This window comes from Desulfobulbus alkaliphilus (genome assembly GCF_016918545.1).
GTDB classification, from domain to species: domain Bacteria; phylum Desulfobacterota; class Desulfobulbia; order Desulfobulbales; family Desulfobulbaceae; genus Desulfobulbus; species Desulfobulbus alkaliphilus.
Genome location: NZ_JAFFQC010000009.1, coordinates 1 through 56903, shown reverse-complemented (window position 1 = coordinate 56903; position 56903 = coordinate 1). Strand labels below are relative to the sequence as shown.

General features: G+C 53.6%; 51 protein-coding genes and 1 pseudogene. 21 read left to right on the top strand and 31 right to left on the bottom strand.

All coding sequences use genetic code 11. The features are described 5' to 3' along the window. Positions 1-72 precede the first annotated feature (72 nt). From JWG43_RS06620 to JWG43_RS06595, 6 genes are all read right to left on the bottom strand, one after another. On the bottom strand, positions 73-723 hold the full coding sequence (locus JWG43_RS06620; protein ID WP_205242040.1) for a pimeloyl-ACP methyl esterase BioG family protein: 651 nt from the start codon (positions 721-723) through the stop codon (positions 73-75). A gap of 4 nt (positions 724-727) precedes the next feature. After that, the gene (locus JWG43_RS06615; protein ID WP_205242039.1) at positions 728-1912 is read right to left on the bottom strand and encodes an aminotransferase class I/II-fold pyridoxal phosphate-dependent enzyme; all 1185 of its coding nucleotides are present in this window, start codon (positions 1910-1912) and stop codon (positions 728-730) included. 14 nt (positions 1913-1926) lie between these two features. Continuing rightward, positions 1927-2214 (bottom strand): ArsC family (seleno)protein, encoded by a 288-nt coding sequence (locus JWG43_RS06610; RefSeq protein ID WP_338033245.1) that lies wholly within the window; start codon positions 2212-2214, stop codon positions 1927-1929. A gap of 384 nt (positions 2215-2598) precedes the next feature. Beyond that, entirely contained in the window at positions 2599-3438 is an 840-nt protein-coding gene (locus JWG43_RS06605) for an HDOD domain-containing protein (RefSeq protein ID WP_205242037.1), read from the bottom strand. Next, positions 3439-5307 carry a GspE/PulE family protein gene (locus JWG43_RS06600; RefSeq protein ID WP_205242036.1) on the bottom strand — a complete coding sequence of 623 codons (1869 nt, stop codon included), beginning with the start codon at positions 5305-5307 and terminating at the stop codon, positions 3439-3441. A 409-nt stretch (positions 5308-5716) separates the two neighbouring features. Beyond that, positions 5717-7129: a diguanylate cyclase gene (locus JWG43_RS06595; protein ID WP_205242035.1), complete on the bottom strand. Its 1413-nt coding sequence runs from the start codon at positions 7127-7129 to the stop codon at positions 5717-5719. A gap of 331 nt (positions 7130-7460) precedes the next feature. Between JWG43_RS06595 and JWG43_RS06590 the strand changes: the two genes are divergently transcribed. The 8 genes from JWG43_RS06590 to JWG43_RS06555 all read left to right on the top strand — a co-directional run bounded on the left by JWG43_RS06590 (position 7461) and on the right by JWG43_RS06555 (position 16348). Beyond that, positions 7461-8414 carry an aldo/keto reductase gene (locus tag JWG43_RS06590; protein WP_205242034.1) on the top strand — a complete coding sequence of 318 codons (954 nt, stop codon included), beginning with the start codon at positions 7461-7463 and terminating at the stop codon, positions 8412-8414. A 36-nt stretch (positions 8415-8450) separates the two neighbouring features. Then, positions 8451-9839, top strand: a complete 1389-nt coding sequence (locus JWG43_RS06585; RefSeq protein WP_205242033.1) for an ATP-binding cassette domain-containing protein — start codon at positions 8451-8453, stop codon at positions 9837-9839. 282 nt (positions 9840-10121) lie between these two features. Further along, complete coding sequence (locus JWG43_RS06580) at positions 10122-11171, top strand: BMP family ABC transporter substrate-binding protein (protein WP_371925161.1); 1050 nt, start codon at positions 10122-10124, stop codon at positions 11169-11171. A 47-nt stretch (positions 11172-11218) separates the two neighbouring features. Next, the gene (locus JWG43_RS06575) at positions 11219-12280 is read left to right on the top strand and encodes an ABC transporter permease (RefSeq protein ID WP_205242031.1); all 1062 of its coding nucleotides are present in this window, start codon (positions 11219-11221) and stop codon (positions 12278-12280) included. Further along, the gene (locus JWG43_RS06570; protein WP_205242030.1) at positions 12277-13197 is read left to right on the top strand and encodes an ABC transporter permease; all 921 of its coding nucleotides are present in this window, start codon (positions 12277-12279) and stop codon (positions 13195-13197) included. The genes JWG43_RS06575 and JWG43_RS06570 overlap by 4 nt, the downstream gene beginning before the upstream one ends. 181 nt (positions 13198-13378) lie before the next feature. Next, complete coding sequence (gene gpt, locus JWG43_RS06565; protein ID WP_205242029.1) at positions 13379-13864, top strand: xanthine phosphoribosyltransferase; 486 nt, start codon at positions 13379-13381, stop codon at positions 13862-13864. Positions 13865-13898: 34 nt separating this feature from the next. Then, the gene (locus tag JWG43_RS06560; RefSeq protein WP_205242028.1) at positions 13899-15410 is read left to right on the top strand and encodes an ABC transporter ATP-binding protein; all 1512 of its coding nucleotides are present in this window, start codon (positions 13899-13901) and stop codon (positions 15408-15410) included. Positions 15411-15793: 383 nt separating this feature from the next. After that, positions 15794-16348, top strand: coding sequence for a gamma carbonic anhydrase family protein (locus JWG43_RS06555; protein WP_205242027.1), 555 nt, complete (start codon positions 15794-15796; stop codon positions 16346-16348). Between the two features lie 101 nt (positions 16349-16449). Here the strand turns inward: JWG43_RS06555 and JWG43_RS06550 are convergent, their stop codons facing one another. After that, positions 16450-16746, bottom strand: a complete 297-nt coding sequence (locus tag JWG43_RS06550; RefSeq protein ID WP_205242026.1) for an isoamylase early set domain-containing protein — start codon at positions 16744-16746, stop codon at positions 16450-16452. 234 nt (positions 16747-16980) lie between these two features. On the opposite strand from JWG43_RS06550, the gene JWG43_RS06545 reads away from it, so the two are divergent. From JWG43_RS06545 to mnmL, 4 genes are all read left to right on the top strand, one after another. Then, the gene (locus JWG43_RS06545) at positions 16981-18252 is read left to right on the top strand and encodes a peptidase U32 family protein (protein WP_205242025.1); all 1272 of its coding nucleotides are present in this window, start codon (positions 16981-16983) and stop codon (positions 18250-18252) included. Then, on the top strand, positions 18249-19322 hold the full coding sequence (locus JWG43_RS06540; RefSeq protein WP_205242024.1) for a hypothetical protein: 1074 nt from the start codon (positions 18249-18251) through the stop codon (positions 19320-19322). The genes JWG43_RS06545 and JWG43_RS06540 overlap by 4 nt, the downstream gene beginning before the upstream one ends. Positions 19323-19449: 127 nt before the next feature. Then, positions 19450-20040, top strand: coding sequence for an FmdE family protein (locus tag JWG43_RS06535; RefSeq protein WP_205242023.1), 591 nt, complete (start codon positions 19450-19452; stop codon positions 20038-20040). 106 nt (positions 20041-20146) lie between these two features. Further along, positions 20147-21073: a tRNA modification radical SAM protein MnmL/YtqA gene (gene mnmL, locus JWG43_RS06530; RefSeq protein ID WP_205242022.1), complete on the top strand. Its 927-nt coding sequence runs from the start codon at positions 20147-20149 to the stop codon at positions 21071-21073. A 50-nt stretch (positions 21074-21123) separates the two neighbouring features. On the opposite strand, the gene JWG43_RS06525 is transcribed toward mnmL, so the two are convergent. From JWG43_RS06525 to JWG43_RS06495, 7 genes are all read right to left on the bottom strand, one after another. Then, positions 21124-21906, bottom strand: a complete 783-nt coding sequence (locus JWG43_RS06525; RefSeq protein WP_205242021.1) for a fused MFS/spermidine synthase — start codon at positions 21904-21906, stop codon at positions 21124-21126. 243 nt (positions 21907-22149) lie between these two features. Next, entirely contained in the window at positions 22150-22479 is a 330-nt protein-coding gene (yajC, locus tag JWG43_RS06520) for a preprotein translocase subunit YajC (protein WP_205242020.1), read from the bottom strand. A gap of 15 nt (positions 22480-22494) precedes the next feature. Beyond that, entirely contained in the window at positions 22495-23628 is a 1134-nt protein-coding gene (gene tgt, locus JWG43_RS06515) for a tRNA guanosine(34) transglycosylase Tgt (protein ID WP_205242019.1), read from the bottom strand. A 21-nt stretch (positions 23629-23649) separates the two neighbouring features. Further along, positions 23650-24078, bottom strand: coding sequence for an FKBP-type peptidyl-prolyl cis-trans isomerase (locus JWG43_RS06510; RefSeq protein ID WP_205242018.1), 429 nt, complete (start codon positions 24076-24078; stop codon positions 23650-23652). 289 nt (positions 24079-24367) lie between these two features. Then, the gene (locus tag JWG43_RS06505; RefSeq protein ID WP_205242017.1) at positions 24368-25453 is read right to left on the bottom strand and encodes a phosphotransferase enzyme family protein; all 1086 of its coding nucleotides are present in this window, start codon (positions 25451-25453) and stop codon (positions 24368-24370) included. Positions 25454-25467: 14 nt separating this feature from the next. Then, on the bottom strand, positions 25468-25818 hold the full coding sequence (locus JWG43_RS06500; protein WP_205242016.1) for a nucleotide pyrophosphohydrolase: 351 nt from the start codon (positions 25816-25818) through the stop codon (positions 25468-25470). 50 nt (positions 25819-25868) lie between these two features. Beyond that, positions 25869-26792: a selenium metabolism-associated LysR family transcriptional regulator gene (locus JWG43_RS06495; RefSeq protein WP_205242015.1), complete on the bottom strand. Its 924-nt coding sequence runs from the start codon at positions 26790-26792 to the stop codon at positions 25869-25871. A gap of 218 nt (positions 26793-27010) precedes the next feature. Between JWG43_RS06495 and JWG43_RS06490 the strand changes: the two genes are divergently transcribed. After that, entirely contained in the window at positions 27011-29854 is a 2844-nt protein-coding gene (locus JWG43_RS06490; RefSeq protein WP_205242014.1) for a PAS domain-containing protein, read from the top strand. Between the two features lie 120 nt (positions 29855-29974). On the opposite strand, the gene JWG43_RS06485 is transcribed toward JWG43_RS06490, so the two are convergent. Further along, entirely contained in the window at positions 29975-31312 is a 1338-nt protein-coding gene (locus JWG43_RS06485; protein ID WP_205242013.1) for a M48 family metalloprotease, read from the bottom strand. Continuing rightward, the gene (locus JWG43_RS06480; RefSeq protein ID WP_205242012.1) at positions 31309-31812 is read right to left on the bottom strand and encodes a putative molybdenum carrier protein; all 504 of its coding nucleotides are present in this window, start codon (positions 31810-31812) and stop codon (positions 31309-31311) included. The genes JWG43_RS06485 and JWG43_RS06480 overlap by 4 nt, the downstream gene beginning before the upstream one ends. 635 nt (positions 31813-32447) lie before the next feature. Between JWG43_RS06480 and JWG43_RS06475 the strand changes: the two genes are divergently transcribed. Continuing rightward, positions 32448-32894, top strand: coding sequence for a YcbK family protein (locus JWG43_RS06475; RefSeq protein ID WP_338033242.1), 447 nt, complete (start codon positions 32448-32450; stop codon positions 32892-32894). A 240-nt stretch (positions 32895-33134) separates the two neighbouring features. Here JWG43_RS06475 and JWG43_RS06470 read toward each other — a convergent pair whose 3' ends face one another. Continuing rightward, positions 33135-34106, bottom strand: coding sequence for a calcium/sodium antiporter (locus JWG43_RS06470; RefSeq protein ID WP_205242010.1), 972 nt, complete (start codon positions 34104-34106; stop codon positions 33135-33137). 583 nt (positions 34107-34689) lie between these two features. Here JWG43_RS06470 and JWG43_RS06465 point away from each other — a divergent pair. After that, positions 34690-35454, top strand: coding sequence for an amidohydrolase family protein (locus JWG43_RS06465; protein WP_205242009.1), 765 nt, complete (start codon positions 34690-34692; stop codon positions 35452-35454). 85 nt (positions 35455-35539) lie between these two features. Here the strand turns inward: JWG43_RS06465 and JWG43_RS06460 are convergent, their stop codons facing one another. The 5 genes from JWG43_RS06460 to JWG43_RS06440 form a co-directional block, all read right to left on the bottom strand. Next, positions 35540-36250: an ABC transporter ATP-binding protein gene (locus JWG43_RS06460; RefSeq protein WP_205242008.1), complete on the bottom strand. Its 711-nt coding sequence runs from the start codon at positions 36248-36250 to the stop codon at positions 35540-35542. Positions 36251-36252: 2 nt separating this feature from the next. After that, positions 36253-37044 carry an ABC transporter ATP-binding protein gene (locus tag JWG43_RS06455; protein ID WP_205242007.1) on the bottom strand — a complete coding sequence of 264 codons (792 nt, stop codon included), beginning with the start codon at positions 37042-37044 and terminating at the stop codon, positions 36253-36255. After that, positions 37041-38000, bottom strand: coding sequence for a branched-chain amino acid ABC transporter permease (locus JWG43_RS06450; RefSeq protein WP_205242006.1), 960 nt, complete (start codon positions 37998-38000; stop codon positions 37041-37043). Before JWG43_RS06450 ends, JWG43_RS06455 begins: the two co-directional genes overlap by 4 nt. Then, positions 37997-38902 carry a branched-chain amino acid ABC transporter permease gene (locus JWG43_RS06445; RefSeq protein ID WP_205242005.1) on the bottom strand — a complete coding sequence of 302 codons (906 nt, stop codon included), beginning with the start codon at positions 38900-38902 and terminating at the stop codon, positions 37997-37999. The genes JWG43_RS06450 and JWG43_RS06445 overlap by 4 nt, the downstream gene beginning before the upstream one ends. A 124-nt stretch (positions 38903-39026) precedes the next feature. Beyond that, positions 39027-40154, bottom strand: a complete 1128-nt coding sequence (locus tag JWG43_RS06440; RefSeq protein ID WP_205242004.1) for a branched-chain amino acid ABC transporter substrate-binding protein — start codon at positions 40152-40154, stop codon at positions 39027-39029. A gap of 500 nt (positions 40155-40654) precedes the next feature. Between JWG43_RS06440 and JWG43_RS06435 the strand changes: the two genes are divergently transcribed. The 3 genes from JWG43_RS06435 (at position 40655) to tpx (ending at position 42954) form a co-directional block, all read left to right on the top strand. Beyond that, a complete protein-coding gene (locus tag JWG43_RS06435) occupies positions 40655-41569 on the top strand; it encodes an ADP-ribosylglycohydrolase family protein (protein ID WP_205242003.1) in 915 nt (304 codons plus the stop codon). A gap of 185 nt (positions 41570-41754) precedes the next feature. After that, complete coding sequence (locus tag JWG43_RS06430) at positions 41755-42204, top strand: Fur family transcriptional regulator (protein ID WP_205242002.1); 450 nt, start codon at positions 41755-41757, stop codon at positions 42202-42204. 249 nt (positions 42205-42453) lie between these two features. Beyond that, positions 42454-42954, top strand: a complete 501-nt coding sequence (gene tpx, locus JWG43_RS06425; protein WP_205242001.1) for a thiol peroxidase — start codon at positions 42454-42456, stop codon at positions 42952-42954. A gap of 439 nt (positions 42955-43393) precedes the next feature. On the opposite strand, the gene bioD is transcribed toward tpx, so the two are convergent. The 6 genes from bioD to JWG43_RS06395 all read right to left on the bottom strand — a co-directional run bounded on the left by bioD (position 43394) and on the right by JWG43_RS06395 (position 48658). Continuing rightward, positions 43394-44128: a dethiobiotin synthase gene (bioD, locus tag JWG43_RS06420; RefSeq protein ID WP_205242000.1), complete on the bottom strand. Its 735-nt coding sequence runs from the start codon at positions 44126-44128 to the stop codon at positions 43394-43396. Positions 44129-44325: 197 nt separating this feature from the next. Further along, positions 44326-45132 (bottom strand): malonyl-ACP O-methyltransferase BioC, encoded by an 807-nt coding sequence (gene bioC / locus JWG43_RS06415; protein ID WP_205241999.1) that lies wholly within the window; start codon positions 45130-45132, stop codon positions 44326-44328. Between the two features lie 140 nt (positions 45133-45272). Further along, on the bottom strand, positions 45273-45740 hold the full coding sequence (locus tag JWG43_RS06410) for an SH3 domain-containing protein (protein ID WP_205241998.1): 468 nt from the start codon (positions 45738-45740) through the stop codon (positions 45273-45275). Then, positions 45737-46642, bottom strand: coding sequence for a 4Fe-4S binding protein (locus JWG43_RS06405; RefSeq protein WP_205241997.1), 906 nt, complete (start codon positions 46640-46642; stop codon positions 45737-45739). Before JWG43_RS06405 ends, JWG43_RS06410 begins: the two co-directional genes overlap by 4 nt. A gap of 352 nt (positions 46643-46994) precedes the next feature. Further along, entirely contained in the window at positions 46995-47879 is an 885-nt protein-coding gene (locus tag JWG43_RS06400) for a ParB/RepB/Spo0J family partition protein (protein WP_205241996.1), read from the bottom strand. Beyond that, positions 47876-48658: a ParA family protein gene (locus tag JWG43_RS06395; protein WP_205241995.1), complete on the bottom strand. Its 783-nt coding sequence runs from the start codon at positions 48656-48658 to the stop codon at positions 47876-47878. Before JWG43_RS06395 ends, JWG43_RS06400 begins: the two co-directional genes overlap by 4 nt. A 142-nt stretch (positions 48659-48800) precedes the next feature. Here JWG43_RS06395 and nadB point away from each other — a divergent pair, with 142 nt between their 5' ends. Further along, positions 48801-50402 (top strand): L-aspartate oxidase, encoded by a 1602-nt coding sequence (nadB, locus tag JWG43_RS06390; protein WP_205241994.1) that lies wholly within the window; start codon positions 48801-48803, stop codon positions 50400-50402. 491 nt (positions 50403-50893) lie between these two features. Next, entirely contained in the window at positions 50894-51322 is a 429-nt protein-coding gene (locus tag JWG43_RS06385) for a DnaJ family domain-containing protein (protein ID WP_205241993.1), read from the top strand. Between the two features lie 446 nt (positions 51323-51768). On the opposite strand, the gene JWG43_RS06380 is transcribed toward JWG43_RS06385, so the two are convergent. The 3 genes from JWG43_RS06380 to JWG43_RS06370 form a co-directional block, all read right to left on the bottom strand. After that, entirely contained in the window at positions 51769-54693 is a 2925-nt protein-coding gene (locus tag JWG43_RS06380) for an insulinase family protein (RefSeq protein ID WP_205241992.1), read from the bottom strand. A 12-nt stretch (positions 54694-54705) separates the two neighbouring features. Then, positions 54706-55155: a D-aminoacyl-tRNA deacylase gene (gene dtd / locus JWG43_RS06375; RefSeq protein ID WP_205241991.1), complete on the bottom strand. Its 450-nt coding sequence runs from the start codon at positions 55153-55155 to the stop codon at positions 54706-54708. A 74-nt stretch (positions 55156-55229) separates the two neighbouring features. After that, positions 55230-55961, bottom strand: coding sequence for an RsmE family RNA methyltransferase (locus JWG43_RS06370; protein WP_205241990.1), 732 nt, complete (start codon positions 55959-55961; stop codon positions 55230-55232). 225 nt (positions 55962-56186) lie between these two features. On the opposite strand from JWG43_RS06370, the pseudogene JWG43_RS06365 reads away from it, so the two are divergent. After that, positions 56187-56903: pseudogene (locus tag JWG43_RS06365) on the top strand (ISNCY family transposase); the annotation flags it as partial.

The window sequence follows — 56903 nt, the reverse complement described above, 5'->3', positions numbered from 1 at the left end:
CGCAGGGGATGAGCGTTTTGTCGACCCGGCACCCTTAAGCAACCTCAGCGGGTCATCGACAATCCGCAAGGACTACCCAATCAGCTGGCGCCAGTCGGAGAGGTGGTAGAAGGGAAAGTGGGGCCAGTTGTGGACCATCGCGCTTCTGCCCCAGGCGCGCATCTGGTTTCGTGCGGAGAAAATACGATCGCGGCTGGTGACGATTGCCTGGGTGTAGATATTCTGGGCCGGTCCCTGTTGGCTGTACAGGCCGCGAATGGCGGTGAGTTCATCTAGCAAATCCTGCGCCTGCCGTTGGGGAGGATGGTCGAGGAAACGACGGCACTGGTCCGGGTCGTCAAACATGTTGCGGAAAAAGGTCTCCTGGGCCTCGGCGTCAAAGCCATGGACCAGTTCGTCATATCTTTCCGGCGGAATGCCCCGCTTGGTATCGACGGGAAAAAGGGTGCCGCCGATGGCGGTGCGGGAAGCGAACATCTCGGCGTGATCGGCGAGGAAATGGGCCGCCACCCATACCCCCAGGGACCAGGTCAGCAGATGCAGTCGTTCATAGTCGGCAAAGGGCTGCAGGGCAAAGGGCTGCAGCTGCCGGTAATCAAAGAACATGCACAGATCGCAGTCCGCAGCGGGTATGTCCTGGAACGGGGTGGGATCCATACCCCAGCCGCTGACAAAAACAATACATTCCCGATGCTGGTGGCGGTGCAGCCAGGTCGATTGCATGGGCTCAGTCCAGGGCGGCAGCGATGATGCCGGGCAGCGGCGCCAACTGCTCCCAGTCCATGGCGGCATTGAGGGAGAGGCGCAGCCGCGAGGTCCCTGCCGGAACCGTGGGCGGCCGCACCGCTTTCACCCAGTATCCCTGGGCGCAGATTCGTTCCGCCGCGGACACGGCTTGGGCCGCATCGCCGACCATGACCGGGACAATATTGCTGCTGCCGTGGGTGCGCAGTCCGGCCCGCAGCAGGGCCTCGCGGAACCGCGCCGCCATCCGGTCGACCTTGATCCGCTGCTCCTGCATGTGGGGAATCCGCTGAAGCACATAGGAGAGCCAATGCACGGAGATCGGCGGCATCCCGGTGGTGAAGATCTGTGACCGGGCGGTATTGAGCAGATAATCAATCAAAACCCGGGCACCGACGACAAAGGCCCCCTGACCGCCAAAGGCCTTGCCAAAGGTCCCGGTGAGAATCTCGATATCGCCGACAACCCCCAGCTCTTCCGCCAGACCGCAGCCCTGCTCCCCCCTGATACCGACCCCGTGGGCCTCGTCCACATACAAGGCGGCCCGCCAGTGATCCTTGATGCGGACCAGTTCCCGCAGGTCCGCGGTATCGCCATCCATGCTGAAGATCGATTCGGTGACAATGAAGACCTGATTGTATTGTCCCCGCAAACGGGCGAGCAGATCCTCGATGGCCTGGTAGTCCAGATGGGGATAGCGGATGAGCCTGGCCCGCGACAGACGCATGCCGTCGATCAGGCTGGCATGGCAGAGTTTGTCGGCAAGGATCAGATCCTGTTTGCTGGCCAGGGCGGGGAGGATGCCGATATTGAGATGATAGCCGGAGTTGAAGACCAGGGCAGCCTCTGTCTGGTACAACGCGGTCAACTGGTGTTCCAGTTGCCGGTACGGCAAGGTGTTGCCGGTCATCAGGCGAGAAGCGGTACTCCCCAGGCCGTAGTTTTCAAGCAGATTCTCTTCGTTCTGCTCCCGGTAAAATTCCCGCAGCAGCTCCCGGTTGGTTGCCAGCCCCAGGTAGTCGTTGCCAGCGAGATTGAGGTAGGGGCGGCCGTCTATATCGATACAACCCAGGTCCAGATGCATCACCGGGACCAGAGAACGGTGCTGTCCTTGCTGTTCTATATCCGTCAGCTGGGCGGCGAGATGGTGGTGGAGATCAGTTGACATGGATATGTTCTTCCTTACAGGAGCGCATACAGGGCCTCATTGAAGCCCACCAGGAGGCGATCCCCAATCCGCAGGGTCGGAGCCCGCAGAGTACCGGACCGGCCCAGGGTCTGGGCGAGGATCTCGTCTTTGTCGTCGGCTTGCGGATCAAAAATGCGCTGTTTTTTGCCCCGGGCGACATGGATTTCCTTTGCCTTGGCGAGCAGCATCCAGGCGTCATCTCCGGCCAGCGCTTCTTTTCTCGCATCGCTGACCTGCGCGATGGACAGGTTCTTCTCTTTGAGCACAGCCTGTGCTTTGATGCACGAAGCTCAGCCTTTTCTCAGATACGCCCAGTCAATCTGCATTATCTCCTCCTTACGAAGAACACAGGGGTGAAGGCCTGCCACATAGAGCCTTGCCACGGAGGTGGACATAAACCGGTCCAGACGCCGGGAACCGTGTGTACCTTTACCCTTTCCCCCGGGGCAATGCAAGGTCGACAGGTTCGCGTCCACCAACAATTGTTTCCCCTCTGTACGGATCCGGGTTTTCGAAACAAGCGGAATCCGGTACAGGGACAAGGAGACCCTTTCCTGAATCCGTGACGGCTGGACTCTTGTTCTGGGTGCATAGTACTGTAATCATATTATAATTACGGAATAACCCTTGACAAGAAACTGCACCAGCCGCCCCTTGGGCCACCATCAACCGGAAAGGATTTTGGTATCCTCGAGGACGATTTCCAGCTCTGCCAGATCGATTTCATTGAGATTGAGCAGGGTTGCCTCAAGGGTCGCGGGCAGAAGCAGGGAGGCATTGTGCACCAGGCCGATACCGAGTTTGTGGCAGACCAGATTCGCCATCCGCACCACCAGCAAGAGGACATTCTTGCTGTCAATTTCGTCTGCATGGTGCTCCCGGGCAATAACACAGAAGTGGTCAGGCATGTTCCATTGCGCGAGCAGTTTTCCGCCTTCCCGGGCATGCAGCCTGGCCATGGCCTCCAGGAGCAGGGCATCGGTAATCTTGACTTCCCTGTTGGTCCGCTTGATCTGTTCAATTACCATCAAGATAAACAGTTTACCGACATCGTGGAACAGTCCGGCGAAAAAGGCCTGTCCCGAATCTACCCCATAGGCATATCGTTTACTCAGCCACACCGATCCATAGGCACACCCCACGGAGTGCTGCCAGAGCTTTTTCATCACCTGCTGGAGGACCTTGTCCTTGCTCTTGAAATGCTGCTGCGAGCTGGCAAGGAGAACGATTTTTTCCACCTCCGGCATTCCGAGGCGCATGACCGCGGACCGGACCGTACTAACCTCGGCAAGGCCACGATAAAAGGAGGAATTGGCTATTTTCAGCACCTGAGTGGAGAGGGCTTGATCAGCGGTGATGATCTTTTCGATGATGCGGATATCGGGTTCTTCTTTTGCCAGCTCTTGCTGGATACGGCTGGCAGCAGCGCTGAACACCGGCAGGGGCACATTGTCGGCTTCTATGGCCCGGTTGACAGCATCGATAAGGGAAACAGAGGCGGTCATTTATACTCCAGAGAGGCGACGGAGTTCGAGGAGGGGACGCGGCGGGTTGAAGATAGGAAGACAGCGCAGGACTTCGTCCAGGGTGGTGATCCCGGCTGCAGCCTTGACCAGGCCGTCTTCGAACAGGGTGACCAGGCCGGAATGATTGATACTGATGGCACGGATTTCATAACTGGTTTTTTTATCGAGAATGGCATTGCGAACCTGTTCGTCCAGGACCAGCAGCTCAAAAACCCCTACCCTGCCACGATAACCCGTCTGTTTACAGGCTCTACATCCCCGGCCTTTTTTAAACTGGGCACCCTGCAGGTCGACGCTATTGCAGCGTAAACGCTGCAACTGAATGGGCGTGGGGCTGGTGTCAACGGCACAGGTCGGGCAAACCCGCCGCAACAAGCGTTGGGCAAGGACACTGACCACCGTTGATGACACCAGAAATGGAGCAATATCCATGTTCAGCAGGCGAACAAGGCCCCCGATGCTGTCGTCGGTGTGAAAGGTGGACAACACCTTGTGACCGGTGAGTGCCGCCTGAACAGCCACTTCAGCGGAATAGGTATCACGGATTTCACCAATGACAATAACATCCGGATCCTGACGGACAATATGGCGGAGGGTCTCTTCGAAGGTCAGGTCGATCTTGGGGTCAATGGAACATTGGGCAATACCTTCGATCACATATTCCACCGGCTCCTCGGCGGTAATGATACTGACCTGGGGATTTTTCAGGGTATGGATACAGCTGTATACGGTAGATGTTTTCCCGGACCCGGTCGGACCGGTGACCAGGAGCACTCCGCTGGGCTGGTAGACGGCATCTTCGAGAAAACGGGAGAGCATCCGTGGTGCCAGACCGATGGCTTGCAGGTCAAACAGTTCCTGCTTGCGATTGAGCAGACGGAGGACGATTTTTTCCCCGTGAATGGTGACAAAAAAGGAAACCCTCAGGTCCAGTTCGCCCTCATCGTACGCAAAGAGGATGCGGCCCCCCTGATGGCGTCTTTTTTCGGCTATGTCGGCCTGACACATAATCTTGATACGGCTCGACAGCGCCGGAATGATCTCCTTGGGGTACTCCTGGAAATGGCTGAGAACACCGTCTTCACGAAATCGGACCTGCAATCGGTCCTGGAGTGGTTCGATGTGAATATCACTGGCATTGTTCTTCACCGCCGCCAGGATTATGGCATTGACAGTGCCGACAATGGTTGAAGTGCCGAGGGTCAGGGGCTGACCAGCGCTTTTTTCCGATAACTGGTCAAGGGTTTTTTTAATGGACCGTTCCTGGGCAATAATGGGGACAATGCCCGCCCCCAGGTATCGTTTGGCAACCTGCAGGGCTTCCTGGTCCAGAGGATCGGCAAAGGCGACCCGAACCATGCCATCCTCGCTCCTGAGAGGGATAAAGCCATGGGAGATCATCGATGCCCTGGGCACCTTGCTGCACATTTTTTTATCGATATTGTTCAGGGCCGGTTCGATGATAGGGTAGCCCATCTGGATGGAGAGGACTTCGATAAAAGCCTGTTCATCGATAAAATTGTGGCGGACCAGGATACGGCCTAGTTTTTCCCGATTCTCATCCTCCTTTTGCAGGCGACAGGCGGCTTCGAGATCCTCGGGTGACAGATAGCCAAGTTCGGTCAGCAGATCACCGATGCGGATCGGGGCTGACGTTTTACTCAAGGTGTCCTTGACGTCCTGATCGGTGACGAACTTAAGATCCTTGAGAATTTTGAGCAGGGGTCGAAAAGAGGTCAGCTTGGCTTGAATGCGAACCGCATGTTCCACCTGCTGGCGATTGACTTTGTTGGTTTGCAGCAGCAGGTCAATGATAGTGCCGTAGCTCTCTTTTAACGCTGTGGTCATGCTGTCAATGTTCCCCGGATTCGTGAACGCCCCCAAGGGTGGCTGGTGAAGGTCATCATTAAAGATGACCCTGAAATTGCAATCTGCTTACAGGAAAATGAAACCCAAACAAGATCCGCCCCGAATGGCGGCTGGTGAAGGTTCTCCTTAAGGATTCCGCTGTAATTATCATATAATTACAGCAATATATACCCAAAAAAGCGTCCAGCCGTCACGGATACAAGGGGTAATGGCAACATGCTCAGGCAATGGTTCTGCAAGTGGTGGAGTGGTCATTGCGATCTTTTTCTCTGCATCGCGTACAAAGATTATACGTGGATTCGATTCGTGATTCAAGGTAATTACATGCCAACAGAGGATGAATCAGGCCGGCGGCCCAAGATACCTGCAAACAGCACCGCGTCCGCGGTCAGGGCGAGAACAACTCCACCCGATTGCGACCTTTTTTCTTGGCACGATACAGGGCCTGATCGGCCAGCTGTAGTAGATCCTGGGCGGTGGCAGGTAGATGCTCCTGCAGCGAAGCCACGCCGATGCTGACGGTCACGGGCCATTGCCGTCCCTGATCGCTGAACTGATACGCTTCGACCAGACCGCGAATTTTTTCGGCGACAATTCCAGCTCCGGCCAGATCGGTTCCCGGGAGGGCGACGACAAATTCCTCGCCCCCGTACCGTGCGCCCAGATCACCACAGCGGACAGTTGATTTGATCATGGTACCGATACCTTCCAGGACATAATCACCAAAGGGGTGGCCACAGGTATCGTTGACCTGTTTGAAATGGTCAAGATCGAAAAAAAGACAGCTGAGATCGGCTTGAGCGCGCAGAGCCATGGCAAACATTTCCGCAAAAGCTTCCAGGAAAAATCGTTTGTTCCGCAGACCGGTGAGCGCATCATTCACCGCCTTGTCATACAGATCCCGGTTCAAATCCTGGAGATGGCGGACATGTTGTCGCAATTGCAGATGAACCTGAACCCGGGCCAGCAGCTCTTCGACAATAAAGGGTTTGACCAGATAGTCGGTGGCGCCGGCTCGGAACATTCGCAGCACAGCGTCGCTCTCTCCAGATCCACTCAGTGAGAGCATGGGCAGATGCTCTGCTTCCGGCAGCTGCCGGGCGAGATGGATGCATTCGTCTCCCCGCATGACCGGCATATCATAATCGACAATGATCAGATCGATCCGGTCGATATATTTTTTGAGCAGATCGTAGGCTATTTTGCCGTTTTCCGCCTCAAATACGGTCAACCCGATCTGCTCCAGGCAGGAAACGACCATTTTCCTGACACCTCGATTATCATCGATCACCAGGGCATTCATTCCGCCATAGGTTGCCTGGGGCCGCAGTACCCGGCTGACCGCGGCGCTAATATCGCCGCGGACAAAAGGTTTGGAAATAAATTGCAGACTTCCCAGGTGGAATCCGCGACTCCGGTTGACCAGGGTATCGTTGGCCGAGACAAAGAGGACCGGGGTGCGGATCTCCGCATCACCAAACAGGCCGCTGCTCTCCATTTCACGCAATTTTTCACAGCAGGCGAACCCATCCATTCTGGGCATGTCGATATCCAGGGTGATCAGATCCGGTGGAGACGCCATCCAATGCAGCGAGGAAAGAGCCTCCAGACCATCGCTGAATGTTATGACCGAGTATCCGTCGGCTTCAAGTTCCTTGCCGATAATGGCTCGCATGGTGGAGCTGTCATCCACCACCATGACCGTATGTGTTCCCCTGGACGCCCCCTCCTGCTTGCCGGGGCCCTGTCCGGATGTCTTTTTTTTTCCTGGTGTTGTCACGGCACGACCCGCTTTTTTCATTATTACACCCTCTCCCGCGCTCTTTTTCTTATTGTATGCAAAAAAAGAAATCCAGCAAAGACGAAAATCAAAGGACATGGTAGCGATCAGCATCCTACCCCAAGGGCCTTGCCCGGCAAAACCGTGCGCTCTTTGGTTATTTGTTTGACGGACCGGGAAGCGCTTTTTACAGTACCAGGGTGAGTGGAATGGACAGGAGCCTGATAAACCAGGCCGTTACCAGCCCAGGTGATCAGGTTCGTACCCACTCCTGTTCCATGCTCTCAGGTTCCCTGATTCAGGAGTAACCGTGGGAAAGAAAGCCAGCATAAACCATGCAAGGAGGATAATCATGCAACAGTACCCATTACCCGGAGAAGGCCTGATCCCGGCCCTTGGCCTCGGCACCTGGAAATCGGCATCCGCGGAGGTGACCAAGGCGGTCGAGGAGGCGATTACCGCCGGCTACCGCCATATCGACTGTGCCCCTATCTATGGCAACGAACCCGCGGTCGGTACAGCTCTGTCCAGGGCGTTTGCCGCGGGGACCGTTTCCCGGCAGGACCTGTGGTTGACCTCCAAGCTGTGGAACAATGCCCATGGCCCTGATATGGTGCAACCGGCTCTGGAAAAAACCCTGCTCGATCTGCAGGTGGACTATCTGGATCTCTTCCTCATCCACTGGCCTGTGCTGTTCCGGTCCGATATCATCTTTGCCCGCAACGGTGACGAGTACCTTCCGCTGGATAGTATTCCGATCATCGATACCTGGCGTGCTCTGGAGGCCTGCGTGGCCAAGGGACTGACCAGGTATATCGGGGTCTGCAATTTCAGTATCAAAAAACTCGACAACCTGTGTCAACAGGCGACCATCCAGCCGGTCAACAACCAGATTGAAATGCACCCCTACCTGCAACAGCCGGAAATGGTCAAGTACTGCCAGGCCAACAACATCCTGCTCACGGCCTATTCACCTCTGGGTTCGGGAGACCGGCCCAAGGGGATGAAAAAGAAGGATGAACCATCCCTGCTCGATAACCCGGTCATCCAGCGCATAGCAACCCGACACAAGGTCAGCCCCGGACAGGTGTTGATCAGTTGGGGATTAGCGCGGAAAACGGTGGTTATCCCCAAGTCAGTCCACCCGCAAAGAATCCGGGAAAATCTGGCGGCGGCCGGCTTGATTCTCGATGCCGGCGACCTGGAAGAAATTGCCACTCTGGACCGCGGCTACCGTTTTGTCGACGGTTCCTTTTTCCAGATACCAGGCTCACCGTACACCGTGAAGGAATTATGGGATGAATGATAACCGGGCCGTCTTCGCTCCACCTGTTCCGGAAGAATGATTGAAATTCAGTGCATTTCGGCCCCCGGACTCCAGGTCGATCGTTTCATGGCCACAGCGGACCAGGCCTGGTGTTTCATCGGCAGCAATGCCTCCGGTATCGACATTCTCTGCGATGTGCTCAGTGGCGAGGATGTCGGGGTCCAGGCGGATGTCCTGCGTCTGCCAAGCGACCTCGGTGTGGTTTCATTCAAGCGCCAACAGGCGCTTTTCGAAGAGGAACTGCGTCGGGACGACAGCGATTTTCTCGATCGAATCGACCCCGGGACACGGGCCGGCGATTTTGTCACCGAGCGGGAACAGCACCGGGAACTGATTGATCTGTTCGCTCTCGGCAACCTCCTGGACAGAGGATATCGGCAGCTGAGTTCCGGCGAGTCAAGGAAACTCTGCCTGTTGCAACAGGTGACCCGGGCCGTTTCCTGCTTGCTGATCGAAAACCCCTATGAAGGCCTGGACCATGCCGGGTGCAGGGACCTGGACAGCACTCTGGCCCGGCTGCGCGGCCACGGAACGGCTTTATTGGTTTTTGTCAGCAATACCTGCGATATACCACCATGGTGTTCTCACCTCGCCGTCCTGGACCAGGGTGTTCTTGTCCTGCAGGGTCCGGTTGTCGAGGTCCACGCCGCGGCCTGTTCGTTGCTCAAGCGGCAAGCACCGTTATTCCAGGCCTCGGTCACCGTCATAGGTGGCGAACGTCCGGCAACCAGCACCAAGCCGCCCGGAACAAACCTGGTCACCCTCCGCCACGGCTTTGCTCGATATGGCGATGTGGCGGTGTTCGCCGACCTCGACCTGGAGATCAATAAGGGGGACCACACCTTCATCTCCGGTCCGAACGGCTGCGGCAAATCAACCTTGCTGCAGATCATCACCGGAGACAACCCCCTGTGTTATGTCAACGATCTCACCCTGTTCGGTCAACGTCGTGGCTGTGGTGAGTCTATCTGGGACATCAAGAAACACCTGGGCATTGTCAGTCACGACCTCCACCGCAACCATCGTATGGTCGGCACAGCCCTGACGGTCGTCCTTTCCGGGCTCTTTGACTCCATCGGCCTCTATGCCCAGCCGACCCATGCGCAGCTGGACCTGGGTCGCAGGTGGCTGCAGCGACTCAGCCTGGCTGCAAAAGAGAAAACCCCTTTCCGGCAGCTTGGCTACGGAGAGCAGCGCCTGATTCTTCTTGGCCGCGCCCTGATCAAAATGCCCCCCCTGCTCATTCTCGATGAACCTACCCAGGGGCTCGATGAGAAAAACCGCCATGCCCTGCTTGATTTTCTCGAAGACATCGCCAGGGAGGGGTTGAGCACGATCCTCTATGTCAGCCATCGCCAGGACGAAGACCGCGATTTTTTCAGGCAGAAAGTCTGCTTCTCTTGAAGCAGCTCGGCACATGAAACAAATCTGAATCACCTGAATCCGTGACGGCTGGTTTTTTGTTTTGCATACATTTTGCTGTATTCAGGTTATAAGTGCGGTGACCTTTTGAACAATATCCTGAATCCGTGACGGCTGGAATCTTGTTTTGGGTATATCTTGCTGTAATCAACTTATAATTGCAGCGGAACCCTTGACAACAACTTGCACCAACCGCCCTACGGGACGTTCACGGATCCAGGAGTACGTCATCCAACAACCAGGAGGAAAACAATGCGGATCGGAATGATTTTCATGGCGCTGTTCTGTCTTGCAGGGATCAGCACCATCCACGCTGCGGAAAAGGAACTGATGGTGGGCTTTGTGTATGTCTCACCAGTGGGTGATGCGGGCTGGTCCCACGCCCACGATCAGGGGCGACTGGCCCTGGAGGAAATGCCCGGTGTCAAGACCGCCTTTGTCGAGGCTGTCGCCGAAGGTCCAGACGCCGAGCGGGTCATCCAAACCATGGCCCGCCGGGGGTACGATATTATTTTTGCCACCAGTTTCGGATACATGGACCCGATGCTCAAAGTTGCCGGCCAATTTCCAAACACAGTGTTCATGCATTGCTCCGGGTTCAAAACTGCTGACAACATGGGCAATTATTTCGGTCGTATTTATCAGGCCCGCTACCTCTCCGGCATGGTTGCTGGCGCCATGACCACCTCCAATGTCATCGGCTATGTAGCCGCTTATCCCATCCCTGAAGTGATCCGGGGGATTAACGCCTTTACCCTGGGGGCACAGGCAGTGAACCCTGATGTCACCGTCAGGGTGGTCTGGACCAAAACCTGGTATGATCCGGCCATGGAGAAAGAAGCAGCTAAATCATTGCTCGATGCCGGTGCCGACATCATAGCCCAACATCAGGATTCGCCCGGGCCACAGGAAGCGGCCCAGCAGCAAGGTGTCTATTCCATCGGCTACAATACCGACATGAGCCGATTTGCCCCGAATGCCCATCTCACTGCTCCGATCTGGAACTGGGCTCCCTATTACCAGCAGGTGGTCGAGCAGGTGCGGAACGGGACCTGGACCGCCTCTTCCGACTGGCCGGGAATGGCTGAGGGGATCGTCGACCTGGCTCCCTTTGGCCCCATGGTCCCTCAAGAGGTTCAGGACCGGGTTTTAGCAGTGAAAGAACAGATCATCCGGGGGGAAGAAAAGATCTTTGTTGGACCGATCAATAATCAGCAGGGGGCCGAGAAGGTCGCCGATGGGGTGGTCCTGCCGGATGAGGAGCTCCTGAGTATGAACTGGTTTGTTCAAGGGGTGGTCGGGACCACTGAATGATCGACAGGGCTGCAGGCTGAAACGCCCTCAGCTCGGACCGTGCACCTATGGCAGCAGGATTCAGGATCTTAAAAAGGCAGGAGCAGCCGGCATGGCGCTCCTGCCTTATTGTCCTGGCCGCGGTGAGCCTTTCGCTGCTGCTTGGTCTGCTGCTCCTTGCCATTCAGGGCACGCCGCCCCTCACCGGCTTCAAAGTGCTCCTGCAAGGCGCCTTCGGCTCTCGCTGGGCTTTGGAGGATTGCCTCATCAAAGCGATTCCCATCTTTCTCTGTTCCCTGGGGGTCGCCATTGCCTTTCGGCTGCGGATCTGGAACATAGGCGCCGAAGGTCAGTTCGCACTTGGTGCCGTGGGCGCCACCTGGATCGCCCTCTCCTTCCCCGGACTGCCCAAGTTCTTCCTTCTTCCCCTGATGGTTCTCATGGCCTGCCTGGCCGGTGGTTTCTGGGGGATGATCCCCGCTCTGCTTCGCCAGCGGGCGGGGACTAATGAAATCATCGTCACCCTGATGATGAACTACATCGCCATTCTCTTCCTCGATTTTCTTGTCTACGGGGCATGGCGGGACGTATCAGGATTTCCCATGACCGCACCCTTCCCCCCGGGAGCGGTGATCGGTACCATGGGCAGTTCCAGCGTCCACTGGGGGCTCACCCATTGCCTGGTTCTGGGCTTGCTGGTCTGGATTTTTTTCCGGTTTACCCGCTGGGGATTTGAAATCAAGGCAAGCGGCGACAGTGTCCGGGCCGCTCGTTACGCCGGCATCCCCTATGATCGCCTGGTGGTCCTGGTCATGGTTCTCAGCGGTGCCCTGGCCGGCTGGTCGGGATTTCTCGAAGCCTCGGCCTCCCTCAATCGTTTGCAGCCCTCCATCATGGCCGGTTATGGATTTACCGCCATTGTCGTTGCCTGGCTGGCTCGCCTCAACCCGCTCAATATCGCCATCAGCTCCTTTCTGCTCGCGGGATTGCGGGTGGGGGTAGAGCACCTGCAACTTGACCTGCGGGTACCGGCAGCCTTCGGTTCCATCCTGGAAGGATTGATTCTGATGACCGTCCTGGCCGGCGGCTTTTTCATGCGGTATCGCATTGTCCCGCGGAGCCGCTCATGACCGTGGAAATACTCATTCCCCTGCTGACCGCGGCGGTGATTTCCGGCACCCCGATCCTCTATGCCACCCTGGGGGCGATGTTTTCCGAGAAATCGGGAGTGCTCAACCTGGGAGTCGAAGGGGTGATGCTCACCGGCTGCCTCACCGGGTTTCTGGTCGCCAAGGCAAGCGGCAACCCGGTCCTCGCTTTTTGCGCTGCCGGCCTCGCCGGGGCCTTGACCGCGTCGCTGCACGGATTGGTCTGCCTTGTTTTCCAAGGGAACCAGGTGGTGTCCGGCCTCGCCCTGACCCTTCTCGGCACCGGTCTGGCCAATTACTTCGGAACAGCTTTTGTCGGTCAGGCCGCACCCGGTTTCACTCCTGTCCCCATTCCCTTCCTGGCCGACATCCCGGGGCTTGGCCCTGTTCTGTTCAACCATGACCCCCTGGTCTATCTCAGCTATATGCTGCCGCTCCTGTTCTGGCTGTTTTTTACCTACACCCGCTTTGGCCTCAATCTCCGGGCCACCGGCGAATTCCCGGGAGCCGCTGCTGCCGCCGGCATCAATGCGGTTGCCTATCGCTGGGCCGGGGTGCTGGTCGGTGGCTTTTTCATGGGGCTTGGAGGAGCCTACCTGTCTTTGGCCTATACCCACCTGTGGACCAACAACCTCACCGCCGGTCGGGGCTGGATCGCTGTGGCCCTGGTCATTTTTTCTTTCTGGCGTCCGGGTCGGGCCGTATTCGGTGCATATCTCTTTGGCGGCATCATGGCCCTGCAACTCAGACTGCAGGCTTTTGGCACCACCCTGCCCTCATCACTGCTGCTCATGCTGCCGTATATCCTGACCGTGGCTGTGCTGGTTTTTTCTTCCCTGCACAAGAAAAAGACAGGAGCACCGGCAGCCCTCGGTGTCAACATCGAACCAAGGGATTGACTCCGGAAGCTGAATCCGTGACAGCCGGACGCTTATTCCGGATTCATCACGCTGCAATGATCTTGTAATAGAAACAAAACCTTTGACAACACCTTCCACCAGCCGCCCTTCGGGGTATCCGCTCACGGATCCAGGCGGAAGATATCAACGGATGATGCAACACTTTTCAAGAGGTCTGCGCATGGCTGATAACGCCAGATACAAACGAACCTATCCCATTTCCTGGGAACAATTGCACCGGGACTCCAAGGCCCTGGCCTGGAGGCTTCTCAATATCGAATACTTCAAAGGCATCATCGCCATCACCCGCGGCGGCCTGGTACCTGCGGCCATCGTTGCCCGTGAACTGGACATTCACCTGGTCGACACCATCTGCATTTCCAGTTATGACTGGCAGGATAAAAAAGGCGAGGCGGAAATTCTCAAAGGCATCGATGGCGATGGTACAGGATGGCTGCTCATCGATGACCTCGTCGATACCGGCCGCACCGCCAAAATCGTCAAACAGATTGCCCCCAAAGCTCATTTTGCCACGGTCTACGCCAAACCGGCCGGACGGCCGGAAGTCGACACCTTCATCACTGAAGTGAGCCAGGACACCTGGATTCTCTTTCCCTGGGACGCGGAGTCCCAGTTCGTTCACCCCATGATCACCGGACAGGTATAATCCCGTGACTAATCCCGTGATCGGTGACCAGCAAATGCCTGCCACACATCCTGTTATCCGCCTGGACCGGCTCAGCAAATCATTCGGTTCCGTGCAGGCCAACAAAGATATTTCCCTGGAGATACATCGTGGGTCTGTCCTCGCCCTCCTGGGAGAAAACGGGGCTGGCAAATCCACCCTGATGTCCATGCTGGCAGGGCAACTGCAGCCGGACAGCGGCCACATCTACCTGGACGGCGCTCCAGTGGAGTTCACCACTACGGACAAAGCTCTTGCCGCAGGTATCGGCATGGTCTACCAGCATTTCAAGCTGGTGGAAGCCATGACCGTCGCTGAAAACATTCTCCTTGGGCAACCACGGGGTTTCTGGCTGGGCAAAGCCTCCATGGGCCGCACTGTCCGGCGGTTGGCCGAGGCCTACGGCATGCATGTCAAACCGGATGCCCTGGTCGCGGATCTGTCCATGGGAGAAAAGCAGCAGGTTGAAATTCTCAAGCTCTTGTACAGGCAGAGTAGCATTCTTATATTTGATGAACCCACCGCGGTTCTGACCCCTGCCGAGGCCGACAGTCTTTTTGCCACCATGCGGCGAATGACCGGTCAGGGCAAAGCCATTGTCTTTATCAGTCACAAGCTGGAAGAGGTGCTGTCAATCGCCGATACCATCGCCATTCTCAAACGGGGCGAAGTGATCGATCGCATATCAGCTGCGTCGATTCCCTCGGCATCCGAATTGGCGCGGCGGATGGTGGGACGTCCGGTTCTCCTGCAGGTGAACAAGAAACCCGTGCCGACACGGCAGGTCGTTCTCAAGGTAGCCGGCCTCCAGGGAGGGGGGCTGCGGGGAATCGATTTTGAACTCCGTCAGGGTGAGATTCTCGGACTGGTCGGAGTGGCCGGCAATGGTCAGAAACCTCTGGTTGAAAGCCTGTGCGGCTTGCGCCGTCCCAGGCAGGGGACGATTCGTCTTCTCGGCCAGGATTGGAAACACTTTTTTTCCCGTCAGACCTGGGAAAAAACCCTCAGCTACGTTCCAGAGGACCGTCAGGGCCTGGCAACCTGTCCCAGCCTTGATCTGCTCGATAATTTTCTCCTCACCACCAGGGGCGGCTTTGTCAGAGGTCCCTGGTTACAGAAGGAACCCGCCCGGGCCAGGGCCGAAAAACTGCTTATCGAGTTTGACATCCGGCCACCGGACCTGCAGACCTTTGCCTGGCAGCTTTCCGGCGGCAACTTGCAGAAACTGGTCCTTGCCCGTGAATTTTTTCGAAAGCCCCGATTGATTGTTGCCGAACAACCAACCCAGGGGCTCGATATCGCTGCCGCGGAAGATGTGTGGAATCTGCTGTTGCAGGCCAGGGAGCAGGCCGGCATTCTGCTGGTGACCGGCGATCTGGTCGAAGCGCTTGCCCTGTCCGACCGGATTGGGGTACTATTCAACGGCTCCCTGGCCGGTATGATCGAGCGTGACGACCCGAAGGGGATTGAGCAGATTCCCTTGATGATGGCCGGACTGGAGTCCGAGGCGAGTAGCAGTGCGCCTTAACCCGTGCCCATCCGGAAACGAGGTTTCTTGTTTTGAATCGAGGCGTGCCGGCGGATTGAACCCCAGGCCTGCAGATACTATCCTGAATCCGTGAGCGTTCGTCCGTGCGTCAACTTCGTTGTTCGTGGCCGTTCGATTAAAGTACACTTTATCGGACGGTTACGGACAATGAAGATGGCGTGCGGACGGATGCTCCGAAGGGCGGCTGGTGAATTTTTTTCAAGGGTTTAGCTGCAATTATGATATGATTACAAAAAGATATATCCAAAAAAGTGTCCAGCCGTCACGGATTCAGGACTATTCCAAGGATTAGATTTGACAGGACAACCAAGAGTCAGGGAAACAGAGCTGTTTCCTGAAGGGCACTAACAACAGGAGGAACCATGATAGCATCATACAAGACGTATCAACCGCAGGTCGGCAAAGGGGGATGGGTGGCTCCCAATGCCACTTTGATCGGCGATGTCTACCTGGGAGAAGATGTCTCTCTCTGGTTCAATACGGTAGTGCGCGGGGATGTACATAGTATCCGCATTGGCGCGCGAACGAATATCCAGGACAATTCACTGGTGCACATCACCCAGCATGAAGGTGAAGAGCGAAGTGCCCAGGACGGCCACCCCACCGTCATCGGCTCGGAAGTCACCGTGGGCCATCGCGTTATCCTGCATGGATGCACGGTGGGTGACCTCTGCCTGGTCGGCATGGGAGCGGTTCTGCTCGATGGTGTGGTCATCGGTCGAGAATCGATTGTCGGTGCCGGTTCGGTGGTGACACCAGGCAAACAGTTTCCTCCCCGCTCCTTGATTATGGGCACTCCGGCCAAGCTGGTTAGGGAAGTGACGGAAGCGCAGATCAGCGAAATCCAGGCTTCCTGGCGCCGCTATGTCGCCCTGAAAAATGATTACATCAAGGCTGGGATAGGAGACAGCTTTTAGGCATGACCAGAGCGGGAACCTGGTGCGGTTCCGATTTGCAGGTGCAGGCAGCCAGGGCCATGCACCTGCCGGGAAACAGATACGCGCCAACAATCCCCTGATCAGGTGACCAGAACCGAATTGGCTTCTCCGTATTCGTTGGGCGCGTAACCGTCGGCTTCAGTGTCGTTGACCCAGACACCGCCGTCGAGCACATACCGAAAAAGATATGTTTGCCCGGCCGGGAGGGAAAGGCTTACCGAAAAACTGCCGTCCTTCAGCTGTTTCATCGGGGTATCCTGAAGGGACCAGCCGTTGAATTCTCCCGCCAGCACAGCGGAACGGGCGCTCTCTTCATTATCGTATTTAAAGGTAACGCGACAGACCGAACCGGTTTTCGAATAACTTTTCTTCAGCATACCCTTCTCCTTACTGCCATAGAGTCTGAATTTTGAAGGGGTCCGAGCATTTTTAGCAATACGACCCACACCTTATCCTTTTATTATCCTTTTCCAGAATCCTGTCAATAGAAACTCCGATAACTCGAGGGGTTCGGAAAAATAAGCGTACAGGCCCCATTATTGTGTACTGAGTGCAGGTCAACGCTTGCCTCATCCCCTGTTCTTTTCATGCGGGCAGAACATCAATCAGCGATGACCATAAAAAAACAGACCAGCGTCCGCACGCACATGATCCCCGAACTCCTGGCTCCGGCCGGCAGTTTCGAAAAGCTGACAACCGTCATTCATTATGGGGCTGATGCCGTCTATCTGGGCGGCAAGGAGTTCAGTCTTCGTGCCCGTGCCGCCAACTTTGATCGGGATGCCCTGCAGCGCGCCATCTCGTATGGCCATGATCATAATGTACGGATCTATGTGACGGTCAATATCTTTGCCCACAATCAGGACCTGGACCACCTTGAGGACTACCTGCTCCTGTTGCAGGAGTTCGGCGCCGATGGTCTCATTGTCAGTGACCCCGGTATCCTTGCCATCGCCCGCCGCGTGGTCCCGGACATGCCGCTGCATCTGTCCACCCAGGCTAATGTCACCAATCACGCCAGCGCCCGTTTCTGGAGCGAACAGGGAGTCGTCCGGGTGAACCTGGCCCGTGAGCTGGGACTGGAGGAGATTCAAACCATCCGCGCAAGGACGGATGTGGGGCTGGAAGTCTTTGTCCACGGGGCTCTGTGTATTTCCTACTCCGGTCGTTGTCTGCTGAGCAGCTATTTTACCGGGCGAAACGCCAATCAGGGCGACTGCGCCCACCCCTGCCGCTACTCCTACGCTCTGGTCGAGGAAAAAAGACCGGGCAAATATTTTCCCGTGGAGGAAGACCACCGCGGCACCTACATCTTCAATTCCCGTGACCTGTGCCTCCTGCATCGTCTGCCCCTGCTGATTGCAGCCGGTATTGATGCCGTGAAAATTGAAGGACGCATGAAGTCAATCAGCTATGCTGCGGCGGTGGTGCGGTTGTACCGGTTGGCTCTTGACTGGATCCGGGAACAGGTTCTTGCGGGAAGACAGGCCCAAGCCCTTATTCTTCCAGAAATTTTTCATAAAGAAGCAGAAAAGATCGGCACCCGTGGACAATCTGAAAATTTTTTCACCGCTAGCCCTTCATCCGCGGACATGATCTATGATACAATGCGACTGGAACAACGGTATGTACCGGTGGCCATTGTCCGAAACGTTACGCCTCTGCTGGTGGAGACGCGGCATGGCCTTTCTCTGGGTGATCGGATTGAATACCTCGGCCGCGCCATTGAGCCGGACATGGTCCAGGTGACCGGCATGTGGCTTGAAGACGGTACACCCCAGAAACGGGTGCATCCCAACACGCGCGTTCTCCTCCGTACCGATCCACCTCTGCCCTCTATCGAAAGCCAATCTTTGTTACGCAAACAAATAGAGCCTCTATGAAACCGTTTCTCAATGTCCCTTTTCTTCCGGAGGAAGGTTATGTCGAATTTCTGACATATTGCGCCCCCGACCTGGACAGTGTTCATTTCAGCCTGCTGCACAGTCCGCCTCTTGACAGCCGGATCAACATTCATCCCCCGGGTGACCAGGAAAAAATTCTTGCTGGTCTGGAGCGACTTCCCGGGGTACGAAAATACGCCCTGCTCAACAGCAGGTTTTATTCTCCCGACCTGCTCACCAGGCCGGAAAAAATCAAACCCCTCATCCAGATCCTCGACCAGTACCTGGCACGCGGCGTGATCGATGGCATCGTGTACTGTGATCATTATCTGCTGCAGCTGCTCGCCGATAAGGCGCCGACAATCGCCGCCCGCCTCGAAGCGGTACCGGGTGTCAACATCATGCTCGACACCTGCGACAAAATCGAAGCCCAGCTGGCGTATGTCGATGAAACCGGCTTCATGATGCCGGGAAAAATTATTCTGGATCGTTCTCTCAACCGTAATCTGGACGAACTGGCCAACATCGCTCTGAAAATTCATCGGCATTTCCCCGCTTTGAAACTAGAGGTTCTCGCCAACGAGGGATGCCTTCCCTATTGTCCCTTCAAACTCTCCCATGATGCGTATATCGCTCTGGGTAACCTCAATGGCCGGGACCAGACCCACCTTCTGAATTGCGATCTCGGCTGCATGCGGTTGATTGACCAGAAACCCCATAAACTGCTGCTTTCTCCCTTTATCCGCCCCGAAGATATTGACCTGTTCCTATATCATATCGATACGATCAAGCTGTGCGGCCGGACCCTGGGATCGGATTTTCTCATGAATGCCATCCGCGCCTATCGATTGCGACGCTACGATGGCAATCTGCTCGACCTGATGGATGCCCTTTCCTGGCTGGCCGGACGCCTGCATGTCAACAACCGGATGCTGTCCTTCGATTTTGCCAACATGCTTTCCCAATGTGATAAACGCTGCCAGCAGTGTGGATTCTGTAAGGAACTGTTTGATTCGATAGCTCATCCACAACCACTGACCATCAAGAATCACCAGGCAACCAGCCAATGACCTGGATCCGTGAGCGTTGGTCCGTACAAGTGCCGATGATGCACCCGACAAACGGATGGCGACACAAAGCGAGACACATCACCTGAATCCGTGACATCAGTGAAGACAACCCCCCATGGGAGTGTGTATGGAAGCCTTTGAACAGCTGCTCACCGAATCAACCCGCATACACGGTCACCTCTGTGCCGGTCAGGTTATCGGTGTGAGAATGGCCATGGCCGGTCTGGAGCGGATCGGAATCAATGATCCTAAAGGAGCTGATCGAAAAAAACTCTATGTGCTGGTGGAAATTGATCGCTGTGCCACCGATGCCATCCAGTCGGTGACCGGTTGCAGCCTGGGCAAACGATCGCTGCGCTGGGTCGACTTCGGTGTCATGGCAGCCACCTTTGTCAACCTGGAGAGCGGTGCTGCCGTACGGGTCACGGCCCGTGAGGAAGCGCGGGCTCTGTCTTCAACATATTGTCCGGACATTGTCGACAAATATCAACGCCAGCTCGAGGCGTACAAGGTGATGCCTGTTGCCGATTTATTTCTCTTCCAGGAGGTCAGAGTGTCGGTGCGGGACTGTGACATGCCGGGACGACCTCTTCGCCGGGTTCAATGTCAGCACTGCGGCGACTGGGTGCAGGATTGTCGTGAAAGGGAGCAGCAAGGACAAACTCTGTGCCGGGCCTGTAGCGGCGAACGTTATTATGAAGTGCTGCAAACAAGGTGAACATGAGCGACCTTGCCCTGTCCGCACCGGGAACAGGGCGTTTCTCACCCTTGTTGGGTACGGATGACATGAGACCTGGCAAGTATGCCCCTGAATGTGATCGGTGGTGAACTCACCACCTGTCCATACCTTCAGTGTCTATTGCCGGGCACGCTATGGCCGAACCATCGGCAAGATCCCCCTCGAAACAGGTCACCCTTGTCCCAACCGGGACCGCGGTGGCTGTCTCTATTGCCGCCCTCTCAGTTTTACTCCCCAATCCCTGCGGCCCGGTGACTCGCTCGATGAGCAAATCCGGCGAGGGAAAAAATACCTGCTCTCCGGACGATTCACTGGTTATTTCGGTTATTTTCAACAAGAAACACCGACATCTCTGGCAACGTCCCGTTTGTTGCCTCTCTTGACCAGCGTAATTGCCGATCCCGAGTGTGTTGGTCTGATTATCGCCGCCCGTCCCGATTGCATTGCCGATGATCTGCCGGCCGCATTGGCGGATCTGGTCCAGAGCAGTGGTAAGGAATGCCTGATTGAACTGGGCCTGCAATCAATCCATGCCCGGAGCCTCCAACAGCTCAACCGCAACCACGGCGTCCATGACTTTTTTTCAGCTGTACGTCGGATTAAAACTCAAGACAGCCTGCGGATCGGTGTCCATCTCATTCTCGGCATCCCCGGTGAAACAGAGGCCGACATGCTGGCAAGCGTAGAAACTGTTTGTGCTCTCGGAGTCCATGCACTCAAACTGCATCACCTCCAGGTCCTGAAGGATACCCCCCTGCATAGCCTCCATACAAAAGGGCTGGTTCCAACCTTCAGCCTCGATGGCTACCTGCAGCTCCTGCTCCGCCTGTTGCCCAGGATTCCCTGGGAGGTGGTTCTTCACCGCCTCTGGTCCAGTGCCCACCCACACCTGCTGGTAGCCCCGCGCTGGCATCTTCATGCCACGGAATTGAGCCAGCGACTCCAGGCATCGATGGCAGAGCAGCATATCCGCCAGGGACAGGATGTCGATTCTGTTGAAAGTACAAGATGATTACAGCAAGATAAATCCAAAACAAGCGTCCAGCCGTCACGGATTCAGGATTATGGAAACAGCGAAGTCAGGCGGGCGAGGCGGTGAGCGCGTCGCAGTCGCTTCAGGGATCCAGAAAAATCAAGTTGATAGCGCTGCTGGTACCTATGGAGGTTTGTTTGTGCTTCCTTGATCTGTTTTTTGGGGATCTCGGAGGGGAAGACCAGGAGAATCACGTTGCTTCGTTTCCGGACCTGCAGTCGCAATTGCCGACCTCCACTTGCAGCCCGGACGGCTTGATGGGCCATCTCATAGAGACGCTTGTCGCCGCTCCACAGGTTGATGGCCAGGACACCATCCGATGACAAGCGATTGAGAGCAGCACGATGAAAATCAGCGAGAAACAGAGGACCGGCCATGGCCCCGGGAGTGAATATGTCGACAAAAGCGATATGATACCTTGAGGTATCCGAGGTCTGCAGAAAAGAAAGCGCATCCTGCTGAATGACGTTGAATCCGTCCCGGACCGGGAGTTTGAAATACCCACGGGCCAGGCGAATGACCTGCTCATCTTTCTCCACCGCATCGATGCGGGCCTCAGGGTGGTGATGGACGAGAAAATGAGCCATGGCGCCCCCTCCCAGACCGATGAGAAGAAATTTTTCCGGCGAGGGGTGCAGCAGGAGGGCGGTCATCATCCAACGGGTATAGGCCAGTTGAAGGACCCAGGGAGTGCGCAGGTCGATGCAGCTCTGCTGTTCCTGGCTGCCGAAACGGAGACTGCGCAGGGTATCCTCGTCCGTTACCAGGAGTGGATACTCGCCGGTATGACCGCTGAATACAAGCTCCTGCATGCACGGTTTCCATAAAAAAGGCCGCAGAGCTGATGAATACCTGGATTCGTGAGCGTTCGTCCGGTCGTCACGGATTCAGGAAAAACACAGCTGTGCGGCCTGTTGGTCATAGCTTCAGCCTTCTTCGCTTGAACAAGGCCGAATCCTTTCCAGGGGGAGCGATGGAACGGCTGGTTATGGCTCAGAGGCGCATTCCGGATTTCTTTTCATGCACGATGAAAATCAGCACTGGCCTCTGATCCCTCATCTGGCCGGCGCCTGACTGCCGTTGTCAACGGCAGAACCGGCAATGGCACCACGATTGACTTTCACCCGTACCCCCTCGGCTATTTCAAGGGTGACGACCGAATCGCTCAGGTTGGTGATCTGGCCATGGATACCGCCACCAGTGATCACCTTGTCTCCTTTTCGTAAGTTGGAAAGGTACTGCTGATGCGCCTTGGCTTTTTTTTGCTGAGGCCGGATCAAAAGAAAATAAAAAACAACAAAAATGAGAATGAGCGGGATAAATTGAGCAAAAGTGGCAGCACCTCCGGCTGCTGCACCGTCTGCAGCCCATGCAACTCCATTCATGGAAAAATCCTCCAATTATTCATTAGTGTGGGCCAACGGATCGATCCGTTGATCATAAAAGTTGCGGCGAAAGGTCATGAAACGATCTTCCTTGATCGCATCACGCATACCGGCCATCAGTGAACAATAATAATACAGGTTGTGGATACTGTTCAACTGATAGGACAGAATTTCACGGCTTTGAAAAAGGTGTCGCAGGTAGGCCCTTGAAAAATGGCGGCATGTATAACAGCCGCAGCTCTCATCCAGAGGCCGCTGGTCATCCTGAAAACAAGCATTTTTTATAACAAGTCTGCCCTGTGAAGTAAAGAGCATTCCATTACGGGCGTTACGAGTGGGCATGACGCAATCGAACATATCGATACCGTGGTACACCCCTTCCACCAGATCCTCCGGTGTACCGACCCCCATAAGGTACCGGGCCTGATGGACCGGCAAATGATCGGTGGTGGCTGCCAGCATCTCGATCATCAGTTCCTTGGGTTCCCCCACCGACAACCCGCCCAGGGCATACCCGTCAAAGCCGATAGCTTGCAACTCCTCTATGGCCTCAAGGCGCAGGTCAGCGTACATCCCGCCCTGGACAATGCCAAAGAGAAGTTGACCGGTGTCGGTTTGCGCCGCACGGCATCGCCTGGCCCAGCGTGCCGTCAGGTCAGTGGCCTGAACAGCCTGATCACGGGTTGCCGGATAAGGGATGCAGGTATCAAGAGCCATCATGATGTCGGACCCCAGGGCCTCCTGAATCTGGATGGCGTTTTCCGGACTGAGGAAAAGGCGGGTACCATCAATATGGGAGCGGAAAGCTGCTCCTTCTTCGCTGATTTTAGCCAGCTCCCGGAGACTGAAAATCTGAAACCCTCCTGAATCGGTCAGGATGGGTTGCTGCCAGTGCATGAAGCGGTGCAGGCCACCGAAGCTCCGGATCAGTTCATGACCTGGACGGAGATACAGGTGGTAGGTGTTACCGAGAATGATCTGTGCGCCAATCTCGGCAAGATTTTCCGGTGTCATGGCTTTGACTGAGGCCCGGGTCCCCACCGGCATGAAGACCGGGGTCTGTACCGGACCGTGCAGGGTCGTTAAGGTAGCGCATCGGGCCTTGCATTCCGTTGATCGGCACTCAAGAGAAAAAGGGACGACGGTCATTGTCTGCTCACGGTTCCAGGCTTATGCTTCTTCGACCTGCACTACGGTTACCTCGAAATGAAGCACTTCCCCGGCCAGGGGGTGATTGAAATTAAGAGTGGCCATGGCATCGGACACTTCGGTGATAACCCCCTGCAACTCCTGCCCCTGCGGTCCTTTCGCGGTGAGGACCGCACCGATTTGCCGGGCTTCCTCGGGAAGATGCTGGAGAGGCACCTGGATATAGGCCTCCTCGGAGAGAACACCGTAACCGTTTTCGGGTTCGATGCTTACCTGAAAGGTTTCACCGGCCCTTCGCCCCTCAAGAGCCTGTTCCAGGCCGGCGATAATTTCCTCGCTACCCTGGGTGTACCTGAGAGGTTTCCCGTCAACATTACTGTCAACGGTTTCGCCGTTATCCAGGGTCAGGGTATAGGTTATGGCAACGGATTTTCCTTGATTGATAATCATGTCTTTCCTCATCGACAATGGTGACCGGTCCGGAATATCCGTACCGGAGAGGTGAACCGGAGTACACGTTTACTGGATGCAGACAGAGGTTACCTGACCAGAGAACTTGAACCGGAAGTGAACACTGCATAGCCACAGCTATAAACCGGGCGGCGAGCAAATGCAAGGATGAGGAGGACCGGGTACTTTCATCGGCCTGAAGTGGAGAGCCTGAAAGCTTGGATCCGGGAACGTTCGTCCGTGCGTCAGCTTTCAGCCGTCACGGGTTCAGGTGAAAGGAAAGATCCTGTTAGGTGTATCCTTCGACAGATCTGCACAACTTTCGAAACCGCTGTTCCAGATCACCCTGCTGATCGCGGATGGACTGGTTGAGATGGAACTGGACCAGGGCACGATCCAGATTCTGCCCATCACGCTTGACTTTGAAGTATTGATTACCGTTGAGATGATCGGTGAAAAAACGCACTCCCAGCTCAAAACTTATGAGCTTGACCGACTCCACCAGGAGTGCCCGGTCCGCGGAAACAAGAAGGTGACCAGCCGACTGCATGTAGCCGGTGAGCAGGGCCTGGAAATAATCAGCATCAAAAGTGGTTGCCCTCGGCTCCCGGCAAGCCTCGCCTTCACGATTGCAGCAGGACCTGAGACAATCTCCGAGATCGTGGAGAAGCAATCCGGGTTTGACTGTGTCAAAATCAATGAGACTGACAGCCTGATCCCTTTCCGCGGCAAAAAGAACATTACTGGTCTTGGGATCTCCGTGAATCACCCGGTTGGTCAGTTCCTGTCTGTTACGTTCAAGGAGGTCAGCTGTTGGCCGTTGTTGTTCGATATACTGATGACAGAAGTTTTCCCATCGGGTGCTCTTGCCTGAGGTGTCGCGCCAGGTGTCATACTGTTCCAGGTACCGGGGCGTGTTGTGCAGATCAGGCAACAGGTCGGTGAGGATCTCGGTATCGATGTCTGCGGTCAAGTGGTGAAAAGATCCCAACAAGGAACCGATTTCCCGTGCCTGTCCCCTGTGCTCGAGGGTCTGCAGGGTCCGGGTCCTGTCAATATAGGTCAGCAGCCGCCAGCCATATCCCGCAGGATCAAGATACAAATCCTTGCCTTCCGGATTGGAGAGAAGCCGGTAAAAGACCAGCGGCGGTGATGGGGCCATCCGCCGCAGATGTTCGGTCAGGTATCTGATGTTGGCCATGAGTGCGGTAGGATCGGGAAAGACACCGCGATGGAGACGCTGCAGGACCCTTTTATGTCCATTGGGCAGATCCACCAGCCAGGTATCGTTGATGTTGCCTTGCCCTAGAGGGTTCACCCTGGCTCCGCTCAGATGCGGCAGAAAAAACTGCAGTGCGTCGACAGTCTCCAGCATAGCTTATGAAAATATCAGGGGCTGAGGATTTTTGGTGGGTACTTTTGGGCGTTTAACCTCATCTTTTTCGACACCGCTGTCAACATGTCTATGTCAAGCTGGTCAGCCAGTCTGGTCAGATAGATAAGAACGTCGGCAATCTCAAGAGCGACTTGGTCTTTGGTTTCAGGACCAAGACAGGTGCTTTCGCCTTGACTGAGCCACTGGAATGGTTCCAGCAATTCGGCGGCCTCGACGATCAGAGCTGTTGCCAGGTTTTTCGGACTATGGAACCGTTGCCATTGTCGCTCTTCAGCGAAACGACGCAAGCCCATTGTCAACTCTGTAAGATTATCATATTGATATTCGATGTTGATTTTCTCCATGTTCTGCTCCGTCTTTTTTCCTGGTTCCCTGAATGAATGGACTCACCCGGTCATGATCGTAAAGGAAATTGCTTGTCCTCCTCGTGGGCAGCGGCTGACAGCGACGCGGTAAAAGCGGCGGCGATGGGTGATGGTTCCCGATTTTTCCGCTGGATGAGATAAATGATGCGTTCAGCGGGTATATCCTCCAGGGCAAGCGTTTTAATCAGACCATGGCGGACCTCCTCGACGACCGAGCGCAAAGAAAGGATTGATAAACCCAGTCCCGCCTTGATGGCCTCCTTGACCGCCTCGGTACTCCCCAGCATTGCAACATCCCGTAAATCCGCTTCTCGTAACCCCTGCTGATCGAACATCCCGGCAACAACCCGTCGGGTACCGGAACCTGGCTCGCGCAGAATGAAGGGGTGTGTGAAAAGTTCGGCCACGGGCAGCGATTCTCTGGACGCCAGTGAACTGGTTGGAGGTACGGCCACGACCAGGGTATCAGCAAAAACAGGGACCCAGTCCAGTCCTCGTTCATTCCAGACGCCGCCAACCAGACCAAGGTCAAAATCACCGGCCAGAACACCGGCGGCAATGGTTTTGGAACCGGAGATATGAAGGGAGGGTTTGACCTCGGGATAACGACGGCAAAACAAACCGATGATGACAGGAAGGATATAGGTCCCCGGGATGGTGCCGGCACCAATTTGCAGGGTTCCGCGCAAGGTTCCCTGGTAGTCAGCGATTGCCTGCAGTGTTTCCTGCTGCAGGCGGAGCATGCGGACGGCATGACCGTAAAGGAGATGGCCCACCGGGGTTGGTTCGACATCGCGGCCCAGACGATCAATCAACTTCTGGCCAATCTCTTTTTCCAGGCTGCGTACATGTTCACTGACTGTCGGCTGCGAGAGGCGCACTGACTCGGCAGCTTTAGTGAAACTTTTCAATTCCACCACCTTGCAGAATACATCCAGTTTTTTGATATCCATGGTCGCTGTTCCTGGAGAGAATCGTGGTTGTTAAAGAACCTTTAGTGTTGAGGCTTCAGGAGGCTGGCAGCGGAACTGTTCACTACAATTCGATTGACGAACGAGCGGTTGGTGAGTCATTTCCAATCCGGGTCAATTAAAATTTTTGTAACTATACCGGATTTGCTATACTTGAAACATAGAAGGATATTTCAGAGTTTTTTTTTGGATACGACAGTATGAAACTATGGTTCAAGTACCAGCACATTACTCTTCCCCTGTTGGTCACTCTGATTCTTGCCGGATTGTTTTACCTACCCTATCTCTCGGTTCGTAACAAGACCATCGAAACCCACCGGGCTCAACAGTTTTTGCTTTCCAGGCAGGCATCTACAGCTCTGGAGTCCTTTTTTTCCACCTATGAAAAGGCACTTGCTTATCTTATTGTTCAGCCGTCCATTCGTGATATGCAAGACAGCGGTAAAGTGCTTCTGGAAGATTTTCTCTCTATCCGGACCGATGATATTGTCGCGGTCCAGCGGACAGACGCTCAGGGATCGCTCCTTTTTTCCCTACCAGCCGAAAACAGCAAAGAACAGGATGCTGTTACGGAAATTTGCCGACGACAAAGGGAGCATCCAGCTCCAATGGTCAGTGATCTTATATCCTCTCCCGGGCAGGAGGATCGTATTTATATTTCCGCCGCTGTTCCCCGGGGCCAGGAGTATGATGGCTGTCTTTCTTTTCAGCTCCCGTTCCAGGAAATCTTTTCCCACTCTCTCCAATCCTTCCCTGTGCAACCGGACGGATATGTTCTGCTGATCAGTGGTGAAGGCACAATACTTCATGCCCCTGATCCGCAACTGCTGGTTGGTCTCACCCTGGATCAACTGCCTGGTAAATCCGAGGATCTGGCCAACCTGCGGCGCAAGCTTCTCAATCGCGAACAAGCCATTCTGCTCTTTTCCGATAATATCCTGATCGACCCTCAAGGTTTTTCGGGAAAAATGTTTGCCAGTATCTATCCGGTGCAATTGCCTGGCCCGGAAGTCTGGTCCATTGTTGCCGTCACCCCTGCTCGAGAGGTACTGGGTGCCATGGCGGACTTTCGCTCACAATGGCTGGTGGTGACCGTGGTCGCCCTGGTGACGATTGGTCTGCTTGGCATGTTGTTAGGTGGTATTACGGCTCGAAGACAGGAGGAGCAGGAACTTCGCGTAGTAAAGGAACACCTGGTCGGTCTGCTCGACCTGGTACCGATGGGGGTCTTTCTGGTCGATAAAAATAGTGTTATTGCTTATGCGAATCAATCGGCAGCAGATTTGGTGGAAGGAACATCTGTGGATCAGGTGATTGGTCGATTAATTACCGATTTTCTCCATTCCACGTCCAGGGAACCATTGGTATCTAATCTCGACAAACCTGCGACATCGGCTGTCGATGATAAAGAGGCCATCCTTCTCACTCTCAATAATAATCAGCGTGACATTGTCATGACTACAGCACCTTATCGGTTGGGGGATCAAGAGCACCGTACTGTTATCATTCGGAATGTCACCGAAGAGCGAAAAGCCGAAGAGCGCCGACGTCTTTTGACCGAGGCCGTGGAGCAGGTCAAGGAAGCTGTTCTTATTGCCGACCGGTCAGGGATCGTTGATTATGTCAATAATGCCCTGGTTGAAATGACTGGGTATCATCGTGAAGAATGCCTCGGGCGGCCAATGCGGCTTTTCTGGGCCAAAGAGCAGGAAGCGCATTTCGACGAACAGATGAAAGTTGTCATTCAAGGAGAGGTCTGGCGAGGGCGAATTGTCAATCGCCGCCGGGACAGCAGCCTCTTTGTAGCTGGAGCCACCGTTTCTCCAGTTCGCGATAGCAACAGCGTGGTCACTCACTTCATTGTGGTGCAGCGGGATATTACCCATGATGTTGAAGTTGAATCGAGAATGCGCCAGGCTCAAAAAATGGAGGCCATCGGCACCCTGGCCGGTGGAATTGCCCACGACTTCAATAATATCCTCGGTGGTATCATCGGCTTCACCGACCTGGCCCTGCTGCAGGTTCCCCCGAACACGGATCTCCATAACAATCTTCTTCATATCCGCAAGGGCGGTAAAAGGGCCGCAGATCTCGTTCAGCAGATCCTGACGTTCAGTCGCCAATCCGCCGAGGAAAAGGTGCCGGTTATGGTGGATCCGTTGATCAAGGAAAGTCTGAAATTAATGCGGGCCACCCTGCCCTCGACTATTGCCATCGTTCAAAACATCGAGGCGGCTGATGCTCAGGTCCTGGCGGCTCCGGTACAGATTCAACAGGTAGTGATGAATCTCTGTGCCAATGCCTTTTATTCCATGCGTGAACAGGGCGGCCAGCTTACCATTCGGCTTGAACGGATCCCCATCTCCAGCGACAGGGAAAAAAAAGGATCTGCCTCTTCCTGGGTTTCCCTGGTGGTACAGGATACCGGCCAAGGTATTGACAGTGATGTCATTCACCATATTTTTACTCCTTTCTTTACCACCAAAAAACCTGGAGAAGGAACAGGGATGGGGCTCAGTGTGGTCCATGGTATCGTCAGGGAACTGGGGGGGGAAATATCGGTGCAGTCCAGTCCGGGAAAAGGAACCACTTTTACCGTACTGCTTCCGGAAACCGAGGAAAAAGCGAACAATGTTCTCAAGAGCAGTGAAGAGCCGCTTCCCATGGGAAAGGAGCACATCCTGGTGGTGGATGACGAAAAAGAAATTCTGGAAACATGTCGAATGATGCTCAGCCATTTTGGCTATATTGTCACGACAACCGGCGATCCCGATAAGGTTCTCGATCTGATCAAAAACGCCGAAAAACAAGTCGATCTTGTCTTCACCGACCAGACCATGCCCAGACGCACCGGTATCGAGTTGATAAAAGATATCCACCAAATATATCCTGATATACCGGTTATTTTATGTACCGGTTATTCGGATCGACTGAATTCTGAAATAGCCAGGGAAGCCGGTGCCAGTGATTTACTGATGAAACCTGTGGACCTGCGCGGTCTGGCCATTGCCGTCCGGGCCGCGCTTGACATGAAAAACAACTGATCCTTATCAACCGTGGTCACGGGCGCCTGATCTTCATTGCCTGTACCTTTGGATCCGTGACGGCTGGTTGTTGTTTGGGGTGTACGCTCATGGATCCAGACTGAGTACAGGACCACTTTTTTATCGGATATACCCCCACTCTCTCAGCCGGTTGTGGGCGTATTGCGCCCGTTGACCCTGATTTCTTTTCCGCAGATAGGCAATATAGTGGTCAGCCGCCTGGCGACGATGGTTCATCTGCTCCCATGAATACCCTTGATAGAACAAAACCTCGGGATTTCCAGGAAGGAGACGGTCGTATTCTCCCAGATGGTGAATGGCTTGATTGTACTTCCTGTTGATGATTGAAGTTATACCGGTAATGATGTGGGCTTGGGCTTCCCGCGGATAGACCCGGGTGGCTTCAAGTGCATATCGTTCTGCTGCTGTATTCCTGTCCATGACAAGCTGGCACTTGGCCATCATCACCAGGGCAGCGTAATCGCCCGGGCGTAAGCGAAGCGCCTCTTGAAAATGCCGTTCCGCTTGCTGATGCTGTTTCTTCCCCATGGCTGCACTGCCCTGCTGAAGAGCGGTTATAAGCGGTTTATCCCTCCGCACGGATGCAGTGTTATCCATATATCGATCCCGATATACCGGCAATCTTTGCAATTGCTGATACGTAGTCTGGGCTGCCATTCGTGCCTGAGTCAGCCGTTCCGTGCTCATCGGATGGGTTGCAAACATCAATTCGATGGCACTTGCCTGATTCCTGCCGCTTCGCTGCAACATTTCCATAAGCTGCACCATACCTTCCGGGCTGTATCCGGTCCGGGTCATGTATGCCATGCCCAGGGCATCGGCTTCTCGTTCATTATCCCGGCTGTACCGCGCCAGCAGTGCTCCGGCGCTCAATGCTCCCAGGCCTTGGACCAGATCTGTGGCTCCTTGGTATCCTGCTGCGCTGGTGGCTACGGAGGCGCCGGTGACAAAAATATCAGCGAGCAGACCTTTGCTGACCTGTCGGGCGGAATGTCGGGCGCAGACATGACCGATTTCGTGGCCTAACAAAGCTGCCAGAGCAGCCTCGCTTTCCAGTTCCACCAGAATTCCCCGGGTTACGGCAATCGATCCGCCAGGAAAAGCATAGGCATTGATGTACGCGGCATTAACGGCCCGAAAAGAAAAGGGCATCTGCGGTCGGTGGGAGTTGGCGGCAATTTGGCGTCCTATGCCATCAATATAGGCATTAAGATTTCTGTCTTGAACAACTCCGTAATCCGCGGAAAACTGATGCGGCGATTGCTGCCGGTCCAAACTGATTTCCTGACTTTCCGAGATCATCATCAGATGCCGTTCACCCGTGACCGGGCTGACGGCGCAACCGGTCAGGAAGCGGCTGGTCAGCAGTGTTGCTGCGCCAAGTCCCATCAATTGCAAAATCTGTCGGCGATTGAAATCTGTTTTTTTCCTGATCATCGGTCCTTCCTCTGAAAACTTTGCTCGGGAGCACGGAGCTGTACCCAGTCCAGTGCCATCAAGACTGCAAAGACTGCTGGGTATATCCGTGCTTCGCTGCTTGCCCTGGGACCGGCAATATTGACAATTCTGGCGTTGCGGTTGAGTAACCAGGTCTGCACCGCTTCTGCAGCCTGGTGGAGAGGAAAATGTTCCAGGTCTATATGGAGATAAGGACGATCGTGACGAATTGCCAGGGCTTCAGTCAAAGCTGAGCCCCCCGAGAGCGGACCAAAAGAAAAAAGAAGGGTGACATCCGCACTCATTACATTTTTTTCAGTACGATCCCGATAACGCCGTGAATGCATTTCACGGAGAGTATATCGTCGAGACAGTGGACCATCTTCCGTTTTACGACCCTTGGGCAGCCAGCCTCCGTGGGGGATATCAAGAAGTATGGCTGCATCCAAAGCTGCTCGATCAGCTCCAGTTTGACCACCGGAAATGATCTCTTCAATCATGCTGATCCGCCTTTTTTCCGTTAAAATAATTCCTGGTTTTCAATTGTTCAACCAGGGATTGGGTCCATGGTAAAGTTGACAAGGCAAAAATTCATATTCTGCACCCTGGATCCGTGAGCGTTCATCCGTGCGTCAGTTTTGTTGCCCGTAACCGTTCGAATAAACTACACTTTATCGAAAGGTTACGGGCAACAAAGATGGCCTGCGGACGGACGCCCCGAAGGGCGGCAGGTGAAGGTGTTCTACGAAAAATGTATCTACACTTATACCCTGATTACAGACAAATATATCCAAAAGATGCACGACGCCGTCACGGATTCAGGTGTACTTGTCTTTCGATTGTCAACATGGTGTCTGGTTTTTTCAGCAAACCCTTTGACAAAGAAGGGAAGATGCATTTTAATGGACCGAATTTCGATTGCAACCCTGCAACGTGGAAGCTATCCGTCTAGATAATTTCTGCATAACCTTTGATCAAAAAAGGATACATGGTTACGGAAAAAAGTACTTCTCCAGTTCTGACCCGTCGCTTTTTTTTACAACAAACAACCCGGATCCTCGCTGGAATTACTGTAGCATCCATACCTGTAATTAGTAATGCATCATCCGTGCCAGTACTAAGAAGTACAAGGTCGGTGGGTAAACGCTCTCTCTCTTTTTATCATATCCACACCCAACAGAGCCTGGATGTCACCTATGCATGGGGCACTGCGTACAATGCAGCTGCTCTGGAGAGGATCAATTATTTTCTCCGTGATTTCAGGAGTGGTGAAGTATATCCTATCGATCCAAAATTATTAGATATTCTCTGGACAATCCAGGAGGATATGGGACGAAACGGTGTCTATGAGGTCATATCAGCCTTTCGTTCACCTGCCACCAACGGACAATTGCGGCAAGGTGGTGCTGGAGTGGCTGATCGTAGCCTTCACATGCAGGGTAAGGCTATTGATGTCCGCTTTACCGGAGCCAGAACCAATCAGATTCAACAACGCGCCATTCAATTGCAGCGGGGAGGCGTGGGATATTACGCTAGATCCGATTTTGTCCATCTCGACACAGGTCGTTATCGGGTCTGGTGACGAAGAACGAACCAGTCCCTATCCAGAAAAGGCTGATGTCACCAGACCTTTTGTTAGTCGCAGTTCCATTTCAACCTCGCAATAGTGCCTCCAAGCCTGCGCTCCAATATGCCGGCGCGCTTCTCGATCGAAAACAGAAGAGTTCATTTCCGGCCTGGCACGAATTCTCGACTGACGGGCTATCCTGATCCTAGCGTTCCTCCGAGAGGAGGAACGCTCACGGATCGAGTGACATGACTTTCAGGCATTGAAGGCACCGTAGGCCAAATACCCTAAGTAGCTGAAATAGAAAGCAAGAAGAGCCGAACCTTCCCATCTGTTGATCCTTCCTGGACCACGAAATCCATATCCAAAGAGAAAAAGCGATAGAGTCAGTACGGTCATGATAACAACATCGCGGTAAAAGACTACGGGATCGACCGCCATTGGATGAATAAGACCGGCTATGCCAACCACGGCCAGGGTATTGAAAAGATTTGATCCAATAACATTCCCCAGAACAATATCGTGCTCATTTTTTCTTGTTGCTGCGATTGATGCAGCCAATTCTGGTAGTGAAGTTCCTATGGCAACGATGGTCAGGCCGATCAGTAAATCACTGACCCCCAACTCCAGAGCAATTTCCACTGCTCCCCAGACCAAAACACGGGAACTGGCTATCAACAATACCAAACCAATAACGAGCCAGAAAATGGCTTGATTGATTGGCATGGATTGTTTGATTATTTTTTTCTCAATGACATTGCCAAAAGTATCATACTTTTTCCTCATTCCCCGCCAGATGGTCCACCCCATGAGACCTGAAAGAACCACCATCAACACCAACGCATCATAACGGCTAATTTCGCCACTCCATATTTGCCAGGCGGCCAATCCAGTCACAAGGGCAAGAATAGGTAATTCTTTACGAAGAATACGGGAAGGAACGGCTATTGGCTTCAATAGCGCAGTCAAACCCAAAATAAGGGCTATATTAGCTATATTCGAGCCATACGCGTTCCCCAGGGCAATCCCTGGATTTCCATGGTAAGCCGAGATTGCGGAAACGACCATCTCAGGCGCGGAGGTACCGAAACCGACCACCACCATGCCTATGAGAAGAGGAGAAACTCCTAAATACCGTGCGGTAACAGCGGATCCATCAATAAAACGGTCGGCGCTCCAAACCAGGACGATCAGACTGATAACGACCGCCAGAAAATAAGTGAGCATATAGGATGTGAATCTATGTCTGTAGAATTTTCCTGAATCCGTTACGACTGGAATTTTTTGGCTATATCACACTGTATTCATGTTATAAATGCAGCGGAATCATTGACAATACCTTTCACCAGCCGCCGTTCGGGGGATTCGTCCGCAGGCTATTTTCATCGCCCATATCCGTCCGATGGAGTGTACTTTGTGAAAACGGTCATAGACAATAAAGTTGACGCACGGACGAATTTCCACGAATTCATTTTTAAGATCTTCAATTTTTTCGACCGACAAAATACCATTTAGCAATAATTACTTATTACATAAAATATATTATTGTTGTTATTAGCATGGTTAGTATGTTGGTTATTTTTATAACATTCTATATTTATTATATATTTTTTGTTATTTTTTTTGTTTGCTTCTTATGAGTCTGTTGGTGAGAATTATACGTGCACATATTCGCACATTGTTTCAACAACTATTTACACAGGATATCAACAAAAGTATCATCTGAATCCGTGACGACCGAGCTGTTGTCCGGGGTATATATTTGGCTCTAGTCAGGGAATTCAGGTCAATAAACTGCGAGGAGAATAAAATGGGTGGAACACGAATAATAGACAGTCATATCCATTGCGGCACCCAGCATGTCGATCTTCCTTACGAGAGTATCGAACCATTGCTTCGTCAGGCCGAAATCACCGATGCCTGCCTTTTTGCACCGGTAGAGGATATTTATGACCGTAATAATTACTATTTTGAAGATAATAATACGTGGCGAAAGATCCGGCGCTCGGCGAATCACTATCTCTTACAATTGGCGTCTTCTGGAGAACCCGTTTTTCCTTATCTGTTCGTCTGGAACGATTTTGCCATCGAAGAATTGGCGCATCCCTATTGCGGTATCAAATGGCATCGCCATTCCTATGAACCTGAATACAACTATGAAGATCCCCGTTGCGCCAAAATGATTAAGGAAATAACGAGACGTCGCCTGCCTATCGTTTTTGAAGAGAGTTTTGAAAATACACTGCGTTTTATAAACCATCTGGCTCCAGAGGCAGTAATCATCATACCTCATCTCGGTGGTCTCAATGGTTCCTATCAATCTTTGGAACGGGCAGGAATTTGGCGCAGAGATAATGTGTACGCCGACTCAGCTTTAGCCTCGACCACTGAAATCCGCCATTTTCTTGACCATTACGGACCTGAAAAACTGCTTTTTGGCAGCGATTTTCCTTTTGGAATGCCCAGTTATGAACTGGGCAAGATAGAACGTATGCGACTTGCCAGCGCTGATTTTGAACAGGTTGTATCCGGCAATATTCTGGCGCTTATCGATGCTATCCAACCGCCGGGATGATGTGCCTCTCAACTTGATTATTGGCTGAATCCGTGAAGCCTGGATTCTTTGTACGGACGACCGCTCAACGGATCCAGGTTACACCTCACCCACCGCCGAGATACGCGTTCTGCACCTCAGGATTAGCCAGCAGGGCGCGGGCGGAATCCTCGAGGACGATTTTGCCGAGCTCCAGGACATAGCCACGGTGCGCCAGTTTCAGGGCCAGGCGAGCGTTCTGTTCCACCAGGACTATCGTTACGCCGGTCTCATTAATTTTGCGGATTGTTGAAAAGATGGATTTAACCAGGATTGGAGCCAGACCCAGACTGGGTTCATCAAGGAGAAGAATCTTAGGATTGGCCATTAGACCGCGACCAATGGCCAGCATCTGCTGCTCGCCACCACTGAGGGTTCCTGCCAATTGGCTGCGCCGGTCGTACAGAATGGGAAACATGGCGTACGCTTTTTCCAGATTTTGTGCTATCCGATCTTTATCTGTGGTGGAATACGCTCCAAGATGGAGATTTTCGAGCACGGTCAGGGTGCTGAAAACCCGACGACCTTCAGGAACCTGGGCCAGGCCCCGTTGAACAATGTGATGCGCTTCCAGTTTGTGGAGTGGTTGATTATCAAGAAAAATTCCGCCACCACTGGCCTTGACCAGACCGCTGATAGTCATCAATGTTGTTGACTTTCCGGCACCATTGGCACCAAGAATAGTGACGATTTCTCCCTGGTCCACATGCAGGTTCAATCCGTTAAGTACCTGCACATTACCGTATTTTACTTGCAGATTTTCAATACGCAAACGCATAGTCAGAAATCCTCATCCCCATCCGCGTCAGGTGCGCCCAGATAAGCGTCAATGACACGTTGATCCGTGCGAATTTCTTCCGGTGTTCCCTGAGCAATCAAGATGCCGTACTCGAGAACCACCAGGTTATCGCAGATTTTCATAACCAGGTTCATATCGTGTTCTATCAGGAGCACAGTGATACCTCGGTCACGAATCTGAAGAATAAGATCAACCAGGACCTGGGTTTCATAATCGTTCATTCCACCGGCAGGTTCATCCAGAATGAGAAAACGAGGTCTGGTGGCCAAAGCCCGGGCTATTTCAAGGAGACGCTGATTTCCATAGGAGAGGTTGCGCGCGACTTGATCCAACTGTTGTCTGAGGCCGACAAAGGAGAGTTCAGCGACAGCGGTTTCCAATGCTTGGCGTTCTTCGCGTTTCTGCCAGGGCAGGCGCAGCATGGAGCCGATCACCCCGGAGCGCATCCGGCAATGACATCCGGCCAGGACATTTTCCAGAGCACTCATGTTCGGAAAAAGGCGGATGGTCTGAAAGGTCCGGGCAATGCCCAGGGAGACGATCCGATGGGTGCGCATAGTGGCGATGCTCTGCCCGTCAAAAAGAATCTCGCCCTTATCCGGACGATAGTTTCCGGTGATGAGGTTGAACACCGTGGTCTTGCCGGCACCATTGGGTCCGATAAGACCAACGATGCTGCCGGAATCGACGTCAAAGCTGACCCTGTTCACCGCCATGACACCGCCAAAGGATTTGGTCAGATCGGCCAGGCGCAGCAGTGGCTGATTGCTCATGGGCCCGCTTGCCTCGATTGGGGGGGTAGGTTGAGGGTATAGGTTCGGGGTGAAGGCGGTAGGAGACCCCGGGGGCGAAAGATCATCATCAAGACCATGGCTGCACCGAAAACCAGCATTCTGGTGTCGGCGAATTCACGGAAAATCTCGGGCAGGCCGATAATGAGAAAAGCACCGAGAAGAACACCGCGGATGCTTCCTGACCCCCCGAGGATGACAATAGTGAACATGATCACTGATTCCCAGAAGGTGAAGGATTGCGGAGATATTATTGTCATTTTGGAGGCAAAGATAGTGCCGACCATACCGGCCCAGAAAGCACCGAGAATGAATGCCACCAGTTTGTAATGGGCGGTATTGATACCACTGCCTTCGGCGGCGACATCATCTTCACGGATATACTGCAGGGCCCTGCCGAAACGTGAATTTTCCAAACGGCGGAAAAGCAGTACCGTGACTGCGGCAAAGGCGAAAATCAGGTAGTAGAAATCGTGGGAGGTGCGGATTACATAGCCAAAAAGGACAGGTCGACTGATGCCGAAGATACCATTGGCTCCTCCGGTTAAACCAAAAACATTGTTCACCAGGGCGATGCGGACAATTTCGACTATGCCGATGGTAACGATGAGCAGGTAGTCGCCTCGAAGGTGAATAATCGGCCTGGCCACCAGCAGAGCAAACAGGCCTGCAAAAAGACCGCTCACCGGCATCAGCCAGAGAACGGGAATGCCCATCTGGGTGTTGAGAATGGCTGTGGTGTAGGCCCCTATGGCAAAAAAGGCGGCATGGCCCATGTGGAACAGGCCCGCATACCCGAGAATGACATTCAAGCTGAGGGCGAGAATAGCATAGATGCCAATGGAGTTGAGAACCTCCACCCAGTAGGCGTTCAACCATATGGGGGCGATGAGCAGGACCGCCACAATGCAAACGTTTAAGAGGGTAGCCGGTTTCATACTTTGTCCGCCACCCGTTCGCCCAGAATACCAGTGGGGCGAAAGATAAGGATCAAAATGAGCACCAGAAATGAAATGGCATCCTTCCATGCCAGGGATATATAGGTGGCACCCAGGGCCTCGATCACGCCGAGGAGCAATCCACCGAGCATCGCTCCCGGAATATTACCGATGCCGCCGAGTATCGCGGCGGTGAAGGCTTTCAGGCCATACACCCAGCCCATGGTGAAGTTGATCTGCCCATAATAGAGTCCAACCATCATCCCGGCGGCGCCGCCCAAAGCCGGACCGATGAGAAAGACGTACATGATCACCCGGTTGACATCGATGCCCATTAGTTTGGCGGCTCCCTGGTCGATGGCTGCTGCGCGGATGGCGGTTCCGGTTCTGGTTCGCTGGACGAAAAAGTACAGCCCTGCCATCATGACGATGGAAGCTGTGAAAAGAAGGATCCGCATCACCGGGATCTGAACACCAAAAAGGGTAATCGAGGTGACTGGAAGAATATCGTGGGGATAGACTCGAAATCGCGCTCCGTAAATGAGCATGATGGCATTCTGGAAGAATATCGATGCTCCCAGTGCTGAAACTACGGCCGACAAACGGGGTGATGTGCGTAAGGGTCGATAGGCGACCCGTTCGAGCAGGGCTCCAATGACCGCCACCAGGCCCATGACCATAATCGTGAGGACAAGGATGCCTGCCAGGGGGCCAAGATGACTGGTCAGCCCCATGGATACCAGCAGAGTAAGTCCCAGATACGCACCGATGGTGAACAGATCGCCGTGGGCGAAATTGATCAACTTGAGCACACCGTAGACCATGGTGTAGCCCAACGCAATCAGAGCGTAAATACCGCCCACGGCCAGACCGTTGGTCAGTTGTTCAAAAAAAAGCTGCATAGCGCTTCCCCGGTACCGGTGCGTTGAATGAGGCCTGCCGGGATGAATTATTCCATCCCGGCAGGCCGTGAAGGGCTGAAGAGACCCGTCGTCCGGTATGTATGGACAGACGGATCAGGACCAGTTAGGGCTGAAGAACAAAATTGCCCTCGCCGTCCACATGATACAGACGATACAACTCACCAACCCGGTCACCTTTGTCATCAAAGGCTATCGTTCCGGTCAAGCCCTGGAAATCCTCAAGACCGGTGCGGAGAAATTCAGCGATTTCATCCGGTTCTGTTGAGCCGGTTCCTTCAATGGCGGCAACAAGCACCTTGAAGGCATCGCCGGCCAGTACAGCCCAGACCGAGGCGGGATCGCCTTGATATTTTTCCCGATATGCGGTCATAAAGGACATCGCCTCTGCGGAATCCAGGTCCTGGGGAACAGGCGGGCTTAAAAACATGAAACCCTCTGCAGCCTCTGTACCGGCAATACTGACCAAGTCAGGGTTGTTGGTGGCGTCACCACCAAGGAACGGTACATCCCAGCCCATGTTTTTCTTCTGGCGGAGCAGCAGACCCGCTTCGGGAAAGTATCCGGTAAATAGAACGACATCGGGATTACGTGACCTCAGTTGTGAGAGGATGGCGCTGTAATCCCGTTCTCCCGGGGTTAAAGCGTCAAAAAGGACGATGTCCAACTCGTCCGCTTGCAACAAAGCCTGAGCTTCATCGGCCAATCCCCTGGCATAGGTGGTGTTGTCATGGAGAATGGCGATCCTTTCAAAACCAATGTTTTTCAGAGTATTGGCGGCAACAAGTCCTTGTTCGTCATCCCTCGGCGAGGTACGGAAAAAATATTGCAGTCCTTTTTCACTCAGTCGGATAGCGGTTGAGCCTGTAGCTACTTGAACAATCTTGTTTTCATCGTAAATATTCTGAGTAGCCTCGGTAATGGAGGAACCATACGTTCCAATCACCGCAACGATGCCTTGCGTGGAAAGCCGCTGAGCAGCCAGGGAAGCGGTCCGGGGATCACCACCATCGTCTTCGGCAATAATGACCACTTTCTGCCCCAACACACCGCCGGCTTCGTTGACCTCATCAGCGAGTAAATCAACGATTTGCTTCATAGCCCGGCCTTCGCTGGCCCAGGAACCGGTCAGCGGCGCCATTAACCCGATGCGGATCTCTGCAAAGGCCTGCCCGACCACAAACGGCACAGCCACCAATCCTGCCAGTAACCACAACATCATACGTTTTTTCATACAAGTACCTCCTTGCTTGGAAGTTAGAGTGAAACCGCACCTCATGGTGGGTCGACACAGATGTCTGCACAATGCAGTCCCCAGGGCTGATTGACTCCCGCTGCATCAATGAGTTACGCTCACGGATCCAGGTTGATGCAAAGCAAAAATCTCGCTTCTGGACAGATATGAACCAGTTTTCTGGTACAGGGCTACAGCAGAACGTGGTAACATTTACTAATCCGCAGGCTTCGCGTCAATTTTTTTATGTACTATCTCCCTTGCCTGTTGAGTACAGAGGGTATTTCTTGTACTCGTAAACTTTTACTTCAGCGGCCGATTTTCAAGAGACCGTGCATGAGCACGTTCATGTCATGTTCCAATATCTTTATTCTTGTTAAGCCGACATCCCGGTTAGACAAATGTCGTCTTTCCCCCCTACTGATGGACACAGAAGGACCACAGAAGGGGTGGTCGCCCGATGCGTTTCAGATCAACCACACATTACCAGGAGAATGCTCATGACCACACACGCAACAGCAATGGTACAGGCTTCCTTTGTAGCCGATTCTCTGGCCCTGGGAGCCCACTGGGTGTACGATATCGCTGAGATCGATCGGCGCATCGGTCGAGTTGATGACCTGCGCGCACCTCTGCCCGATTCGTTCCATGCCACCAAAGGTCGGGGCGATTTTACCCATTATGGTGACCAGGCTCTGGTCTTGCTTGAATCCATCGCCGCAACCGGAAGGTTTTCCCTTGATGGCTTCAGCCGTTCCTGGCGATCCCTGTTTGACGGGTATCAGGGCTACATCGATAAGGCAACCGCCACGACCCTGGAAAATATGGACAAGAGCCCGCCACCGCAGCCGACGGGATCGAGTTCGTCGGACCTCGGAGGTGCCGCCAGGATTGCACCACTGGTGTTCCTGTATCGGAACAACCTGGAGCAACTCCTTGAAGCTGTTCATTTGCAGACCTCCATGTCCCACAACAACGTCGCCACCCTGGCGGGTGCTGAATTTCTGGCTCGGACCACCTTTGAGGTTCTGCAGGGAGTCGATCCCCGGGTGGCCATGGAAAATGCTTTGGATGCAGGCGTTGCGGATATTGATCTCGATAACCGTATCCGTGGCGGCTTGGATTCAGGCGGCAAGGACACCCGCAAGGTTATCGGGCACTTTGGCCAGATGTGCGGTATTGCCGCGGCGCTTCCCGGAGCCATCCATCTGATAGTTACCTATCCGGATGATCTGAAAACAGCCTTAATCGAAAATGTAATGTCCGGTGGTGACTCGGCAGCTCGTGGTCTCGCTGCCGGGATGGTCCTCGGGGCTCATCTTGGCCCGGATGCTCTGCCTGAACAATGGCTGGACGGATTGAACCAGAAGACTCATATCTCCGCCTTGCTCGCATCGCTGGAGAATGGGGCCTGAGCATCGGGTACATGGGATCCGGACGCAACCGGTCCCATGCAGATGGTGGTCGTTTGTGGGTTCTCAAAAAAACAAGAACCACATTGTCGTATCCCTTTGGGCAATGAAAAAACCTATTGACGCCGATATCAATAGGTTTTAAAAAGCAAGTGTTGTTTTGGTAAAAATTATTAATTCTGGGTGCAATGAATTCCGACGACTTCAAAAATGACCTGGACCATTTTGAACAGACCTGCAAAAATGCGGGACTCAAGGTGACACAGCAGCGTATGGAAATTTATCGTGCCCTGTTGGAATCTTCTGATCATCCCTCAGCTGAAACCCTGTATCGTCGTTTGCGGGATCGAATGCCCACACTATCCCTGGACACGGTATACCGGACCCTGGCCACTTTTGAAAAACACCGTCTTGTCCACCGTCTAGAAACCAAGGAAAGTCAGGCGCGATTTGAAGCACTTAATGTCAGACATCACCACTTCCTCTGCGATCGATGCGGTTCGGTTTTTGATTTCACCTGGCCCGCTTTCGATACAGTAGCATTGCCCCCAACCCTGGGGCGAATCGGCACCATAGAGCGAAAAAATGTGGTTCTGCATGGGAGGTGTACTGCCTGCTTGGCAGCAGAAGATCGGTAACTTGTTAAGAGAAGATCCTGGATCGGTGAACGTTTTTCGGTGGGTGAGCTGTATTGTCTGTGACCGTTCGATTAAAGAAGACTTTATTGGACGTTTACGGGCAATTGATCTTTACACCTTAAAGAGAATGATTATTCTCTGCCGGGAGTTGTACCCACCTCACCCGTCTGAACCCGGAAAAGGCCGCTCCTCAAGACCAGGCAGCGGTCGTTTTCCCAAGACTACAATTTTACGCAAGGAGAAAAACCCATGGCCACCATAACCTTGAAAGGCAACGCCATAGAAACCATCGGTACCCTGCCCGCCAAAGCTGCTCCGGCTCCGGAATTCACCCTGGTCAAATCTGATCTTTCCGAGGCAAGTTTTGCTGATTACAAGGGTAAACGAGTTGTCCTCAATATTTTCCCGAGTATCGATACACCGGTCTGCGCCGCCTCGGTCCGTCGATTTAACCAGACCGCCGGGTCTCTGGAGAACACGGTCGTTCTCTGCATTTCCGCTGATCTTCCTTTTGCCCATAGCCGATTCTGCGAAATCGAAGGGCTGAAAAACGTTGAATCCTTGTCCGTCTTCCGCAACCCTGAATTTGGCAAAACCTACGGCGTGACCATCACCAGCGGCCCTGTTGCCGGCCTGCTGGCCAGAGCGATTGTCGTCATCGATACCGACGGCACGATTCTCCACACCGAACAGGTCCCTGAAATTGCTCAGGAGCCTGATTACGAAGCAGCACTCGCTGCCCTGAAATAATTTGCATTCGTGAACGTTCGTCCGCACGCTCGAAGGGCGGCGGATGAAGGAGAATTTTCAAAAATATCGTCGTAGTTCTAACCTGAGTCCAGTCGTCACGGAACTAGGAGGATAAAAGCAAGTTTCCCTGGGCGCTGCTGTTCCGCCCTGTTCCGCTTGTTCGGTAAAAATCGTCCCGGACCATGTCAGATGGACCGGGACGGTTTGGACACCTCTCGACATCTCTCGCAAAGGTTGCAGCTTCCTGAGTTTCTCGGCAATTGTTCAGAGCATTCGCTGTTCCCGACTAGCTTCATGCCTTTTCCTGACCTCAAAAACCGAATACCCGCAATTCAAGCCTGCGCTCTTGTCAGGGCTGTCCGGGAAAAAATCCAGACACAGCCTTCACCAATGCCCATCAATGGACTGGAAAACCCTCCACAAATGGTGTGTATTGTGGTCAACAGCCGCCTTTCATAAATTCGCTGCCCGATGTACCAGGGTTTGATGCCGAAGGCAGCAATGATTGCCAGGCAGCGGCACTGCTTTCGCGGATATCCGGCATAAGGACGATTGTCTCCTTGAATCCGTAGCTAGTCAGGGCCTGGCGACACTCCTTGAGGGTATCCTGGACAATCTCCTTGGGATGATCGCCAAAAAGGTTATACACCAATCCACATAAGGTGATGGAGCGGGACCTGATTGCTTCCAGACTGAGTCGAGTGTGGTTGATGGACCCCAACCGTGGCGTGGTAACCAGAATCAAAGGCAGGTTGTTGGCTGCAATATAATCGAGCAGCAAAAGATCGCGGTTCAGGGGGACGAGCAGGCCACCGGCACCCTCCACCAGCAGCCATTGATAATCCTTCTGCAGGGTGACGAGCGACTGGTCCAGCACAGAGGCTTCAATGGTCTGCCCTGTCATCTCCGCAGCCAGCTTGGGAGAGGCTGGAAAAGGAAAGACATACGGACAGGTAATTCCTTGCCGGTCAAAATCAGTCAACTCCTGGCCCATGATTTTCCGGTGGAGCATGATATCATCAGAGGTGTCGCGACATCCTGTCTGCACCAACTTCAAGGTCGTGGTCGCCCACCCTTGCTGGAGAAGATAGCGGCCCAGGAGCCCGGTCACGTAGGATTTGCCGACTCCGGTATCGATCCCACCTATAGCCATGGCCCCCTGTGAACGACTCATGAATGCACCTGGACATGTGGCGGAACTCTGTGCAGCCGGGCGTTCCTCATTTTTCGGTTTTTCTCCCTGAATCCGTGACGGCTGGATTCTTGTTTTGCATATGTCTAGCAGTAATCATTGAGTGTCAAGTCCCCTTCCCTTATGACCGATGCTTTTTTCAGGAATCGAAGTTGTCTTTCGTTGCAATCTCAGCAGGATCAACAACGCGGACGACCAATGAGGTACATAGGGTGATAGGTCAATCGCACCCCATGGAGGCCGGAAAAGCGATCGGTATACTCCCTGTGAAAAGCCCTCAATTCCCTTCTGCTCCATGGACGTTGGCCAAGTGCGTTGACACCGGTGGCCCTGAGGTGTCGCAGGACAGAGATTGGGTCGGGAAACCAGAGCGTCTCCCGTGATTCGTCGCTGGCGAGGATTTCGAAATCCCGGGCAAAGACACCTGTCAATTGTTTCAGATCCCGGTATTGTAATCCCAAACCGGTAACGGTCCTGATTTCACGAAGATTATCGATACCATACACGGAAACAGCCAGTACTCCCCTGGCGTGGAGGTGATCGCGTAACTTTCGGACCAGAGCAGGTAGGTCATGGACCCAGTGCAGCGTGGAAGAGGAAATGATTAAATCATATTGCCGCGGAAGACCGAGGGTTTCGATATCGCCGGCCAGAAAGGAGAGGTTGCTGACCTGGTCGCCAATTTTTTGCCTCACCCAGGGAGAAAAAGCCGGGACAAGATCACTGACAGTCACGTCAGTGAGTGACGGCAAGCGATCCACCAGCTTGCCGGTGAGTAATCCGGTGCAACAGCCGATTTCCAGCCCTGTGGTTGGTTGATCCCCAGGTGCTGCCGCAGCCAGCAGGGCCAACAGTCTGTCCGCAACCAGCATCTGGATGGTCGCCTGCTGTTCATAGGTGACCGCTGCCTGCTCAAAACGGAGTTTGATAAGCCTTTTATCAGGGACCATGGAAGATGTGGACTGATTTTGGAGATAAATACCCATGACCCTTCAATTGTGGCAGGCCACTAGCGAGGCGCACACTACTGCATAGCTGCCAATACCTGTTTGAGACGTGTGCAACGCCCTACCAGTGGAGAGTTTTCTACGGGAAAGGGATGTGACCCGGCCGAGGGGGCCAGCTTCTAGAATCCCCACAACAATCTTTTGGCTATCCAGCCAACGACACCTTGACTGTGTTCAACTTTGACCCAATCATTTCTCTTTTCCAGGGTTTTAAAGACCACGCCGTGGTGGGCCTTGGCAACAATTCTGTTTTCCAGACCTGGACCGCTGCGGATATTGATTGGTCGGTCTGAACCCTGTCTGGTCTTGACGATCATGTGGGGCACAGTATTGGTAACGGTGGTACTGACCCAGCCGGTACTGCCCTCAAAATCGCGCACATTGAGCCAATCGCCTTGACGACCGATGACTTCCAGGGGAAATCCATTGTCCAGTTTCCAGATGATACTGTGATTAAGGCCTGGTCCGGACCGCATGTTGACATTGTTGCCTCTGATCGCGACCATCGAAGCCAGGGCGACATTGTGAAAAAGAAAAAGAAGGGCAAAAAGAAACGTAAAGGATACAAGAATTCGTCGTGTTTTCATGGCGAATGTGTCTGCTGTACGGGTTTATCCGGTGGAGGTTGAGCCGAGTTGAAAGCAAGACCTCCTATTTCCAGAGAGATGGCGTTAAATCGACAGGCCTTCGTGCTGCATTGCAGGCAACCGATGCATTCACGACTGTTCGGTGTTTCGTTAAAACGAAGGTCCACCGGGCAGACTTCGTGACAGGCCCCACACTTTGTACAGTTATCTTTATTAAATTTCAACCTAATCAGGCTGACTCCATTGAACAGGCCATAAAAAGCGCCCAGGGGACAGGTGGTTCGGCAAAAGGGTCGATAACTGAAAACAGCCCAGAGGACAAAAAGCAAAAGTATTGTCAGTTTGTGGAGATAGAGGATGCCAACAGCGTTACGGATATCCGGCTGCATGAGGACCAGGGGGATACCTGCCTGCAGGGTGCCGGCCGGACAAATAAACTGGCAGAACCAGGGTTTCCCCATGGCAAAACTGTCCAGCACCGTCAGGGGGAGCACAATCACAAAAAGAAGGAGGCACAGGTATTTCCCCCATGTGAGCCAGGCAGCAACCGCAAATTTCCGTGTCGGTATTTTGTGAAGCAGTTCCTGGAACAAGCCAAAAGGGCATATCCATCCGCAAATCATGCGGCCACAAAGTGCCCCGAGCATTCCCATGCAGCCCACCACATAGGCTCCAAGGTAGAACTGCCCTGCCGGCAGGGTCATTCGCAGCCCGAGAAGGAGTTGCTGCAGGCTGCCGATTGGGCAGAAGGTGGTTGCCGCCGGGCAGGAATAACAGTTGAGTCCCGGAGAGCAGAGTACTTTCAACGGGCCCTGGTAGATGGTCCCGGAAACAAGAAACCCCCAATAACCATTGGTTAAAAAAAAACTGATGCTCTGCACCCACTTTCTGAAGGATTCCATCTACCCGATACCGATGCATGCCAAACAGATGATTCGGGCTTGTTCAAGCACACGCAATGGTTCATCCAGGATGATTCCGATGAGGAACAAGCCAAGAAAGAACAACAAGAGGTACAATGGTTTTTTACGCATTATTGACTTTTGGTGTTTGTATCTTCGCTGCACTCCTTGTCCAGAGTGCTGACCATACCGCTGTTGGTTTGAGGTCGAGGCTACCTGCCGATGCGGTCTGGCTCTAAGGTTGTGTTCGCGGGCATGGCCCGCTCCTACCGCCCTACCCGACCCTGTAGGAGCGGGCCATGCCCGCGATAATTCATCCTGAGAATTAGGCCATGCCAACGAATTGTTGCGGTCAGCGGGACAAAAGGCCAACCAGGCGGTCCAGGTCGTCATTGGAATAATATTCGATTTCCAGCTTTCCACGTTGGCCCTGTTGGATGATACGAACTTTTGTATTCAGCTGGTTGGTCAATTGTGTGGTCAACGCCGTACAATAGGAATGGGAGAGCTGGGCAGATGCCTGGTCGCCGCTACTGGTTTGTTGTCGCGCAGGAGGTGGTGGAGAAGCTGGATATTTTTTTCCACAAAGTCGCTCGGTGGCCCGCACCGACAAACCTTCATTGACAATTTTCTCTCTGATTGCCTGTACCTGGTCGGGATGATCCTTGATGCGCAGCAGCGCTCTGCCATGACCTTCGCTGATGATTCCCTGGGCAATATCATCCTGAAGAAATCTGGGAAGAGCAAGGAGTCGAAGTACATTGGTGATCGTTGACCGCTGCCGTCCCACTTTTCTGGCAACGTCTTCCTGGGTTAAGTTGAAGTCATTGATCAGCCTGGCATAGGCTGTGGCTTCTTCAATGGGGTTGAGGTCGTGGCGTTGGATATTTTCGATCAAGGCCAGTTCAAGGCTCTCTTCGGGACCACCTGAATCCATAACCATCACTGGGACTTCTTCGCATTCGGCTATTCTCGCAGCCCTAAGTCGCCGCTCCCCGGCGATCAGGTGGTATCGGTTTCCGTGGCCTCTGCTCACCAGCAATGGTTGGATAATCCCTTTTTCACGAATGGAGTCTGCTAATTCCTGCAGTTTTTCAGTATCAAAATAACTGCGAGGCTGATTTGGGTTTGGAGATATCTTATCGATATCACACATGAAAAAATTATTCTCTTCCTCCGGGCCTTCCAAGGGAAGCAAAGCGCTCACCCCTCGACCGAGAACATTTTTATTGCTCATACCCCCCTGCCCTGTTGTTGTTTTTTTAAAAATTCCTTGCCTAATTCTTTGTACGCCTTAGCACCACTGCATTGCCCATCATACTCAATAATGGTCTGGCCGTGGCTGGGACTTTCACTGAGTCGAACATTACGCGGGATGACCGTTTTGAAGACCTGATCGCCAAAATGGTCCTGGATCTCACTGGCCACTGAATGCGTCAACCGGTTTCTCCGGTCGTACATGGTCAGGACCAATCCTTCGATAAACAACCCTCTGTTGAGATTTTTTTTGACCTTGCGGATAGTCTGAATCAACTGTGCCAATCCTTCCATGGCGAAGTACTCACACTGGAGCGGAATAAGCACCGAGTCAGCAGCGGTAAGGCTGTTGATGGTCAGAATACCAAGGGACGGGGGGCAATCAATGAGAACATATTGGTAGAGTCCTCTCACTGGACGCAAAACCGATTGTAATTTTTTTTCGCGCTGGTTTTGCGAGATAAGTTCGATTTCAACCCCGACAAGATCAATTGAGGCTGGCAGGACCGAGAGGTGTTTCACATTGGTTTTCAAGATGCAATCTTGCGTTTCCCTGGCACCAGTAAAACAGCTGTACAGGTTCTTGTCCTCGCTCGACCTGAAGACACCGACTCCACTGGAAGCATTTCCCTGGGGATCGGAATCGACCAGGAGCACTTTTTTTCCTTTGGCGGCCAGAACGGCAGCAAGGTTCAGGGCCGTGGTGGTTTTGCCGACTCCACCCTTCTGGTTGGCCAGGGCAATAACTTTCGTGTCCAAGACTCTTTGCCTCCTTCCGTTGCTTTATTGGTGAAACAACATGCGAGTATACTATACTTAAACCGTTGAGTGAACCGCTACTTGCCTTTACGTTTAACTTTACCGATGTTTCACGTGAAACATTGTTACACCGGAGTCAATCATGGCAAAATACAGCGATGTGCTTGTTGTCGGCAGCGGCATTTCCGGGCTTTCTTTAGCCTTGAAGGTGGCTGGGTTTGCAACCGTAACCCTGGTTACCAAGAAAAAAAAGGCGGACACCGCTACCAATCTGGCCCAAGGGGGAGTGGCGGCGGTGCTTTCCGTTGAAGACTCTGTCGACGCGCATATTGAGGATACATTGCGGTCCGGTGATGGGCTTTGCAATGAGGAGGTCGTCCGGATTGTGGCCACGGAAGGTCCTGATCGGGTACGGGAGTTGGTTGATTTTGGTGTCAGGTTCCAGAAAGGGGCGGGCGGGGTGGGGTTTGATCTGGGGATGGAGGGAGGTCACTCTGTACGAAGGGTGGCGCATGCCTCGGATCTGACCGGCAAGGAGATTGAGCGGGCGTTGTTGGAGCGGGTTGCCGGCACGGCGAATATCGAGGTTCTGGAGAACCATTTGGCTGTTGACTTGCTGCTGGCTTCAAAAGCGGTGGGCGAGGTTCCTGCGGGTGGCGACAGGTGCCTGGGGGCCTATGTCCTTGACAGGACCACTGGCATGGTGGAAAGCAGGATGGCTGGGGTCACAATTCTGTGTACCGGCGGGTGCGGCAAGGTGTATCTGTATACAACCAACCCGGATATTGCCACTGGCGATGGGGTGGCTATGGCCTACAGGGCTGGCGCCAGGGTGGCGAATCTGGAGTTTGTCCAGTTTCATCCGACCTGTTTTTTCAATCGAGAAGCTAAAAATTTTCTCATTTCCGAGGCCGTCAGAGGGGAAGGGGGCGTGTTGATCAATAGCCGCGGGGAACCTTTCATGAAAAAATACGATCATCGCGGCGACCTGGCTACCAGAGACGCGGTAGCCAGGGGTATTGATGCCGAGATGAAGGCGAGTGGAGCGGATTGTGTCTATCTCGATATTTCCCACAAACCCGCAGAGTTTTTAATGACGAGGTTCCCGAATATTTATGCTGTCTGTCGACAGTATGGTGTTGATCTGACCCGGCGGCCAATTCCGGTGGTGCCGGCCGCACATTATATGTGTGGCGGGGTGCTGGTTGATTCCTGGGGGAAGTCGTCTCTGAATAATTTGTTCGCTTTTGGCGAAACAGCCTGCACCGGGCTGCACGGAGCCAATCGCCTGGCAAGTAATTCTCTGCTTGAGGCCGTAGTCTTTGCTCATCGAGGTAGTCTGTGGTTGCAGGAAAATATTCAGAGCATCAGGGAGCAGAAACCTATACAAGTGCAAGATTGGCAGACCGGGGGAGCGGCCGTGTTGGATGAATCGGTACTGATTAAACACAACTGGGATCAGGTCCGTCAGCTCATGTGGAATTATGTCGGCATCGTCAGGAGGAAAAAGCGATTGGGATTGATGCAGGTTCGTCTGGATTCAGTGTGCAGAGAGATACGGGAGCATTTTCACGAGTATCTGCTCACAGCGGATTTGGTGGAGCTGCGCAATCTGGCAGTTGTTGCCGAGTTGATAGTCCGCAGTGCCTGTCAACGAAAAGAATCACGTGGCCTGCATTATATTGTCGACTATCCAGATAAAAACGATCAGGATTTCAAGAAGGATACCGTGCTCGAGCAATAATCCCCTGCATCCTTTCTGGGTCGGTGGGCGTTCGTCCGTGCGTCAGCTTTATTGTCTTTGACAGTTCGATTAGCGGACACTGAAGCGTAAGGGTACGGACCGTGAACATGGCGTGCGGACGAACGCCAGAAGGGCGGCTGGTGAAGATTATTATCAAAAATTTCGATAAAATTATAAAGTGATTTCAGTGTAATAATCCCAAAGAAAGTCCGGTCGTTCTGGTTTCAGGGGGATGCCAAGTGTGTGAAACAGGTTTTGGTTGAGGGGGGATGCCGATAATGTAAAGCAGGATCGCGGAAGGCTGCACAAGTGGAGCGCAGCAACGTCACCTTTTATTATACCGGTGATGACGATAACGACAACCCTGGTCTGTGACGGCAGGGCTGTTGTCAGGGTTGTGTTTTACTGTAATTATAATATGCTTACAGCAAGATATATCCAAAACAAGCGTCCAGTCGTCACGGATTCAGGAAAAAGGGAGGGCATTACCCATGCTGACGATTTTACAGACAATTGCGGAGAGGAAAATCCAGCAGGCCATGGCGGAAGGGAGCATGGCAGACCTCAGCCACTGGAAAAACGTTCCGTTGCCACCGGATGATCTGGAGCATGTACCAGCAGACCTGCGCATGGGATATCGTTTGCTGAAAAACGGCGGGTATATTCCAGAGGAGGTTGCCTTGCAAAAAGAGATTACCCGTATTGAAGATTTGTTGACAACGTGCAGGGACGAAAGGGAAAAAGTGCGGCAACTGCGCAGGCTGGGCGTCCTGAGAACCAAGCTGGAGGGACGAATGGGGCGGTCGATCAATCTTGGTGAGGAAGGCCCCTATTTCAACCGGGTGGTGGATAAATTATCAACGCCTGCAACGGCGGAATCAGCCCCCATGGTGCCCCGCAACCCGATACGGGATTTATAGCAGTGTGGCTGGCTTCGCTCCTGTATTCCTGAATCCGTGCGCATACGTCCGTGCGTCAGCTTTGTTGCGTGTGACCCTTCGGTTAATAAAGACGTTTTATCGGGCGGTTCCGGGCAATGAAGATGGCGTGCCGATGGATGCCCCGAAGGGCGAATGGTGAACGTTGTTGCCAAGGATTTCGCTGCAATTATAATCCTGAATCCGTGGGCGACTGGTGAAGGTTAACCTCAAGGGTTCTGCTGCAATTAGAACCTGATCACAGCAAGAGACATCCCAAGAAGACTCCAGCCGTCACGGATTCAGGATAATGTTATGACAGCAGAATATATCCAAAACAAGCGTCCAGACGTCACGAATCAGGCACCAGGTATTGCCAGGAACGGCAACCGGATCCCCTGTGCCCGAAGAAAGGGCACAGGGGTGGGTAGTACAGGTGTCCTCCCAGGTTACAGCTCGATGATATCATCAAAGAGGTGGTCGTCCTGTTCGATTTTTCCTCTACTGCCGATGGTGGTCCGCACAGGGTCGGTTTGCAGTTGTTCCAGCAGAGGTGCGAAACGGCGAAGATCATGAATGGATGTTGTCAGGATTTCCTCGATACGTTTTTGTTTGAAAGTTGTTGTTATTCCAGATAGATAATCGTTTCGTGCGGCAGCCCCCCTGGATGCCGGGCCCTGGTGAGGCGTACAGCTGCTGTAGGCACCAATAAGCAGTTGGTGGAGGACCTCCGTGGATAGATCGAGCGTCTTGACCAGGTTCGGCAGTGCGGCATAGGCCTCGTAGGTCTTGCGCACCTGGGGGTCACGATAGCTGACCATGCCGAAATTACCGCTCAAGTGGTTGAATTGAACAAAACAGCCATAGGCACCACCCATCTGGCGTACGGTGTTCCAGAGATAATCGCGCGAGAGCCAGGTCCTGAGAACCTCAAAGGAGCCATTATACCCTGCCGGATCTGCAAAGAGGGGACAGGACTGCACATTGTACACCACATCCGCTGAGGTGGTGAAAGCCTGTCTGGCCGGAGCGACGGTAAACTGGGGTTGGACGTGCTCCAGGGGGGGGGCGGGGAGGGTCTTGATAACCGAGGCACCCAGGTTCTGGAAACGGCGGATGTCGCCATCCTCTCCCGTGATGGCAACGATCACCCCGGCTTGGCGGAACAGCAGGTTGCGGATATGCTCCAGGGCAGCGAGAAAGGTTTCTTCACGCTGCTGATAGGTGCCGGCAAGATCCTTCAAGTGCTGATACGCGTGAATGCCGTGGACATACTCGTTATAAGCGCCGGCACGACTTAAATGGGAAAAGGCTCGGGTCGAAGCCAGGGTGTAGCCCTCACTTTGTGCCGCATGTTCAGCCCAGGCGAACTCCCGCTGGACTATTTCCTCGATGTGCTCCCGGTCGGAAAAGGAGACGGAGGCCAAAACCTCGGTCAACAGGGCCAGAGCTTCGTCCAAATGGGAAGAAAGAGCCTTCATGTGCAGCCAGAGGATGGGACGCACCTTGTTGCGGTCGTCGGCTCGCAGATAGACCTGGAAGGAATGCGAAAAGTCGCCGGTGCAACGGTTGATCGCTTTGGCGAACTGCATGTAATCCTTCTCCTGGGTCCCGATTTCAGTGAGGATGGTGGCGAACAGGTCCAGATACGGCAGCAACCCCGCTGGCAGCATGGAGCAGTCCAGACCGAAATCGAGGTAGCAGATGCCATTGGTCTCCAGATCATTGATGAGCAATTCAACCCCTGCCAGATGGGATGGCTGCACAGCATGAAAAGGGGGCTGGGGGTCAAGGTCCTCCAGGGAGAGACGAGGCAGGCAGTGCAGGTCTGTTGATGTATTTTTTATTGTCTGTAAAGCCATCAGTTCTCGAGTGTGCTCCACCAGGCGTTGTCGGCCGACAGCATCAAGGGTTTGTGCAAAGGTCTCCAGCTTATTCTGCTCTTCCTGCTGCTGGATGACCATTTTTTTCGGGTCCGGAACAAGGGCAACGGTAACGGTCGCTGGATTGTTGAGGACATGGGTGCGGATCAACTGTTCGAAGTACCCGTTTTCCGTAGCTTCGCGGCGAATTTCCGCCAGTAGGGCATCCATCTGCAGGGCCTGGAAGGGGTCCATGCCGTGTTTCATGGCGGGAAGGGCTTTACCGATGAGATCGAGACCGCGTTGAGCCTTGTTCATCTCTTCCCGGACAGTGAATTCATATTTGTTCAGTTCGGAAAGAACCAGATCCTTGTCCAGGCCGGCTTCGACCATACGGGTCAGGGTGGCCTTGTACAGAGCGAGAAAATGATCTCGTTTATCCGGATCAGTGCCCACCAGATAGGTGATGATCAAGGTTTTCAAACTGGAATTGCTGAGAAACAGACCACCAAAATCCTTGCACAGAGCGGCATTGATGATCGCTTTCTTCAACGGGGAACCGTCGGAGTTGTAGAGGATATTGGCAATGATCTGAAAAGAGGCGCTCAGTTTGCGGTCATGAACAGTGCCCACGGCGGAACTGATGGCTACAAAGGTTTTCTGCTTAGTGGAGCTGCCGGGTTGTACGGGATAGCTCTCTTCGATGAACAGCGGTTCCTCCAGGTTGTCGCCTTCCCTGATGATTGCCCTGGGGACCGGGGTTGGATAGTGACGGAGAATATGTTCCTGGATATAGGCCAGTTCCTGATCAAGCGGAGCATCGCCGTAAAAGAAGAAAGTGCTGTTTGCCGGATGGTAGTGGGAGCGGTGAAAGGCAAGAAACTGTTCGTAGCTGAGGTCGGGAATGTGGCGGGGACTGCCTCCGGACTCATGGGCATAGGTTGAGTTGGGCATCAGGCCGCGAAAGGTATGGTGGAACAATGCACGGATGGGATCGGAATAGGCGCCCTTCATTTCGTTGAACACGACGCCAGTGTATTGGACCGGATCGTCGATGTTCTCCAGGTGATAGTGCCATCCTTCCTGCTCAAAGGTCGACTGCAACAGCAAAGGATGGAAGGTCACATCACAGTACACATCCATGATATTGAAATATTCCTTGAGATTGCGGGTGGCAAAGGGGTACCAGGTGGTATCCGATCCGGTCATGGCATTGAGGAATGTCATCAGGCCTCCCTTGTTGATTTCGCCGAAGACATCCCGGATTGGATATTTTTTCGAACCCATGAGCACTGAATGCTCGAGAATATGGGCAACTCCGGTGGAATCTTCGGGTACGGTCAGAAAGGAGACGCAAAAGGTCTTGTTGGCATCCTGATTTTTGATGGCCACAGCCTGACAGCCGAGCACTGTATGGGTGAAAAGAAAAACAGTGGAGTGAATCTCGTCAATGTAGGCCTTTTGTTCGAGCAGAAAGCCGTGATAGATGGAGCCTTGGGCAAAAGAGGTCATAGTATACCAGTGTCAGAAAGTTTTATGTGAATCGAGAAGGATGGTCACAGGTCCTGAATTTGTCAAGGTTACCTGCATATTAGCCTGAAACTGGCCTGCCCGCGTGCTGGTGCCGCGTTGACGACATGCAGCGATGAACAGGTCGTACAGGCACCTGGCCTGATCAGGTGGTGCGGCATTATTCCAGGACGGGCGGCGGCCTTTGCGGCAATCACCGTACAACGTGAATTGAGAGACCACAAGCAACTCTCCCTGGATATCGGTAAGCGACAGATTCATCTGGCCTTGATCATCATCAAAAATTCGCAAATGATGAATTTTATCCACCAGCCAGTTGAGGTCTGTTTCGTCATCCTGGTGATGAATGCCGAGAAGGACAACCAGACCTGTGGCAATGGTCCCGGTGATCACCCCATCAACATCGACTTGAGCGGTGCTGACCCGCTGGAGTACAGCTCTCATAAGGTATCAGAAAGGTAAAGAGGAGTGTTGAGTGAAAAAGTAGAGCTTGCAGGGTGGCCCGGCGCGCATCCAGCTCATGGCGGGTTTGGCTGCAGGGCACCGGAGAAATACTGGACAATGGCCACTGCCGCCAGGGCCGCGGTTTCACCACGCAGGATTTTCGAACCTAGAGAAAAGGTGGTGAATTTATGATCATGGATCACCAACAAATCATCGGGGTGGAAACCGCCTTCAGGGCCGAGCAGAAGACAAACATCGCCGGGTTGCTCGGCATAAGAGGAGGGCAGGGCGGTGTACCGCTCTTCTTCCCAGGCGGCAAGGCGGTGCCTGAACAAGGAAAAGTCTGCTTTGTCCAGCGGGACGACGGGGTGAATATGCATTGGAGTCGTCCGGTGGGACTGTTTGCAGGCCTCTATCATGATCCGCTGCCAGCGCTCTTGTTGGCGCACCCGGTCAGCAAGGTTTTCGCAATACCTGGAGTGCAGGGGAAGAAAGGCATGAACCCCCAGTTCAGTGGCCTTCTGCACCAGGAAATCCATTTTTTTGCCTTTGAGCAGGCATTGGGCCAGGGTCAGGGGAGCAACAGGCCTGCTGTTCTCACGGCGCACCTTGACAATGGATGCTGTGACCAGGTTTTTTTCTACAGAGTCCAGGGCGGTGGTGTACACGGCGCCACAGCCATCAAAAAATTCAACGAGCTGCCCAGGCTGGAGGCGAAGGACAACGGCGATATGCCGGGCCTCGGCGCCGCTGACCTGGATGAACTCGTTCCGCAGAGCGTCGGGGGGAAGAAAAAAACGTCGCATGGGTACTATGTAGTGCCTGAACTAAAACTCAAAAACAACAATAAATCAAGTTGTTGTCACCATGCTCCAGACATGAAGAAAATGAGAGCATGAATAACGACGAGAGCCGTTAATAGTGTAACATATTGATTACTATGGTATAGTTCGCCATAAAATTCCATCGGGCAAGCCCCCTGAGCAGATACAACCACCGCTCCCGGCAAATCTTCACAGGATGAATACTTCATGCGCAAAGTAATCGAACCTCAAATGCAGTTGGGTGAACTGGCCATCGGCGCCATCAAACTGGACCCTAAATCCCGCGATGATATCCCGCAGATCTTGCGGGGACTCCAGCACATCTACACCACGCCCGAACTGCGCAGGTCGGTCTTCACCATCCTCGAAGAGGTCCTGCCTGAGCGTCAAGTCGAGGGGCAGACCGTCAAGGCGGATCCCAAGAACGGTCGCCCCGGCATGACCCAATGGCAGATTCTGGTCCTGGGGGTGCTCAGGGTAGGGCTCAATGCCGACTATGATCGTATCCATGAGTTGGCCAACGAACATAAGACCCTTCGACAAATGCTCGGTCACAGCGACTGGACGGACGTCAAGTATTATAACCTGCAGACACTCAAGGATAATCTGCGGCTGTTCACACCGGAGATTCTGGACCGGATCAACCAGGAAGTCGTCCGCGCGGGACACCTGGCATTAAAAAAAAACCCGAAGAGGGCATCGTCGGCCGCTGTGACTCCTTTGTGGTGGAAACAGATGTCCATTTTCCCACCGACATAAACCTCCTGCTGGACGCCATCCGTAAGGTCATCGAAATCTGCGTGATACTGGCCGGAATGTACAACCTGCCGGGATGGCGGCAGCACAAGTACCACCAGCGGCAATTCAAGAAGCAGTACTCCAAGGTACAGCGGCTCAAGCATTCCACATCCAAGGACGCAAGCA

What these genes read in the sequence shown, in the direction of transcription:
- JWG43_RS06620 (WP_205242040.1), bottom strand. Translation starts at nt 723, where the DNA reads ATGCAATCGACCTGGCTGCACCGCCACCAGCATCGGGAATGTATTGTT.
- JWG43_RS06615 (WP_205242039.1), bottom strand. Translation starts at nt 1,912, where the DNA reads ATGTCAACTGATCTCCACCACCATCTCGCCGCCCAGCTGACGGATATA.
- JWG43_RS06605 (WP_205242037.1), bottom strand. Translation starts at nt 3,438, where the DNA reads ATGACCGCCTCTGTTTCCCTTATCGATGCTGTCAACCGGGCCATAGAA.
- JWG43_RS06600 (WP_205242036.1), bottom strand. Translation starts at nt 5,307, where the DNA reads ATGACCACAGCGTTAAAAGAGAGCTACGGCACTATCATTGACCTGCTG.
- JWG43_RS06595 (WP_205242035.1), bottom strand. Translation starts at nt 7,129, where the DNA reads ATGAAAAAAGCGGGTCGTGCCGTGACAACACCAGGAAAAAAAAAGACA.
- JWG43_RS06590 (WP_205242034.1), top strand. Translation starts at nt 7,461, where the DNA reads ATGCAACAGTACCCATTACCCGGAGAAGGCCTGATCCCGGCCCTTGGC.
- JWG43_RS06585 (WP_205242033.1), top strand. Translation starts at nt 8,451, where the DNA reads ATGATTGAAATTCAGTGCATTTCGGCCCCCGGACTCCAGGTCGATCGT.
- JWG43_RS06580 (WP_371925161.1), top strand. Translation starts at nt 10,122, where the DNA reads ATGATTTTCATGGCGCTGTTCTGTCTTGCAGGGATCAGCACCATCCAC.
- JWG43_RS06575 (WP_205242031.1), top strand. Translation starts at nt 11,219, where the DNA reads ATGGCAGCAGGATTCAGGATCTTAAAAAGGCAGGAGCAGCCGGCATGG.
- JWG43_RS06570 (WP_205242030.1), top strand. Translation starts at nt 12,277, where the DNA reads ATGACCGTGGAAATACTCATTCCCCTGCTGACCGCGGCGGTGATTTCC.
- gpt (WP_205242029.1), top strand. Translation starts at nt 13,379, where the DNA reads ATGGCTGATAACGCCAGATACAAACGAACCTATCCCATTTCCTGGGAA.
- JWG43_RS06560 (WP_205242028.1), top strand. Translation starts at nt 13,899, where the DNA reads ATGCCTGCCACACATCCTGTTATCCGCCTGGACCGGCTCAGCAAATCA.
- JWG43_RS06555 (WP_205242027.1), top strand. Translation starts at nt 15,794, where the DNA reads ATGATAGCATCATACAAGACGTATCAACCGCAGGTCGGCAAAGGGGGA.
- JWG43_RS06550 (WP_205242026.1), bottom strand. Translation starts at nt 16,746, where the DNA reads ATGCTGAAGAAAAGTTATTCGAAAACCGGTTCGGTCTGTCGCGTTACC.
- JWG43_RS06545 (WP_205242025.1), top strand. Translation starts at nt 16,981, where the DNA reads ATGACCATAAAAAAACAGACCAGCGTCCGCACGCACATGATCCCCGAA.
- JWG43_RS06540 (WP_205242024.1), top strand. Translation starts at nt 18,249, where the DNA reads ATGAAACCGTTTCTCAATGTCCCTTTTCTTCCGGAGGAAGGTTATGTC.
- JWG43_RS06535 (WP_205242023.1), top strand. Translation starts at nt 19,450, where the DNA reads ATGGAAGCCTTTGAACAGCTGCTCACCGAATCAACCCGCATACACGGT.
- JWG43_RS06525 (WP_205242021.1), bottom strand. Translation starts at nt 21,906, where the DNA reads ATGCAGGAGCTTGTATTCAGCGGTCATACCGGCGAGTATCCACTCCTG.
- yajC (WP_205242020.1), bottom strand. Translation starts at nt 22,479, where the DNA reads ATGAATGGAGTTGCATGGGCTGCAGACGGTGCAGCAGCCGGAGGTGCT.
- tgt (WP_205242019.1), bottom strand. Translation starts at nt 23,628, where the DNA reads ATGACCGTCGTCCCTTTTTCTCTTGAGTGCCGATCAACGGAATGCAAG.
- JWG43_RS06510 (WP_205242018.1), bottom strand. Translation starts at nt 24,078, where the DNA reads ATGATTATCAATCAAGGAAAATCCGTTGCCATAACCTATACCCTGACC.
- JWG43_RS06505 (WP_205242017.1), bottom strand. Translation starts at nt 25,453, where the DNA reads ATGCTGGAGACTGTCGACGCACTGCAGTTTTTTCTGCCGCATCTGAGC.
- JWG43_RS06500 (WP_205242016.1), bottom strand. Translation starts at nt 25,818, where the DNA reads ATGGAGAAAATCAACATCGAATATCAATATGATAATCTTACAGAGTTG.
- JWG43_RS06495 (WP_205242015.1), bottom strand. Translation starts at nt 26,792, where the DNA reads ATGGATATCAAAAAACTGGATGTATTCTGCAAGGTGGTGGAATTGAAA.
- JWG43_RS06490 (WP_205242014.1), top strand. Translation starts at nt 27,011, where the DNA reads ATGAAACTATGGTTCAAGTACCAGCACATTACTCTTCCCCTGTTGGTC.
- JWG43_RS06485 (WP_205242013.1), bottom strand. Translation starts at nt 31,312, where the DNA reads ATGATCAGGAAAAAAACAGATTTCAATCGCCGACAGATTTTGCAATTG.
- JWG43_RS06480 (WP_205242012.1), bottom strand. Translation starts at nt 31,812, where the DNA reads ATGATTGAAGAGATCATTTCCGGTGGTCAAACTGGAGCTGATCGAGCA.
- JWG43_RS06470 (WP_205242010.1), bottom strand. Translation starts at nt 34,106, where the DNA reads ATGCTCACTTATTTTCTGGCGGTCGTTATCAGTCTGATCGTCCTGGTT.
- JWG43_RS06465 (WP_205242009.1), top strand. Translation starts at nt 34,690, where the DNA reads ATGGGTGGAACACGAATAATAGACAGTCATATCCATTGCGGCACCCAG.
- JWG43_RS06460 (WP_205242008.1), bottom strand. Translation starts at nt 36,250, where the DNA reads ATGCGTTTGCGTATTGAAAATCTGCAAGTAAAATACGGTAATGTGCAG.
- JWG43_RS06455 (WP_205242007.1), bottom strand. Translation starts at nt 37,044, where the DNA reads ATGAGCAATCAGCCACTGCTGCGCCTGGCCGATCTGACCAAATCCTTT.
- JWG43_RS06450 (WP_205242006.1), bottom strand. Translation starts at nt 38,000, where the DNA reads ATGAAACCGGCTACCCTCTTAAACGTTTGCATTGTGGCGGTCCTGCTC.
- JWG43_RS06445 (WP_205242005.1), bottom strand. Translation starts at nt 38,902, where the DNA reads ATGCAGCTTTTTTTTGAACAACTGACCAACGGTCTGGCCGTGGGCGGT.
- JWG43_RS06440 (WP_205242004.1), bottom strand. Translation starts at nt 40,154, where the DNA reads ATGAAAAAACGTATGATGTTGTGGTTACTGGCAGGATTGGTGGCTGTG.
- JWG43_RS06435 (WP_205242003.1), top strand. Translation starts at nt 40,655, where the DNA reads ATGACCACACACGCAACAGCAATGGTACAGGCTTCCTTTGTAGCCGAT.
- JWG43_RS06430 (WP_205242002.1), top strand. Translation starts at nt 41,755, where the DNA reads ATGAATTCCGACGACTTCAAAAATGACCTGGACCATTTTGAACAGACC.
- tpx (WP_205242001.1), top strand. Translation starts at nt 42,454, where the DNA reads ATGGCCACCATAACCTTGAAAGGCAACGCCATAGAAACCATCGGTACC.
- bioD (WP_205242000.1), bottom strand. Translation starts at nt 44,128, where the DNA reads ATGAGTCGTTCACAGGGGGCCATGGCTATAGGTGGGATCGATACCGGA.
- bioC (WP_205241999.1), bottom strand. Translation starts at nt 45,132, where the DNA reads ATGGGTATTTATCTCCAAAATCAGTCCACATCTTCCATGGTCCCTGAT.
- JWG43_RS06410 (WP_205241998.1), bottom strand. Translation starts at nt 45,740, where the DNA reads ATGAAAACACGACGAATTCTTGTATCCTTTACGTTTCTTTTTGCCCTT.
- JWG43_RS06405 (WP_205241997.1), bottom strand. Translation starts at nt 46,642, where the DNA reads ATGGAATCCTTCAGAAAGTGGGTGCAGAGCATCAGTTTTTTTTTAACC.
- JWG43_RS06400 (WP_205241996.1), bottom strand. Translation starts at nt 47,879, where the DNA reads ATGAGCAATAAAAATGTTCTCGGTCGAGGGGTGAGCGCTTTGCTTCCC.
- nadB (WP_205241994.1), top strand. Translation starts at nt 48,801, where the DNA reads ATGGCAAAATACAGCGATGTGCTTGTTGTCGGCAGCGGCATTTCCGGG.
- JWG43_RS06385 (WP_205241993.1), top strand. Translation starts at nt 50,894, where the DNA reads ATGCTGACGATTTTACAGACAATTGCGGAGAGGAAAATCCAGCAGGCC.
- JWG43_RS06380 (WP_205241992.1), bottom strand. Translation starts at nt 54,693, where the DNA reads ATGACCTCTTTTGCCCAAGGCTCCATCTATCACGGCTTTCTGCTCGAA.
- dtd (WP_205241991.1), bottom strand. Translation starts at nt 55,155, where the DNA reads ATGAGAGCTGTACTCCAGCGGGTCAGCACCGCTCAAGTCGATGTTGAT.
- JWG43_RS06370 (WP_205241990.1), bottom strand. Translation starts at nt 55,961, where the DNA reads ATGCGACGTTTTTTTCTTCCCCCCGACGCTCTGCGGAACGAGTTCATC.